This window comes from Ensifer sp. LBL, assembly GCF_050435225.1.
In the GTDB taxonomy this organism is placed as follows: Bacteria; Pseudomonadota; Alphaproteobacteria; order Rhizobiales; family Rhizobiaceae; genus Ensifer.
Genome location: NZ_JBNDJY010000003.1, coordinates 52,754 through 109,735 on the forward strand (window position 1 = coordinate 52,754; position 56,982 = coordinate 109,735).

The 56,982-nt window shown below is 63.1% G+C and carries 54 protein-coding genes, 2 pseudogenes and 1 riboswitch (1 of these 57 running past the window's edge); of the genes and pseudogenes, 46 read left to right on the forward strand and 10 right to left on the reverse strand.

Features of this window, described 5'->3' with window-relative positions:
* From OKW20_RS11915 to OKW20_RS12015, 21 genes and pseudogenes are all read left to right on the forward strand, one after another.
* A protein-coding gene (locus tag OKW20_RS11915) for a hypothetical protein (RefSeq protein ID WP_429172434.1) crosses the window boundary here: on the forward strand, positions 1 to 1,096 show its 3' portion. The gene continues 554 nt to the left of window position 1, outside the view; only the last 1,096 of its 1,650 coding nucleotides appear in the window; its start codon lies beyond the left edge, outside the window; its stop codon occupies positions 1,094 to 1,096.
* Between the two features lie 56 nt (positions 1,097 to 1,152).
* Positions 1,153 to 1,689, forward strand: a pseudogene (locus OKW20_RS11920) (SU10 major capsid protein); the annotation flags it as partial.
* A 115-nt stretch (positions 1,690 to 1,804) separates the two neighbouring features.
* Complete coding sequence (locus OKW20_RS11925) at positions 1,805 to 2,395, forward strand: tlde1 domain-containing protein (RefSeq protein WP_429172436.1); 591 nt, start codon at positions 1,805 to 1,807, stop codon at positions 2,393 to 2,395.
* Between the two features lie 215 nt (positions 2,396 to 2,610).
* Positions 2,611 to 3,249, forward strand: a complete 639-nt coding sequence (locus OKW20_RS11930; protein WP_429172438.1) for a hypothetical protein — start codon at positions 2,611 to 2,613, stop codon at positions 3,247 to 3,249.
* Positions 3,246 to 3,676, forward strand: a pseudogene (locus tag OKW20_RS11935) (SU10 major capsid protein); the annotation flags it as partial. The gene OKW20_RS11930 and the pseudogene OKW20_RS11935, both read left to right, overlap by 4 nt.
* 203 nt (positions 3,677 to 3,879) lie before the next feature.
* Positions 3,880 to 4,173, forward strand: a complete 294-nt coding sequence (locus OKW20_RS11940; protein ID WP_429172439.1) for a hypothetical protein — start codon at positions 3,880 to 3,882, stop codon at positions 4,171 to 4,173.
* 413 nt (positions 4,174 to 4,586) lie between these two features.
* A complete protein-coding gene (locus tag OKW20_RS11945; protein ID WP_429172441.1) occupies positions 4,587 to 5,291 on the forward strand; it encodes a hypothetical protein in 705 nt (234 codons plus the stop codon).
* Between the two features lie 1,157 nt (positions 5,292 to 6,448).
* Entirely contained in the window at positions 6,449 to 6,688 is a 240-nt protein-coding gene (locus tag OKW20_RS11950; RefSeq protein ID WP_113540543.1) for a hypothetical protein, read from the forward strand.
* A 394-nt stretch (positions 6,689 to 7,082) separates the two neighbouring features.
* Entirely contained in the window at positions 7,083 to 7,250 is a 168-nt protein-coding gene (locus tag OKW20_RS11955; protein WP_429172443.1) for a hypothetical protein, read from the forward strand.
* A 3-nt stretch (positions 7,251 to 7,253) separates the two neighbouring features.
* Positions 7,254 to 7,577 carry a hypothetical protein gene (locus OKW20_RS11960; protein ID WP_429172445.1) on the forward strand — a complete coding sequence of 108 codons (324 nt, stop codon included), beginning with the start codon at positions 7,254 to 7,256 and terminating at the stop codon, positions 7,575 to 7,577.
* Positions 7,574 to 8,176 carry a phage adaptor protein gene (locus tag OKW20_RS11965; RefSeq protein WP_429172447.1) on the forward strand — a complete coding sequence of 201 codons (603 nt, stop codon included), beginning with the start codon at positions 7,574 to 7,576 and terminating at the stop codon, positions 8,174 to 8,176. The genes OKW20_RS11960 and OKW20_RS11965 overlap by 4 nt, the downstream gene beginning before the upstream one ends.
* Positions 8,173 to 8,775: a hypothetical protein gene (locus tag OKW20_RS11970; RefSeq protein ID WP_429172449.1), complete on the forward strand. Its 603-nt coding sequence runs from the start codon at positions 8,173 to 8,175 to the stop codon at positions 8,773 to 8,775. Before OKW20_RS11965 ends, OKW20_RS11970 begins: the two co-directional genes overlap by 4 nt.
* Positions 8,772 to 10,388: a hypothetical protein gene (locus tag OKW20_RS11975; protein WP_043622009.1), complete on the forward strand. Its 1,617-nt coding sequence runs from the start codon at positions 8,772 to 8,774 to the stop codon at positions 10,386 to 10,388. The genes OKW20_RS11970 and OKW20_RS11975 overlap by 4 nt, the downstream gene beginning before the upstream one ends.
* On the forward strand, positions 10,385 to 10,831 hold the full coding sequence (locus OKW20_RS11980) for a GNAT family N-acetyltransferase (protein ID WP_429172451.1): 447 nt from the start codon (positions 10,385 to 10,387) through the stop codon (positions 10,829 to 10,831). The genes OKW20_RS11975 and OKW20_RS11980 overlap by 4 nt, the downstream gene beginning before the upstream one ends.
* A gap of 5 nt (positions 10,832 to 10,836) precedes the next feature.
* Complete coding sequence (locus OKW20_RS11985) at positions 10,837 to 12,372, forward strand: tail fiber domain-containing protein (RefSeq protein WP_429172453.1); 1,536 nt, start codon at positions 10,837 to 10,839, stop codon at positions 12,370 to 12,372.
* A gap of 113 nt (positions 12,373 to 12,485) precedes the next feature.
* Entirely contained in the window at positions 12,486 to 14,159 is a 1,674-nt protein-coding gene (locus OKW20_RS11990; RefSeq protein WP_052201992.1) for a hypothetical protein, read from the forward strand.
* Positions 14,159 to 14,647, forward strand: coding sequence for a hypothetical protein (locus OKW20_RS11995; protein WP_043622001.1), 489 nt, complete (start codon positions 14,159 to 14,161; stop codon positions 14,645 to 14,647). Before OKW20_RS11990 ends, OKW20_RS11995 begins: the two co-directional genes overlap by 1 nt.
* Positions 14,648 to 14,673: 26 nt before the next feature.
* Entirely contained in the window at positions 14,674 to 15,507 is an 834-nt protein-coding gene (locus OKW20_RS12000; protein ID WP_429113795.1) for a hypothetical protein, read from the forward strand.
* A complete protein-coding gene (locus OKW20_RS12005; protein ID WP_192446458.1) occupies positions 15,504 to 15,707 on the forward strand; it encodes a hypothetical protein in 204 nt (67 codons plus the stop codon). Before OKW20_RS12000 ends, OKW20_RS12005 begins: the two co-directional genes overlap by 4 nt.
* A 120-nt stretch (positions 15,708 to 15,827) precedes the next feature.
* A complete protein-coding gene (locus OKW20_RS12010) occupies positions 15,828 to 16,085 on the forward strand; it encodes a hypothetical protein (RefSeq protein ID WP_429113797.1) in 258 nt (85 codons plus the stop codon).
* Positions 16,072 to 16,446, forward strand: a complete 375-nt coding sequence (locus tag OKW20_RS12015; protein ID WP_043621993.1) for a DUF1515 family protein — start codon at positions 16,072 to 16,074, stop codon at positions 16,444 to 16,446. Before OKW20_RS12010 ends, OKW20_RS12015 begins: the two co-directional genes overlap by 14 nt.
* Before the next feature lie 102 nt (positions 16,447 to 16,548).
* On the opposite strand, the gene OKW20_RS12020 is transcribed toward OKW20_RS12015, so the two are convergent.
* Positions 16,549 to 17,577, reverse strand: a complete 1,029-nt coding sequence (locus OKW20_RS12020) for a GlxA family transcriptional regulator (protein ID WP_429113799.1) — start codon at positions 17,575 to 17,577, stop codon at positions 16,549 to 16,551.
* 118 nt (positions 17,578 to 17,695) lie between these two features.
* Here OKW20_RS12020 and OKW20_RS12025 point away from each other — a divergent pair, with 118 nt between their 5' ends.
* Together OKW20_RS12025 and OKW20_RS12030 are read left to right on the forward strand one after the other, a co-directional pair.
* The gene (locus tag OKW20_RS12025) at positions 17,696 to 18,712 is read left to right on the forward strand and encodes an alpha/beta fold hydrolase (RefSeq protein WP_429172456.1); all 1,017 of its coding nucleotides are present in this window, start codon (positions 17,696 to 17,698) and stop codon (positions 18,710 to 18,712) included.
* A gap of 73 nt (positions 18,713 to 18,785) precedes the next feature.
* Entirely contained in the window at positions 18,786 to 19,751 is a 966-nt protein-coding gene (locus tag OKW20_RS12030; protein WP_429172458.1) for an MBL fold metallo-hydrolase, read from the forward strand.
* Positions 19,752 to 19,822: 71 nt separating this feature from the next.
* On the opposite strand, the gene OKW20_RS12035 is transcribed toward OKW20_RS12030, so the two are convergent.
* Complete coding sequence (locus OKW20_RS12035) at positions 19,823 to 20,935, reverse strand: NADH:flavin oxidoreductase (protein WP_429172460.1); 1,113 nt, start codon at positions 20,933 to 20,935, stop codon at positions 19,823 to 19,825.
* A 1-nt stretch (position 20,936) separates the two neighbouring features.
* Positions 20,937 to 21,329 (reverse strand): RidA family protein, encoded by a 393-nt coding sequence (locus OKW20_RS12040; RefSeq protein WP_192446452.1) that lies wholly within the window; start codon positions 21,327 to 21,329, stop codon positions 20,937 to 20,939.
* A gap of 141 nt (positions 21,330 to 21,470) precedes the next feature.
* Between OKW20_RS12040 and OKW20_RS12045 the strand changes: the two genes are divergently transcribed.
* Entirely contained in the window at positions 21,471 to 22,364 is an 894-nt protein-coding gene (locus OKW20_RS12045) for a LysR substrate-binding domain-containing protein (RefSeq protein WP_043626635.1), read from the forward strand.
* 18 nt (positions 22,365 to 22,382) lie between these two features.
* On the opposite strand, the gene OKW20_RS12050 is transcribed toward OKW20_RS12045, so the two are convergent.
* Positions 22,383 to 22,685, reverse strand: coding sequence for a hypothetical protein (locus OKW20_RS12050; RefSeq protein ID WP_043626645.1), 303 nt, complete (start codon positions 22,683 to 22,685; stop codon positions 22,383 to 22,385).
* A gap of 284 nt (positions 22,686 to 22,969) precedes the next feature.
* Between OKW20_RS12050 and OKW20_RS12055 the strand changes: the two genes are divergently transcribed.
* The 4 genes from OKW20_RS12055 to OKW20_RS12070 all read left to right on the forward strand — a co-directional run bounded on the left by OKW20_RS12055 (position 22,970) and on the right by OKW20_RS12070 (position 28,119).
* Positions 22,970 to 24,214, forward strand: a complete 1,245-nt coding sequence (locus OKW20_RS12055) for an RDD family protein (RefSeq protein WP_429173423.1) — start codon at positions 22,970 to 22,972, stop codon at positions 24,212 to 24,214.
* A gap of 82 nt (positions 24,215 to 24,296) precedes the next feature.
* Positions 24,297 to 25,520 (forward strand): GYF domain-containing protein, encoded by a 1,224-nt coding sequence (locus tag OKW20_RS12060; protein WP_429172461.1) that lies wholly within the window; start codon positions 24,297 to 24,299, stop codon positions 25,518 to 25,520.
* A 225-nt stretch (positions 25,521 to 25,745) separates the two neighbouring features.
* Entirely contained in the window at positions 25,746 to 27,521 is a 1,776-nt protein-coding gene (locus OKW20_RS12065) for an SLC13 family permease (RefSeq protein ID WP_043619720.1), read from the forward strand.
* A 118-nt stretch (positions 27,522 to 27,639) separates the two neighbouring features.
* Positions 27,640 to 28,119, forward strand: a complete 480-nt coding sequence (locus tag OKW20_RS12070; RefSeq protein ID WP_429172463.1) for an SRPBCC family protein — start codon at positions 27,640 to 27,642, stop codon at positions 28,117 to 28,119.
* Between the two features lie 173 nt (positions 28,120 to 28,292).
* Here the strand turns inward: OKW20_RS12070 and OKW20_RS12075 are convergent, their stop codons facing one another.
* The 3 genes from OKW20_RS12075 to aspT all read right to left on the reverse strand — a co-directional run bounded on the left by OKW20_RS12075 (position 28,293) and on the right by aspT (position 33,543).
* Positions 28,293 to 29,972 (reverse strand): aspartate:alanine exchanger family transporter, encoded by a 1,680-nt coding sequence (locus OKW20_RS12075; protein WP_429172465.1) that lies wholly within the window; start codon positions 29,970 to 29,972, stop codon positions 28,293 to 28,295.
* Positions 29,973 to 30,148: 176 nt separating this feature from the next.
* The gene (locus tag OKW20_RS12080) at positions 30,149 to 31,801 is read right to left on the reverse strand and encodes a bifunctional aspartate transaminase/aspartate 4-decarboxylase (RefSeq protein ID WP_429172466.1); all 1,653 of its coding nucleotides are present in this window, start codon (positions 31,799 to 31,801) and stop codon (positions 30,149 to 30,151) included.
* A gap of 53 nt (positions 31,802 to 31,854) precedes the next feature.
* Entirely contained in the window at positions 31,855 to 33,543 is a 1,689-nt protein-coding gene (gene aspT / locus OKW20_RS12085) for an aspartate-alanine antiporter (RefSeq protein WP_245281669.1), read from the reverse strand.
* A 488-nt stretch (positions 33,544 to 34,031) separates the two neighbouring features.
* Between aspT and OKW20_RS12090 the strand changes: the two genes are divergently transcribed.
* From OKW20_RS12090 to OKW20_RS12130, 9 genes are all read left to right on the forward strand, one after another.
* Positions 34,032 to 34,508, forward strand: a complete 477-nt coding sequence (locus OKW20_RS12090; protein WP_429172468.1) for a RidA family protein — start codon at positions 34,032 to 34,034, stop codon at positions 34,506 to 34,508.
* Between the two features lie 184 nt (positions 34,509 to 34,692).
* Positions 34,693 to 34,908, forward strand: a riboswitch (cobalamin riboswitch).
* Between the two features lie 105 nt (positions 34,909 to 35,013).
* Positions 35,014 to 35,427, forward strand: coding sequence for a DUF1636 family protein (locus OKW20_RS12095; protein WP_429172470.1), 414 nt, complete (start codon positions 35,014 to 35,016; stop codon positions 35,425 to 35,427).
* 22 nt (positions 35,428 to 35,449) lie between these two features.
* Positions 35,450 to 36,253, forward strand: a complete 804-nt coding sequence (locus OKW20_RS12100) for an ABC transporter ATP-binding protein (protein ID WP_429172472.1) — start codon at positions 35,450 to 35,452, stop codon at positions 36,251 to 36,253.
* Positions 36,250 to 37,203 carry an ABC transporter substrate-binding protein gene (locus OKW20_RS12105; protein WP_429172474.1) on the forward strand — a complete coding sequence of 318 codons (954 nt, stop codon included), beginning with the start codon at positions 36,250 to 36,252 and terminating at the stop codon, positions 37,201 to 37,203. The genes OKW20_RS12100 and OKW20_RS12105 overlap by 4 nt, the downstream gene beginning before the upstream one ends.
* A 3-nt stretch (positions 37,204 to 37,206) precedes the next feature.
* The gene (locus OKW20_RS12110; protein ID WP_429113835.1) at positions 37,207 to 38,274 is read left to right on the forward strand and encodes a FecCD family ABC transporter permease; all 1,068 of its coding nucleotides are present in this window, start codon (positions 37,207 to 37,209) and stop codon (positions 38,272 to 38,274) included.
* Positions 38,275 to 38,366: 92 nt separating this feature from the next.
* Entirely contained in the window at positions 38,367 to 38,927 is a 561-nt protein-coding gene (locus OKW20_RS12115) for a DUF924 family protein (protein WP_429172476.1), read from the forward strand.
* Between the two features lie 201 nt (positions 38,928 to 39,128).
* Positions 39,129 to 41,840: a mechanosensitive ion channel domain-containing protein gene (locus tag OKW20_RS12120; RefSeq protein ID WP_429173426.1), complete on the forward strand. Its 2,712-nt coding sequence runs from the start codon at positions 39,129 to 39,131 to the stop codon at positions 41,838 to 41,840.
* A gap of 167 nt (positions 41,841 to 42,007) precedes the next feature.
* On the forward strand, positions 42,008 to 42,286 hold the full coding sequence (locus OKW20_RS12125; RefSeq protein ID WP_034788099.1) for a hypothetical protein: 279 nt from the start codon (positions 42,008 to 42,010) through the stop codon (positions 42,284 to 42,286).
* Between the two features lie 302 nt (positions 42,287 to 42,588).
* Positions 42,589 to 44,145, forward strand: a complete 1,557-nt coding sequence (locus OKW20_RS12130; RefSeq protein WP_429172478.1) for a caspase family protein — start codon at positions 42,589 to 42,591, stop codon at positions 44,143 to 44,145.
* A gap of 40 nt (positions 44,146 to 44,185) precedes the next feature.
* Here the strand turns inward: OKW20_RS12130 and OKW20_RS12135 are convergent, their stop codons facing one another.
* Positions 44,186 to 44,947, reverse strand: coding sequence for a hypothetical protein (locus tag OKW20_RS12135; protein ID WP_429172479.1), 762 nt, complete (start codon positions 44,945 to 44,947; stop codon positions 44,186 to 44,188).
* A 174-nt stretch (positions 44,948 to 45,121) separates the two neighbouring features.
* Here OKW20_RS12135 and OKW20_RS12140 point away from each other — a divergent pair, with 174 nt between their 5' ends.
* Both OKW20_RS12140 and OKW20_RS12145 read left to right on the forward strand, forming a co-directional pair.
* The gene (locus OKW20_RS12140) at positions 45,122 to 45,883 is read left to right on the forward strand and encodes an MBL fold metallo-hydrolase (RefSeq protein ID WP_429172481.1); all 762 of its coding nucleotides are present in this window, start codon (positions 45,122 to 45,124) and stop codon (positions 45,881 to 45,883) included.
* A gap of 164 nt (positions 45,884 to 46,047) precedes the next feature.
* The gene (locus OKW20_RS12145) at positions 46,048 to 47,805 is read left to right on the forward strand and encodes an adenylate/guanylate cyclase domain-containing protein (protein ID WP_429172483.1); all 1,758 of its coding nucleotides are present in this window, start codon (positions 46,048 to 46,050) and stop codon (positions 47,803 to 47,805) included.
* A gap of 42 nt (positions 47,806 to 47,847) precedes the next feature.
* On the opposite strand, the gene OKW20_RS12150 is transcribed toward OKW20_RS12145, so the two are convergent.
* Positions 47,848 to 49,257, reverse strand: a complete 1,410-nt coding sequence (locus OKW20_RS12150; protein ID WP_043619738.1) for an adenylate/guanylate cyclase domain-containing protein — start codon at positions 49,255 to 49,257, stop codon at positions 47,848 to 47,850.
* Positions 49,258 to 49,432: 175 nt separating this feature from the next.
* Here OKW20_RS12150 and OKW20_RS12155 point away from each other — a divergent pair, with 175 nt between their 5' ends.
* From OKW20_RS12155 to OKW20_RS12185, 7 genes are all read left to right on the forward strand, one after another.
* Positions 49,433 to 50,785, forward strand: a complete 1,353-nt coding sequence (locus OKW20_RS12155) for a DUF1214 domain-containing protein (protein ID WP_429172485.1) — start codon at positions 49,433 to 49,435, stop codon at positions 50,783 to 50,785.
* 85 nt (positions 50,786 to 50,870) lie between these two features.
* On the forward strand, positions 50,871 to 51,281 hold the full coding sequence (locus OKW20_RS12160; RefSeq protein WP_429113851.1) for a GFA family protein: 411 nt from the start codon (positions 50,871 to 50,873) through the stop codon (positions 51,279 to 51,281).
* A 140-nt stretch (positions 51,282 to 51,421) separates the two neighbouring features.
* Positions 51,422 to 52,489, forward strand: coding sequence for a cyclic nucleotide-gated ion channel (locus OKW20_RS12165; RefSeq protein ID WP_429172487.1), 1,068 nt, complete (start codon positions 51,422 to 51,424; stop codon positions 52,487 to 52,489).
* Positions 52,490 to 52,674: 185 nt separating this feature from the next.
* Positions 52,675 to 53,508: a response regulator gene (locus OKW20_RS12170; RefSeq protein ID WP_402318181.1), complete on the forward strand. Its 834-nt coding sequence runs from the start codon at positions 52,675 to 52,677 to the stop codon at positions 53,506 to 53,508.
* Between the two features lie 292 nt (positions 53,509 to 53,800).
* Positions 53,801 to 55,093: a diguanylate cyclase gene (locus OKW20_RS12175; protein WP_429172488.1), complete on the forward strand. Its 1,293-nt coding sequence runs from the start codon at positions 53,801 to 53,803 to the stop codon at positions 55,091 to 55,093.
* Between the two features lie 122 nt (positions 55,094 to 55,215).
* Positions 55,216 to 55,692: a VOC family protein gene (locus OKW20_RS12180; protein WP_429172489.1), complete on the forward strand. Its 477-nt coding sequence runs from the start codon at positions 55,216 to 55,218 to the stop codon at positions 55,690 to 55,692.
* A gap of 223 nt (positions 55,693 to 55,915) precedes the next feature.
* Positions 55,916 to 56,329, forward strand: a complete 414-nt coding sequence (locus tag OKW20_RS12185) for a DUF805 domain-containing protein (protein WP_429172491.1) — start codon at positions 55,916 to 55,918, stop codon at positions 56,327 to 56,329.
* A gap of 25 nt (positions 56,330 to 56,354) precedes the next feature.
* Here the strand turns inward: OKW20_RS12185 and OKW20_RS12190 are convergent, their stop codons facing one another.
* A complete protein-coding gene (locus OKW20_RS12190; RefSeq protein WP_043619746.1) occupies positions 56,355 to 56,954 on the reverse strand; it encodes a YdeI/OmpD-associated family protein in 600 nt (199 codons plus the stop codon).
* Between the last annotated feature and the right edge of the window lie 28 nt (positions 56,955 to 56,982).

Here is a 56,982-nt window from a genome sequence, read left to right on the forward strand (position 1 = left end):
TCGAATGGCGGAACTGACGACCGATGAGGAGACTGGCAGGAGGCGCCTTCCGGACGCTGAGGACCTGTTTCCGTCGGCGAGGCGGCCAGCCGTCAAGACCAACCATGTTCTTGACGCGTTCGTCGCCTGCAAGCCCTCTTTCTTCGAGGTGTTGAAGGCTGAAAGACGCATCTTCCCGCAGGTCCGTATCGAGCCTTGGGAGAGCCCGGACAACGCGCCTCACATTCCCGAAGCGGAGAAGACCTACAACGAAACCGTGACATTCGAACACCCGATCGAGATTGCTGGCCTCCGCATCGTCCGGTTCTTTCAACGAAAGACGGTTCAGTCTGGTGAACCGACGCGCTTTGCCTGGGCCCTTCAGGTCGCTCAGACGCCCGATGGAGCCGCTCGTGCTATCGCGGCTCAGTACGGTGCGAGATTTACGTATTACTGGAGTTTGGTCGACAAGGATGTCGGTGCCACGCCGGTTTCGCAGCACCTGACGTTGCGTTCCTACTTCGATCCCGATGAGCAGGCGACGGTGACCTGCGAACCCGACGAAGCCGAGACGAAGGACTTTCGCCTGCCGGAAGCAGCCGAGACCTTCGGCTGGGCCCAACTTGGGCCACCACCGGTAGGCCGCGGCAACCGGCTGATCAATGCCCTGCTGCAATGCCGGGCGGATTTCTTCGAGGCGCTGGGCGAGGAAAAAAATGCTTTCGGCAAGGTGGCGTTCAAGCAGGCCGCCGGCCCATACCGCAAGGAGGGAGACGCAGCGCATGCGCCAATGCGTGTGGCGTTCGAAAAGCCGGTCTATGCCTCGGGCTTCACGCTGACGGGATACATTCAGAGGCGCGTGAATGTTGAAGGCGAGATGAAACTGAGATGGGGTTTTCAATCACCGGACGGCATGAGCAGGATCGAGCGCACCACCGAGAGACGCACAGGAAGCGTTCGTGTGTCCGGCAAGGGGTGGTTGTTCGACCTTCAGACCGACGAAACCGGCTACACACCATCTCCGGATCTCGAGTTTGACGAGGGGTTCTTGGGGTGCACGACGCCGCTCGCATCAGGCATGGAACCGCTGAAATCCGGCGACCTCTTTCTGAAATAAGACACGGGAAGGGTGCCGTAGAACTGCAATAGGCTCTTCGGCCAATGCCGTTGCGCGTCTCGCGCGGGGCAGGCGGCGCCAATGGCGGCTACAACCCGACGACCGGGCTGACGGTGGCACTGAGCGACGGAACTTGAGCGCCCTTCACCAAGGCGATCCTCGACCAGGTGATGCAGACCGGTTACCAGAACGGCGCGAACCCGCCATCTCTCGGTTTCGCCCTACGTCAAATCGGTCTTCGTCACCTTCATGTCCGACGCCAATGTTGCACCGTTCCGCTATGCCGTCTCGCAAGGCGGCGAGCGCAACACGATCGTGGCCACGGCCGACTACTATGAAGGCCCGTTCGGCACCGTGATGATCCACCCGAACCGGGTGCAGGCGGGCAGCGCCAAGCTCGCGCGCAACGCCTACTTCCTCGACACCGACATGCTCTCCTTCCTCTGGCTGCGCGGCATCCAGGAGGACAAGGCGGTGGCCAAGACCGGCGACGCCGACAAGGGCGTGATCATCGGCGAGAGCACGCTGAAGGCGCACAACGAAAAGGGTCTGGTGTCGCGGCTGATTTGTTCGGGTTGAGTGCGGCGAGCTGATCGTTCGCTGCGTGGGAGGGTGGCGTCGCCACTCTCGCTTGCGGGCGATGGCGATGACCGCCGCAAGCAAATGACATTAGCGATATTTCACAGGTTGGAAGAAAGGAACGATGCATTGGATCACAGGAACGGCAACAAGAAAATCAAGCTTCACTTTGATGGCAAGCGGCTGAACGCGACCGAAAACGGCCGCTATGCCGGGGGGTGGGATGGTGTAGCCGGCATGCCGGGAATGCAGGAGCCGAAGTACCAGCGGCGGACCAACGAAGGCCCCATCCCCGAAGGCGTTTACGATGTGGATCAACTTCAGTATGCCCCGCAGGACTTCTGGGAGCGTTTGGCGAGCCGAATGGGCGGGGGGAAATGGCGAGGGTTGGAGGAGACCTGGGGCAATTCGAGAGCGTTTCTGGAGAACAAATCGCTTACCGATCCGGCAACTGCGCATCGAGACGGCTTTACAATCCATGGAGGGGATAGCCCAGGGTCGAACGGCTGCATCGATCTGACGAGCGGGATGGACAGTTTCGCCGATTTCTATCGTAACACCGGGCAGTCGGCGCAGTTGAACGTGTCCTATCCCGAATACGACCCCGACAAACCGGGGGATGGGAAGGCGACCTCTGAGACGGGCGGCCGCTGGGAACCCGATGGCGCGAGCAGCCGGCGCAGTTTCTCGTTGCGAGACGCGCTCCGCTTCTGGGAGTGACGTCTTGCGAGGGGCGCAGATCCGGCCGGAGCATATGTGGCAACACGGCTGCCGGACAGGATATCCTTCTTGTAAGTGTTCCTGAAATGTTCTACCAGCTATGCGAGTGCTCTCGCCGATCTTGATCGCATTGATCGTGTCAGGCTAGTGCGCTGAGGATGACCCATGTGCGGGGTCGGCGGCCAGATGTGGCGGTATGGGCCCAAGGAGGATGCTTGTTCAAAGGTGTGGTTAAGGCGCTCTCGGCGCTGTGGATCGTCGGTTTTTCGTCACCCGCTCTTGCAGGGGCGGAGCGCGCGGTCGAGGCCCTATTTGACTGCGACCTCGGTTTCTTCGAGGTTTTCGCCAGCGAGCGAGCGGCGTTTCGCCCTCTGGAAGTCAGGATCAGCTATCTTTCTGAGGAGCGTATCGAGATCGTCAAATTCGATCCGCCAGTGGAGGCGTTTGGCCTTCGCCTTACCGGCTACCGGCAGCAGACAGGCTTTTACTATGGCCCGCGGCCAACCTCTTTTGAATGGGGGTTTCAGGTTGATGAAACGCCTGCGGGCGCGGTGCTCGCGCTTCGGGACCATTTCCCTGAAGGCTTTGAAGGCGATGATGAGTCGCTGAGGGCGTTAAAGTTCCCGGTGCAAACCCAGAAAAACTTCTATGTTTCCAAGCCGCTGCCGGCCGGGGAAACCGGTGCCGATTTGCACTGCTCTGTGTCGCGCGAGAACCTCGACAACATCTGGGCGCTGCCGGATGTCGTCAACCCGTTTTCCGAGGAATGGGACACCAAGGGCCGATGGTGGGCGCGGATCTTTGACTGGTTTCTCGTCCGAGGACGCGAGATTCAGGATCTCGTCGCTGGGTGATGCAGACGGGCTACCAGAACGGCGCCAACTTCCGCCACGTCTCGGTTTCTCGCTTCAAGTGAAATCGGTCTTCGTCGCCTTCATGTCCGACGCCAACGTGGCGCCGTTCCGCTATGCCGTCTCGCAAGGCGGCGAGCGCAACACGATCGTGGCGACTGCCGACTAGTATGAAGGTCCGTTCGACACCGTGATGATCCACCCGAACCGGGTGCAGGCGGGCAGTGCGAAGCTCGCGCGCAACGCCTACTTCCTCGACACCGACGCGCTCTCCTTCCTTTGGCTGCGCAGCATTCAGGAGGACAAGGCAGTGGCCAAGACCGGCGACGCCCGCAAGGGCGTGATCATCGGCGAAGGCACGCTGAAGGTGCGCAACGAAAAGGGCCTCGGCGTTGCGGCCGACCTCTTCGGGCAGAGCGCGGTGAACTGATCCCGGAGTCCTGCACATTGGAAAGGGGCGGCAATTGGTCCGCCCCCGATCGATCGAAAAATCGCTGCAGAGGCTGCCGTCGGGGCGAGCAGGGCGACGAGCATTCTGCTCAGCACGCCATCAATACCCACCAAGGAGACCAAAATTGAAAAATCTAGGACGCGTTCGCCTGGTACGTCGATTACGACAGGCATGAGGGGGACGTGGAGGCCTACAGCAACAAACGCTTTCCTGAACTGCCGCATTTGTCGAAGGACAATCTGCGAAACGTCAGGGGTATCAGAAACGCGAATGCGCACGCTTACACCAGCGCCATGATCGATCGCAATCATACCACGGCCTTGGCAAGCGGACTTGGCACGGGCAGGGAGTGGGAAACCTGGCTTTCCGACCAGTGGAATGGCGAGAACAACACCAAGGATCATCTGCGAGACGAGTGGAACAACGATGTCGGCCGCCAGATAGGACGCTACGCCGAGGCACACGATCTCGGTTAGCCAGAAGTCCTGGAGCTTGTCGATTATGCCCGACGCAACAGTGACCTGATTCGTTCGATCAGCGATACCGTGCCGGACCCGCGCCTCAAAACCTATTCGGAGGCTTCCGAGCGCCCGTCCTGGTCGGGCCCACCCCCGCGCAACCTGCCGCCCCTGGAGACGCTGCACGAAAAGCGGGAGCTGCAGCGGATGCAGGCAAATGCCGATGGGTGGCAGTCAAAACCTCCTCTGCCTGAAGAGGGTTTCTGGAGTGGGCTTATTCCCGGCCGCGGCACGCTCAAGCAGATGAAGAAATCATGGCGTGAATAACGCACCGCATAAGCTGTATGAAACGCTGGACGTCAACCTTGCGTTCGTTCATGAAATGTTCTACTGACTGGTAACTCGTTGCGCGCAGCAAGTGTGGATGCGGTATGAATAAGTGGCTAAAGGCATTGCTCTATACCGTTGTCGCTCTCTTCGGGCTGTTCGTCGTGCTGGTTGGGCTGGTCCTCGCGATCTTCGATCCGTATTCGTTTGAAGACATGAGCCGCGGGGGGATTTGCGAAAGGAGCGGTGATGTAGCGCCGCAATGTGCGATGCCGCCAGAGAGTGCCGAGAAGGTGTTGGCTGCATTGTTCGCTTGCGACGCCCAATTCTTCAAGATCCTCGACGAGGAGAAGCCTGTTTTCAAGAGGGCGCATATCGTGGCTCACCCATACAACCTTCTCGACTCGAGCGATCCGCGGATTTCCGTTGTTCCGTTCGCCCAGCCCGTCGAGGCTTATGGACTTCACCTCACCGGTTACGCCCAACAGGCCTTGCCGGGAAAGAGCGACTACGCCTGGGGGTTTTATGCATCTGAACAGCCCTACGAGGTCGAGCGCGCGCTGGAAACGGCCCGCAACGACGCGCCTGCGGCAAACCCACGTGCAGGCGCGTTCACGATATCGGCGTCCGACGCCGCTGATTTTCCTGGAACACGGCTTGGTTGCCGTGTTGCCGGGGCCTCCGGTGTCGAGGACTTGCCTTCGATCTACGATCTGTTCCTGTCTCGAGACATCACTACGAGACACTCCGATAAGTTCGATCTCTTCGTCGCGTCGGTGATAAAGACCTTCTCGGATTTTGGGCGATAGGAAGATCCCATCAACGATCGTCGAGGCATGCGATGATCATTGCATTCTCTTAGGCGGAGAATGGAGACTTGCTCAGATCAGTTTGGTGACCGTGGCCGTTGTTGCCGCAGGCATCTTTACCCCTTCGGCTTTTGCAGCGGATAGGCTGCTCGGCGCCATGATCACCTGCAAGCCGGAGTTCTTGAAGGTGCTGCAGGCACGACGCGGCTCCTTCGAGGGATGCCGCGCTGCCCCGTGCGCGTGCCATTGCTGAGCAACACCGGGTGAGCTTCCGGCGAAGTCCTTCTTTGCTGCGCTTAAAGGATGCCGCCATCGGCCCGGCCGCTGAAAGTGTGCGAGGCCTGAACGATGCCAGAAAGGCGCATGCTCGTGCCTATACGAGCGCCATGACTGAGCGCGGCGGCAATCGTCGACGACTGTCCGCCGAGCCCGGCCCGGGCTTCCGCGGCGATCCATCGGTGGCAAGTCCAACGACCTTGAGCGGCGCTGCGGACCTGCCAGCGTTTGCTCGTCCTATTCGGCACGAGCCGCGCCGGGCGTCGACCGACCAACAACAATGATGCAATTGAGGTTTGATGTGACACAACGAGACAAGACGTTCGGCGGACAGGCGAGAGAATTCAATCGCTGCGCGAAGCAATCGACTATTTCGACGAAAGCCCCTTGTTGCGGAGCAAACCGATCGCCCGGGACGGAGCGCCGCGGGGCGCCGACGGGGTGTTCCGTCACCCATCCGTCGGCACGCCCCTCAACGACCTTGCTCGCAGCCGCTTGATGCCTTCCCAGACGGCCCCTGGTCCTGGCCGCTTTGGCCCGCAAAACGGCGTGCTGCCAACCGAGGGTTTTCGCCCGTTGATGGCGAACGACCAGCGCGGCGGCAATATTGCCTCGGAACCGCGAAGCAGAGATAGTGCCGCCGAAGCATTCCGCACGAGGGTCGTCGAGAAATCCAATCGGGATGGATCACACGATATCGGCTGGCGTGACTTTGGCTCGCTGCTTGGCTCGGCTGTCGGGGCTCTGCTTGGAAGCGGTGCGGCATCGGTGGCAGGCACGGTCGGCGGATACTATGCAGGAGGCGACGGGCCTGGTGTTATCAAGGAAACCGGAAGAGCCGTCGGGCGAGGCGGTTTCAACGGCGACCTGAGCGGCCTGCGTTGAAAAACGATCCGGATCTTGCCGGCGATGGCGTTGGGCAGATCCTCTCTTGGGACTGGGATATGTACCATCTTAAAGAAGCGTTGATATTTGCGGCATTTGCCTACCTGTTTCTCTCCCTTTTCGAACGAGCCTTGAAGATGTCACCCAGACTGTCGGCGATGCCACGGGCGATCGGAAGGTTTGCCGTGGCGCTGCTCGCGGTGGTTTTCGTCAGATACCTGCTGTTGCCGCTCTAGGCAAAATCCGCATGCGGGCGGCAGCGCGACGTTGGCTGGGCTCCGCCGGCGTCGAATGGCATACCGACGTTGCGGGAGTCTGGAGCAGACGTCGGCCGCGACGGGCGCACGCTTTGCGACGTCTGATGCGGCACTCATAGGCACGTTCCTCCGCAATCGCATCATGCCCCGCAGAAGATGGGCGACCGAACCGATGCAGGCGGGCCTTCCGCCAAGGTGAGCCTATGGCCGCCACCGCCCCACGCACCCGCCGATCTCGAGATCCCGCCAAGGGCGCCGCCGCAATGACACCTGACGCCGGATTCGGAGGTTTGGTGGGCGTCCGATCCCCTTTCAAAAGAGCAATTTTTGCCAAGACGGCTCTCCGGAGCCGTCTTTTTTCATGGAGATTTTTATGTCCGAAGCAAAGAAGCCCGTACCCGTTCGTCTCGTTTACGACGTCTGGTTCCGCGACGACGTGCGCACGGCGGCCGGCGCGATCGTGCCCTTGAGCCTTGATGAGGCCAAGGCACTGATCGCCGCCGGCAAGGCCGAGCGCGCCGATCCGCTGCCGGGGGAGTGAGCCATGGTGATCCGCGATGGAGCCTGGACGCTCTACGATCATGACAGGATGACTGGCCGCTCGGTCTGGCACTATTTCGACGGGGAGAAGGATGTCTATCGCGTCGACTATCCCGTCGACAATCTGGTGAGCGAGAACCAGGAGGTGCGCCACAACGCCGAAAAAGCCTGGCGCGGTGACTGGCATCGCGTCGCGTCGGTTCCACTGAACATTGCCCATGCCTCCGGGCTGGTGAGCGCCCATTCCGAAGGTGACGACCGCTTCGTCAAACGCTTCCTCAACGATGGCGACAACCGCGCCTGGCGCACCAAGGAGGGCAGCCTATGAGCAGCATTGCCGATTACGCTGCATTGCTGGTCGATGCGGGTGAATACAGCGGGCGCAACGACATCGCCCATCTGTTTCCCCGGTTCGTCGGTCTTGCTGAATTGAAGCTCAACCGGATGCTGCGTGTCAGCGAGATGGAAGCGACGACAGCGCTCGCTGTCGTCGCGGGCGATGCGCCGCTGCCTGCGGACTATCTCGAGGCGCGGCAGGTTCTAACCGCAAGCGGCCGGCCGATCCGCGCCATCGCATTGCAGCAGCTTGCCGGGAACGGCTCTGCCGGCGCCGGCGCGCCGGTCGGTTATGCGGTTGTCGGCAATCGGATCAGAGCTTTTCCGCCCGGCAATTACGGCCTGACGATGACCCACTACGCCCGAATCCCGCCGCTTTCAGCCGCAAGCCCGACCAACTGGCTGCTGCAGAAGGCGCCGGATGTCTATCTCTATGGGCTCGTCGAGGAGATCGCCATCTGGGAACGCGACGCCGGCAAGGCCGGGGCCGCGCAGCAACTGAAGATGGCGGCGCTTGGTGGTCTCGGCGTTGCCGACGAACGTGCCCGCTGGGGCGATGCCCAAATGACCGTTGGAGGCATGACCCCATGACTTTGCTTTCCGCAATCAACGAGGTCTGCGACATCGTCGCGCTCGACCGTTTCGACAGCATTTACGGCTCGATCGATCCGAACGCACAGACCATGGTGGCGCTGGCACAGGAAAGCGGCGAGGAGATTTCCCGTCGCGGCGACTGGCGGCGCCTGTTGAAGCAGCAGGTGGCGATCATCTCGCCGATGACGTTGCCGGCGGACTACCAACGGCTGACGCCGGGCGGCGCCGTCCGGGCCGCATCCGGCGAAAGCTTCCGGCCGATCACCAACGGTTCGCAATGGGCCGTCATCACGGCAAAAGGGTCGGCGCAGCCGTTTTTCTTTCTGCGTGGCAACCATCTGCTGTTCTCGCCGGCGTCGGCAGGCGTGGGCGCCGTCATCGACTACGTTTCCAGGAACTGGGTGCTTGGCGATCCCTATGAAGAACGCGACACGCTGACCGCGGATGACGATCGGACACTGTTTCCGGAACGTCTGCTCGCCAAGGGTATTCTCTGGCGATGGAAACGGCAGAAGGGGCTGCCCTTCGACGACAGCCTCGCCGAATTCGAAGCCGATCTTCTTCAGGAAATCAATGCCGACCGGGGGGCCTCATGAAGGTTGAACTGAAGCCCGGAAGAATCGGGCAGAGCAATCGTGGCGCCGTCAGCGTCGGCAGGGCTCAGACCTCGCAACCCATTACCTTTCCGGCACCGAGGAGCGGTCTGGTGACGACAGCCGACATGGCCTCGCAACAGCCCGGCTCGGCGACTGTCCTTCGCAATTTTCTCCCGACGCTCGTTGGTTGCCGCATTCGCGGCGGCTCGCAGAAACGTGGACGCGCGGCAGATGGCGGCACGATCCGCAGTGCCTTCAAATACAAGTACGGTTCGTTCGAAAAGCTGTTCATGGCGACCGATACTGCCATCTACGACATGACATCGCCGGCCGCACCGCCGGCCGCGACGGCCGCCGCTGTCGCGGGGCTTTCCGGTGGCGACTGGTGCACCTTCCAGCACACCAATGCAGGCGGTTCGTTTCTCGTCTGCCTCAACGGCGCCGATCCGCGGCGGGTGTACAACGGCAGCACCTGGACGACGGCGCCGGAGATCACCTTTACCGACGAAACGACGATGGCGCAGCTGAACTACGGATGGCTGTTCAAGAACCGGCAGTTCGTCCTGAAGAACGCCACGCTCGACGCCTACTATCTGCCGGTCAATTTGGTCGGCGGCGCAGCCAAGCTGTTTCCGCTCGGCGGGGTGATGAAAAAAGGCGGCTCGCTGCTGACGGGTTTTTCCTGGTCACTCGAAAGCGGCGACGGGCTTTCCGATCTCTGTGTTTTCGTCTCGACCGAGGGGGAGGTGGCTGTCTATGCCGGATCGGACCCCGGCGACGCCAACAGCTTTGCGCTGAAGGGTGTCTATCAGATTGGCCGGCCGCTTGGCAAAAACGCCTGGATCCGCGCCGGCGGCGATATCCTGATCGCCACCAGCGACGGGCTGACGCCGATCTCACAGGTGTTTCAGCGTGATCGCCAGGCGCTGAGCCAGGTTTCGATTTCGCGCCCGATCGAAGATGACTGGCGGCGGGCGGCGAATGCGACCGGCGCGGGCTGGGTGGTGAAACAGTGGCCGGAGCAGAACCTCGTCTTCATCGCCTTTCCCGCCAACAGCGTCGTTGTCGACACGACTTTTGTGCTCAACGTGCTGAGCGGTCGATGGTCGACGATCAGCAACTGGGAGGCAAGCTGCTACGAGACCCTACAGGGCGGGCTGTTCTTCGGCTCGACCGGTGGCTTTTGCTGGCAGGGTGACACCACCGGGACCGATGACGGGCTTGCCTTTACCGCCGCCTATCTCTCGCAGTTTACGCCGGCGACGCAGTTTGGGCAGCGGGCGCGGGCTACGCTCGCCCACATGTTCTTCCGAGCGAAGAGCAAGCCGAAGGTACGGCTCTTTGCCCGCGCCGATTTCGACAGGACGATCCCGCCATCCGACCAGGTCACGATCGGCGATGCGGCTGCATCGGAATGGGATGTCGGCCTATGGGACAGGGCGGTGTGGGATGCCCTGACGCAGCAGCTTCGTTACAGCTTTCGCCAGAATGTGCGGGCGGCGGGCGACATGCTGGCGGTTGGCTGCGCCGTCACTTCGGGCGGTGAGGTGAGGCTCGACCTCGAAGTGGACCTTGCCACATTGCAGGTGCAAGCCGGGGAGGCGAGCGCATGAGGATCGCCTGGGGTGGCGCCGTTAACCTCGAGGCGAACCAGGCGATTGCCGATTTCATCGCCAGCCACATCGCCGGCTGCGAGCGTGGCTTTGCCGATTTCACCACCATGGGCGTATTCGCAAACGATGCGCTCGTCGCCGGCGTGGTGTTTCACAACTATGCGCCGGAGGCGGGCGTCATCGAGCTTTCGGCGGCCTCGACCAGCAAACGCTGGCTGACACGCCCGGTGGTCCGGGCGATGTTCGGCTACCCTTTCGATGAGATCGGCTGCCAGATGGTGGTTCTCAGGGTCTCTGAGCGCAATGCCGGCATGACCGCGATCGCCGAACGCTTCGGCTTTTCGCCGCATCGAATTCCCCGCCTTCGCGGGCGCGCGGAAGCGGAAATCATCTTCACACTCACGGACAACGACTGGCGGGCCCATCCCGCGAACCAGAGGTAGGCACCATGGGAAAACCCAAAGCTCCGAAGCCGCCGGACCCGCGCGAAACCGCGTCGGCCCAGACTGCGACCAACATCGGGACCGCAATTGCGAATGGCACACTCGGCAACATCAACCAGGTAACGCCGGACGGGAGCCTGACCTATAGCCAGACAGGGTCGACGAAGTGGACCGACCCGATGAACGGCAAGGTCTACGATTTGCCGAACTGGACGGCGACGCAGACACTTTCGCCGGCGCAGCAGGCGATCAAGGACCAGACGGACGCCGCCGAAAAGAACATGGCGACGCTCGCCAACAACCAGTCGGCGCGGCTGAACGACCTTCTGGGGCGCCCGATCGACCTTTCCGGCGCGCCGGCTGCCGGCAACCCCAGTGCGATCAACCTGCCGCAGTACCAGCAGTATGGCCCGGGCCCGACGCTGCAAACGACGCTGCCGAACACCGGGAACGTGCAAGGGGCAGTTGCAAATTCCGGTGCAATCCAGACGTCGCTCGGCAATGCGGGGGAGGTCAAGCGAAACTACGAGACCAACTTCGACACCAAGCGCTACGAGGACGCGCTGATGGCACGCATGAATCCGCAGCTCGACCGGGACCGCGCAGCCCTGGAGACGCAGCTTGCCAATCAGGGCCTGCAGCCGGGCTCCGAGGCCTATAACCGGGCGATCGACCAGGCGAACCGCCAGGCGAACGACGCGCGCTTCGGCGCAATCCTCAACGCAGGGCAGGAGCAGTCCCGTCTCGTCGGGCTCGCGCAGCAGGCGGCCTCCTTCGAGAACGCGGCACAGCAGCAGGCTTATGGCCAGATGCTGCAGAACGGCCAGTTCGCCAACCAGGCGCAAAACCAGCAGTACACCCAGAACGCCAACAACATGCAGCTCGCCAATGCCGCGCAGCAGCAGAACTTCAACCAGGCACTCGCCGCTGCGGGCTTCAGCAACGACGCCCTGCAGCAGATGCACCAGAACAGCCAGTCGACGACGGCAGCCAACAATACGTTGAAGGACCAGACCTTCAACGCCCAGCAGGCCCAGCTCGCCGCTCAAAATGCAGCGCGGGCGCAATATCTCAACGAGATGTATGCGCAGCGCAACCAGCCGATCAACGAGATCTCGAGCCTGCTTTCGGGTGCGCAGGTAAACAGCCCGAATTTTGTGCCGACGCAGGGACAGAGGATTGAGGCGCCTGATTACATGGGAATGGTGCAGAACAATTATCGGGGGCAGCTCGAAGCCTATCAGTCGCGGCTGAGCGCTGGTAGCAACATGCTTGGTAGCGTGCTGGGCATGCCTCTCTGGAGCCGCAAATCCGACTCGGATAGACGCCTAAAGAAGGACGTCAAGAAGGTGGGCAAACTCGACGGGCACTCGCTCTACGAATACCGCTACAAGGACGAACCGGCGCGCGGCCCGAAGCACGTCGGCGTCATGGCGCAGGAAGTTGAAAAGACCCGACCGGATGTCGTCTCTCGCGGACCGGACGGCATGCGCCGCGTCGATTACGGCCGGTTGTTTTCTGCCGGGCGAAAGAAACGTTAGCGGCGGTCGACACGCCAATTTGTCCGGCCCCGACAGCCGAAGCCCCCGGCTGTCCAGCGCCCCTTCCAACCAAATATTGAGCGCTCAGCGGAACGCTTTCCTGGAGAGACCCCATGCCCAGAACTGGCGGCGTTTATTCGCCCCCCGCCGGCACCAAAGGCGTGCCGAATACAACTATCCAAAGCGTGCCCTACAACACGCTGATCGACGACCTGACGGCAGATGCCAACGCGCCGCGGCCGGTTACGGCCGGCGGCACCGGCGCGACCTCGGCTAGCGGCGCGCGCACCGCTCTCGGCGTGGAGATCGGCTCGAACGTGCAGGCCTACGACGCTGCGTTGCAGTCCATCGCAGGCCAAACAACCGTCGCGAACCAGATCCTCTACACGACGGCGACCGACGCCTATGCGACGACCGCGCTCACCCCGCTCGCGCGCGATCTTATTGGTGATGCCACCGCTGCCGCGATGAAAACGAGGCTTGGGCTCGCGGCCGTGGCTTCGTCCGGTTCGGCGGGCGACCTGACGACTGGCAAGCTCTCTGACGACCGGTTGCCGTCCACGATGACGGCAAAGACCATCACGGGGGCTTTGACGGCTCAAGGGTTTGTGACCACGGGGGCAAACCATGGGATTGAGTTGGGGCCGCCGAACACGGCGAACACCCCATTCATTGACTTCCATTCAGGCGGGAGTGGAGCCGACTACGATGCACGCATCATGGCCTCAGGCGGTAACGCCTCGCTCGGACAAGCAGGACTGACGTACATTGCGCATGGTGGACATTATTTCACTGGTGGCATCATCGGCGTCGGCGCGGCGTTTTCAAGTAACGTGTCGGCGGTCAATTTCGTTGCTTCCGGCGGTTCCGGCGGCGCAATGTACATTCTGTCCAACAGCGATAGAGTACTTGCATTCCAGTCGGCAGCGTCGGTAACTCGCGGCACGATCGTTTCGAGCCAAGCGAACGCAGCGATGCAGATCGGCGTGTGGAACACTTCCGGTGTGTTTCAGCAGTTAGCGAGCTGGCACGAAACTGGTCTTTATTCATGGTCTGGCCACATAGCTCGACTTGGAGGCAACGGACCATCCGGCGAAATCCAACTCCTCACCAACAACATCGGTCACAGCTATCGCATGATCGGGGTGAACGACGGCGGCTTATATATTCAACGGTCCAGCGATCGTTTCGTATCAAATGCACCGACGCTGCTTTCTTGGAGCGGGATGAATGAAGCGACGTTCCCGAGCAATGTATATGCCCCTCGGTTTATCGCAACCGCGAATGGCGACGGCCAAGCTATCAAGGTCGGCGATGATGTGTGGCTTGGTGACGTCAACCAAGCAGACACACTCTCCGTTCGCGGTCAGGCCAATTTGGCCAACGGTTGGATACAGTTCGGCTATGGTGGCAACAAGCTCGGCGTTAACGGCTCCGTCGGCGATCGTCTATATTGGGGCGGCAGCTTCTTTATTCAGTCGGACGGCAATATGTACATGCCGATGTGGGGGGACTACCTCGGCAACGTCGTGAACGGTAAGGCCGGCATCCACACCGGGGGCACCCGAGACGAACTGAATTTCCCGATCGGCCACACCATCCTGGTCGAAACCGGCAATGCGGACATCAAGGAGAGGAATTCCTCCCATGCGATTTATCTCAATTCCAGCTATGGCTACGGCTTTGGCGGGGGTGGGGCGCAGCTTGCTGGAACTTGGCGTGCTCGGGGCGGTTATGACTCGCCGGGGTCGGGTGCGTGGGCCTATTGCTTCGTGAGGACGGCATAATGACATCGATGTCTGTGAATATGGTTCATGCCGTTCGAGCGACGCAAGAATCCGACGTCTACAATATCCACTGCAACATTACGGATTATCTCGGCGCGTCCTATGACACCGACTACTGCAGTCGTCCTGATGACACCGTCGGCGTTAATCCCCTGATCCGCCAATGGCTGCGCGACAATCCCGGTTTCCAGATCGAGCCATACATCCCTCCCGATCCGCCCACGGAAGATGAATTGCGGCAGCGGATGCGCAGCCTAACCGCTCGCCAATTTCGCCTTGGCCTGGTGAATGCGGGCATCTCGCCATCGACCGTGACCGCAGCGATCGCGGGGATGCCTGCCGGTTCGGATCAGGACAAGGCGCAGATCGAGTGGGAATATGCGACGACGTTCAACCGGACGCATCCATTGATCGCCACCGTTGGTACGGCGCTTGGTCTTTCTGACGCGCAGATCGACGCCCTGTGGGTGGCTGCAGCCGCGCTTTAAGCGGAAAATTTCCAAAAGGTGAATGCATGAACAGAGCAGCGTTTCACGCAGCCCTGCGTGATCCCGCGCCGGGTGTTTTCAAGACCTATTCTTCAAAGCAGTTCGAAAGCGCGGAAGCGATCGTCCTGGAGGGGCGACGGCGCGCTGTGAGCCTTTGCCATCTGGCCGCAATTCTCGCGGAGGCCCATCACGAAACGGGCGGCGCAATGCGACCGGTCGAGGAGAACCTGAACTACTCGGCAAGGCGGCTTACTCAAGTGTGGCCGGCCCGGTTTCCGACGCTTGCAAGCGCCGAGCCCTATGCCGGCAATCCGCGCAAGCTTGCAAACCGGGTCTATGGTGGGAGGCTTGGCAACGTCGAAGACGATGACGGGTGGGTCTTTCGCGGGCGAGGGCTTGCGCAGATTACCGGTCGCGCGAATTACGGAAAGTTTGGCCTGGTTGAAACGCCGGATCGAGCCTGTGATCCGGCGACAGCCATTCGCATCCTCTTCGACGGCATGGAGCGCGGTCTCTTCACCGGCAAGCGGCTGACCGATTTCGACACGGACGATAGCCGGTCGGTGGCCGGGACCGGTTACCGTTATGCGGCCTCGCGCGCGATCATCAACGGCGACATCAGGCAGAACGGCCCGAAGATCGAGGCTTATGGCCGAGCGTTCGAGGCGGCGTTGCGTGCGGCCGGCTATGGGCGCGAGAGCGCTTCTTCCGATCCGGCCGTCGTTGTGGTCCTACGGCCCGGCGGGGTCGAAAAGACGCCCGGCGCGGAAGGCGTTAACGCGTCGCAAGGGGCCAAATCCAATCGCCTGCGCCGTCTCATCGAGGCGGCGGTCGCGTTTCTTGCGCGGTGCGCGAAATGAGTGCCGTCGTCATCCGTATCCTGTTGCGATATGGCGCGGGCCTGCTCGTCGCCAAAGGATTGTTGGCACCGGACGCAGGGCTGGTGCTCGCCGACGATCCGGACGTGCAGATGCTGATCGAGGTGGGTATCGGCCTTTGTGCGGGCCTCCTCTCCGAGTGCTGGTACGTGCTGGCGCGACGCCTTGGCTGGGCGAAGTGATGTTTGCCTGGCCAAAGCTCCTCCTCACTGGCCTCATCCTCGCAGGTCTCGTCTGGCTCATCCACGAGATCCGCGCGGACGGCGCCCGATCTTACGCCAATGCCATCGAAAGGCAGAACAATGACGCTCAGAGCCGCGCTCGCGAGAAGCGCCTTGATTACGATTCCTGCCTTGATGCTGGTGGGGTGTGGGACTTCGCGTCCGGCCAGTGTTCCAGGGCTGCGCGCCGTGGTCGGGACTGATCTTGTCGGCGCGCGCGGAGCGTCGCCGGCCGACCAGCGCCGGATCGACCGCACGGTCGTCGGCCTTTGTGCCGCGGATATCTGGACGGAGGCCGAATGCGCGAAGCACGGGGGCGACGATCATGTCGCAGGCTGAAATCGATATCGTCGTTCATCGCCAGTTGGGAGAACTGGTTGCCGGCATGCGCGGCCTGCAGGAATCCATTCATCGGATCGAGGATGGTGCCAGGCGGGCCGAGGACAAATCTTCTGCCAGTCAGGCCAGCGTTCACCGGCGCATGGATCAGCTTGCCGAGCGGGTCAACGAACTCGAAGCATCGGCCTCAGCTATCGGCGCCGAGATCTCGGACATGAAGCCCGTGACCGATGATGTCAGGCGGTGGAAGCTCATGGGCATCGGTGCTCTCGGGGTGACGGGCATTGCAGCGATGGCGCTCGGCGTGAGCTTTGCCGAAGCGATCCGGCGGGTCGTGTTCGTGATCGCCGGAAAAGCCTAGCGCTGAGGGCTGCTGGTCCCACCCCCTTTTTCAAAGTGCCGCGCACCCGAAAGGGTGCGCGGCACTTTTTGCGTTTGGTGCTCCAAAGAGGCTTGATGATGATCACACGGCCGGTATCGGGCTTGCCGGAGCGCCCAGGGCGCGTCCGCTCTCCGAAACCGAGAAGCGAAGGCGATACTCCTTCGGTGACAGGCCCAGGATCTTGCGGAAGATCTTGCGGTAGGCGTTGGTGTCGTCATAGCCGCTCTGCCAGGCAACCTGCTCGATCGAGAGATGTGAGCGCTCAAGGAGGTCGCGGGACTTGGCGATCCGCAGCCGCTGGCAATATTCGGTCGGGTTGAAGCCCGTGGCCTTCTGGAAGCGACGCAGGAAAGTGCGGTCGCCGAGCCCCGCGCGCTCGGCCATCATCTGCAGCGTCACGCCCTTGGTATTGGCGCCGTGCAGCCAGTGCTGGATCTTCAGAATGATCGTGTCACCGTGATCGAGCTTTGGCGCGAAGACGCTGTAGTAGCTCTGCTCGCGCGCGCCGGGGTCGATGATCATATAGCGTGCAGTCGCCAGCATGACGTCGGTTCCGAGGAACCGGTCGACGAGTTTCAGGCCGAGGTCGATCCAGGCCATCATGCCGCCGGCGGTGATGATGTCGCCCTCGTCGATCAGCAACCTGTCGGTGTCGACGCGGATATCGCTATAGCGGTTGGCGATCAGGTCCTGGTGCGACCAGTGGGTGGTGATGGTGCGGCCGGCGGCAAGCCCGGATTCCGCCAGCAGATAGGCGCCGCCGCAGACGGAGCAGATCGTCGTGCCGCGCTGATGCTGTTCCCGCACGAAGGCGGGCAGGGCGCCGATGCGCTCGCCGACCGGCAGATCGGAGAGCGTCGGCGGCAGGATCAGCGCCACAAGGCCTGATGAGGCCCCCTCGTGGGTGTCGCGCGATTTTGCCACCGAACCGTCTTCCTGAAGCTTCCAATGGCTGATGCGGATCTGCGGCGCGTCCCTACCGCTCTGTTCGACCGACTGCATGCTCGCCACCTGGAACATGTCGGTCAGCCCATGGATCGCCGACATCAGGGCGCGGGGATAGACGACGATGCCGATCTCCGCCGGCTCGCTTGTCGATCGTTTTGTCACTTCTGCCCCCATCGTTGTCAGCTTTGCCGGTCGAGAGGTTAGGCCCGCCGATTTATCAATTCAACCATCGCTTCCACCGAATGGAAGCAGGGCAACAGAGATCGAAGAGGTGAGGACAATGACACAGGCAAAGGCAGTTTCCGCAAGCGTTTCCAACAGCATCTCCCGCCGCAGCGTTCTCTCGGCCGCCTTTGGTGCAGCCGCCACTGCAGCCACCGTCAATGCCATCAACACGCCGGCCAAGGCCGCATCCAGCACCGTATCAACCGCCGGCGCGTCCGGCACGAAGGGAGCAAACACCATGGGCAGCCGCATCATCACCCGCGATGGCGTCGAGATCTATTATAAGGACTGGGGTCCGAAGGATGGACCGGTCGTCGTGCTCAGCCACGGTTGGCCGCTGTCGTCGGACAGCTGGGAAGCGCAGGCCTTCCACCTTGCGGCCAACGGCTTCCGCGTCGTCACCCATGACCGTCGCGGCCATGGCCGTTCGTCGCAGCCCTGGGACGGCAACGACATGGACCACTATGCCGACGATCTCGCCGATCTGATCAATGCGCTCGATCTGAAGGACATCTTCCTCGCCGGGTTTTCGACCGGCGGCGGCGAGATCAGCCGCTACATCGGCCGCCACGGCACCGGCCGGGTCGCCAAGGCCGGCCTGATCTCGGCGGTGCCGCCGCTGATGGTCAAGACCGACAAGAACCCCGGTGGCCTGCCGAAGGAAGTCTTTGACGGTTTGCAGGCGGCAAGCCTCAAGGATCGCTCGAAGCTCTACCGCGACATCGCGTCCGGTCCGTTCTTCGGCTTCAACCGGACGGGGGCTGTCGCGTCTGAAGGCATGATCGACAGCTTCTGGCTGCAGGGCATGATGGCCGGCCACAAGAATACCTACGACTCGATCGTCGCCTTCTCGCAGACCGACTTTACCGAGGACCTGAAGAAGTTCGACGTGCCGACCTTGATCATCCATGGCGACGACGACCAGATCGTGCCGATCGATGCGGCGGCGAGAGCCTCGAAGACACTGGTGCCGCATGCGGAACTCAAGGTCTATGCCGGCGCACCGCACGGCATCACCGATACCCACAAGGACCAGCTCAACGCCGACCTGCTCGCCTTCGCCAAGGCCTGATGGTTGTTCGCCGGTGCCGCCCGCAGGCGGCACCGGCGCCCTTTGTCGAACGCTCCAGCCAAGGATCAGAGCCATGACCTCTTCCCAAAATCCCACCGATGCTTCCGGCCCAGATCGTCGTGATTTTCTTGCAGGTTCCAGTGCGGTTGCCGCTGCCGCCCTTCTCCCAAAAGGCGCCCATGCCGCAGACATCAAGCGTTTCCGGCATGGCGGCTTCGATATCTCGGTTGTCAGTGATGGTTTCATCATGTTGCCGGTCAGCATCGTTCTGCCGGATGCAACGGCGGAAGAGCGGCCGGAGATCATGCGCCGTCTTGGCGGCACGCCGGAACGCGCGCCGTTTCACACCAACATTCCGGTCATTCGCAGCGGCGACGATCTGATCGTGGTCGATGACGGCTCGGGCACTCGGTTTCAGGAAAGTGCCGGCAAGCTTCACGCCAACCTGCTCGCAGCCGGCATCGACCCGAGCGCTGTGACGAAGGTGGTGCTGACCCACGCCCATCCCGATCATGCGGGCGGTACCGTTGGCGCCGATGGCAAGCTCACCTTTCCGAATGCGCAGTATTTCGTTTCGGAGGGAGAATGGCAGTTCTGGACCGATCCCAACTTCGAAAAGACCATGCCGCAGGTGCTCCATGGTTTTGCCAAGGGCGCGCAGCGCGATCTCTTCGCGGTCAAGGACCGGCTGACTCTGGTCAAACCCGGCGACGAAATCGTCAGCGGCATGCAGGTGCTCGACACGCGGGGACACACGCCCGGCCATATCTCGCTTCAGCTTTCCGGCGGTGACGGCGCGGGACATGAGGGGCTGGTGATCACGGGCGATGCGGTCACTAGCAACATCGTCTTCTTCGAGCATCCCGATTGGCATTTCGGTTTCGACACGGATGCAGACATGGCCTTGAAAACCCGCAAGGCCCTGATCGACCGGGCGGCATCGGAGCGGCTGGCGCTGCTTGGCTATCACTGGGCCTATCCGGGTATCGGGCGGGCCGAGCGCAACGGGGCGGCCTATCGTTTCGTAGCGGCGCAATGATCGCTGGAGCCGGTCATCGCTGGGACAGCTGACGGGCACGCCTCCTGCGAGGCGCGCCCGCTTCTTTGCTTTCAGAGAGCCAGTTCGCTGTCCTTGATGTCGCTGATCGGCGAAAGGAAGGGCAGCTCGAGCGGGCGCAGATCGCTGCGTTTGGCGGTGAGCCGCGGCCAGTCGGGATTGACGAGCGCACCGCGGCCGAGCGCGATCATGTCGGCACCGGCTGCCATCACCTCCTCGGCGCGGGCGAGATCGTGCAGGCTGCCGTTGGCGATGAGGAAAAGGCGCGGCGCGTGGCGGTGGGCCAGCGCGACGAGCGAGGCGTCGCCACCCTCGAAGGCCGGCTGCCAGGCTTCAAACTCTGTCACATGCACGAAGTCTGCCGGGCTTTCGGCGAGCGCCGCGAACACGCGGGCAGCACCTTGTTCGCGTTCTGCCCATTTGTGCCTGAAGTCGTTGACCTTCCCCTGGGATAGTCGCAGCCCCAGCGGCACGTCGGGGCCAATCGCAGCGCGCACCGTCTGCAGCACCTCGAGCGACAGGCCGAGACGCTCAACGATATCTCCGCCCCAGCGATCCGTCCGCCGGTTCGAAAAGTCGGTGAAGAACTGGTCGAGCAGGTAGCCGTTGGCGCCGTGGATCTCGATGCCGTCGAAGCCGGCAACCTCGATCGCAAGGCGAGCGGCACTGGCGAAACCCTCGATCGCCTCGGCGATTTCGGCGTCGCTGATCTCGCGCGGCAGGGCATAGGGTCCGTCGCCGTGATAGCCGGTCATCTGGCTGCCCTTCGGGCGCACGGCGGAAGGGCCTATTGTCTCGGGCCTGTGCGGATTGCCCTGCGCCAACGCGCCGCCGTGCATGAGTTGCGCGAAGATGTGCCCGCCTTCCGCATGGACCGCCTCGACGATGGGCCGCCAGGCGAGGGCCTGTTCCTGGTCGGTCAGGCCTGGCTGGTCCTTATAGGTCTGGGAATAGGCCTTGTCGGTGTAGATGCCCTCGGTCGTGATCAGGCTGAAACCGCCGCGGGCGAAGCGCTGGTAGTAGCTTCGCATACGTTCGCCGGGTACACCCGCGGCCGAGGCGCTGATGCGGGTCATCGGCGCGACCGACAGGCGATTGGCGAAATCAACCCCCTTGAGCCGGGTGCCGGTAAAGGCGGGGGACGCGATGCCAAATGGTGCGTTCATGTCACTTGCCTCCATCGAGCGCGATCGCTTCGATCTCGATCAGCGCGTCCGGTGAATAGAGCGAGGAGACCTCGATGATGCTGTCGGCCGGATAGGGGGCTGAAAACCACTTGCGGCGCAGTTCGATGATTTTTCCGAAATTCTCCATGGAACGCAGGAAGATCGTGACCTTTACGATCTTGTCGAGCCCGGATCCCGCGGCCTTCAGCGCTCGGTCGAGGTTACGGAAGGCCTGCTCGGCCTGGCGGTCGAAATCACCGACGCCGACCAGATTGCCGTCGTCGCCGATTGCCGCCTGACCGGAGACGAAGACGAAGCCATTGGCCTTGATCGCCTGGGAAAGCAGGAAGGGCGCATAGGGATCCGGCTGGGTGACGACCTGTTCGAGAGACATGGGATGTCCTTTCATGCTTGAGATTTTCTCAGCTTGGCGCTGTTGCCTTGGCTGTTGATCCCAATATGCTAGGGCAAGCATCGGCTGACAAAGAGTGATTTCTCAGCCAATGGATGAGGTGAATTCATCTATGAGGATGGAATGAGGAAGTTGCCGCCGCTCGGTGCACTCAGGGTTTTTGAAGCGGCTGCCCGGCGGATGAGCTTCAAGCTGGCGGCCGAGGAACTGAACGTTTCTGCCACTGCCGTCAGCCACCAGATCCGACAGCTGGAGGAGATTCTGGAGGTCAAGCTCTTCGAGCGTGAGACGCGGCAGGTGCATCTGACGGCTGCCGGCAAGGCGCTGTTTCCGGTGCTGCGCGATGGGCTCGACCGTTTCGAGCAGGCGATTGCCGATGTACGCCGCCAGCAGGCGGGCAAGGTGGCGCGCCTTACCTCCACCGTCGCCTTCGTCGCCAAGCGGCTGGCGCCGCTCGCCGGGTCGTTTCGTGAGGCCTATCCGGACTGGACCTTGCGGCTCGACGCCTCCAACAGGACGATCGACCTAGAGGCGGATGCGGACGCCGCGATCCGTTTCGGCGGCGGGCACTACCCGGGTCTCGTCACCGAGCCTTTGTTTGCCGATCGTTTTGCCCCGGTTTGCGCGCCGAGACTGGCGCCGGCAAGTGTGGCCGATCTCAAACGGGAAACGCTCATTCACTTCGACTGGGGCCCGTCACGCCGCAATGATCACCGCGCGCCCGTCTGGCGGCAATGGCTGGAGCGCGCGGGCGCGCTCGATGTCGATGCCAGCGCACAACTTTCCTTTACTGATGAGATCCACGCCGTCCAGGCGGCCGTTGCGGGGCAGGGCATCGCACTCCTGAGCCTGACGCTCGTGGCGGACGAACTCGCCTCGGGCATCCTCGTTCAGCCTTTCGATCTGACGCTCGAGAGCGACCGCTACGACCTCGTCTACAGTCCGCGCATGGCGGACCGGCCTGCAACTCGCGTGCTTCGCGATTGGGTGCGCGCGCAGTTTAGCGGCGATGCCTGATCCGCGAGGTGATCTCGCTCAGTCGTCGAAGCCGAGGAAGTCCGGCGCCCAACGGCGGCTGGTGAGGCGCAACGAACGGTCGGGCTCGATGATATACGTCTCGTAGACCTTGCGGCCGTAGGAATCGATGAACTGGTGCGGCACGATGCTGCCGACGGGCGCCTTCTTCAGCTTGGTGCGTGGCTGGCCGCCATAGGTGATGCTGCCGGGGATGGGCTGGAGGTTCGGCGAGTAGCCGTAGGTGAGGTTGGAGGGGCCGGTCGAGGCCGTGCAGCCGCTGAGAAGCAGCACGACGGAGAGGGCGGCAAAAGCGTGTTTCATGTCGACGATCCTCACATGGCTGGGCCAGGCCTGCATGGCGCCGAGCGTCAGGCGGAAACGCCTTGGACGATCGTTGCCGGTGCGGTCCAGCACTCTCTTCTAAAGTGTAGCGCTTAAACGGAAATTTCCAAGTTCTGTCATGCGGATTCCCGCAAGCAGTGCTTGCAAATGTTCACGGCTTGTCCCAGTTGTGGAAAGCTTGGCCGCGACAGTTGCTGCCAGCTTGCGTGCAACCTAGCGTTCGGGAGCGTTCCGCGCGTTCTTGGGCGCGCCTTGGGGGTGAAATGGCAGCGTGGCATTATACGATCGGGTCGGAGCGACACGGGCCCGTCAGCGACAACAGACTGTTGGCGATGATCGCGCGAGACGAGCTTTCACCGGATGTGCTGGTCTGGCGGCAGGGGCAGGCGGAGTGGACCCGGGCCTGCGACACGGCCGACATCAAGGCGGCCGTCCGCCGCGCGATGCCGGGACCCGGCCCGGCCGCCGACGCGCCGCCGCCATTGCCCGCATATCCGCTTGCGCGGCCATGGCCCCGTTTTCTGGCGCGCATTTTCGACATGCTGCTGCTTTACATACCGGCTGCCTTGGTCGCAACTCTCGCGGCACTCGTGCTGCCGAAGGATATCGTTGATATCGAAATGTTCGCCGCGCCTGGCGCGCTCGATTTTCAGTCCAGCCTTTCGCTGTTGCTGCTGCTGCACCTGTTGATCTTCGCCATTCTGGCGCTGGTCATGGCCGCATTCGGAACGTCGCTCGGCAAGCTGATCTTCGGCGTGCGCGTCGTGCCGTTGGTTGGCCAGAACCGACTCGGCTTCCACCTCGAACGCGAATTTACCGTCTGGCTGCGCGGGCTTGCGCTTTCCATCATCCCGGCCTCGATCGTCACCGCGATCCTTCAGTACCGCCGGGTGGCCGAGGGCCAGCCCGCCGGCTATGACGAGCGCAAGGCACGGGTCGAGGGCAGTCCGATCTCCAGTGTGCGGCTTGCCGGCGGTATTGTCGCCATAGCGTTGGCGCCGGTCCTCCTGATCATGTTGCTTACGGTCGGTCTCAACCAGTTCCCTATGTCCAAGAAGGATTTGGAGGTCACGGCGTCGACCCGATGGGTGAACCCGCAAACGCTGGGTGAGGCGCGTTTCGATCGCCCCTTCAAGGCAGATACATTGAAGACGCCGACAAAGGTGAACACCTTTTTTGATGCGCAGGACTCTTCGGTCAGCATGTTCTTCGAATACGACGTCGATGTCGCAACAGGCATCGGCTCGGCGGAGTATGCCAAGCGCTGGGCCACGGACCTCCAGGATCTCTTCACCGTAGCGTCGCCGTGGCGGCCTCTGACGATCGACGGAAAGCGTGCCTATCGCGCAGCGGCCGCGCGGGTCGACAATGCTGCGGGGGATGCCGAGCTCACCTTCGTTTTGAGCGATGCAGGGGCCTGGCGGATTGTTGTTTACGCCGATGCTGCAAAGCTCGCCGATCTCGACATGGAACGAAACGTGACGGCGCTGTTTGAAACGATCGATTGAATGAGGCGCCTGCGCGAACTGACGCGCCGGTTCGCAGCGCATGAATCTATCCGCGCAAGGTGCGTGAGGTTTGGGGGAAGAAATGACGCTCTGGCATTATGCTGTCGGCGGCGAGGTAAAGGGCCCGATTGTCGAAACGGAGCTCCTTGCTCTGGTCAGGACGGGCGCTTTGGCGCATGACACGCTGGTCTGGCGATCGGGCAGGGGCGACTGGATGCGCATCGCCGACACGCCCGAACTGATCGTGGGGCTCGAGCCGGAGCAGCCAGCGAGCGATGAGGGTCACGAGACGTTGCCGCCGATCCCGAGCCTGCCGCTGGCGCGGCCCTGGGCGCGATTTTGGGCAACGTCGCTCGATCTTGGACTGCTGTTCTATGCGGCGAACCTCATGGTTACCTTTGCGGTTCTTCTTCTTCCCTGGCCGCTTCTGCAGTTCTACTATCAGGAGTGGCGCATCGCCATCCTTGCGGCGGCGGTATTCGCGAGCGCCACGATGGCTGTTCTGCTGCGCGCCGTCATCATGTCGCTGTTCGGCACGTCGCCCGGCAAGGCGCTTTTCGGCATTCGTGTTGTGCAGCTCAACGGGCAGTCCCGGGGCCTGTTCCATCTTAACCGCGAGCTGATGATGTGGCTGACGGGCCTGGCGCTGCATATCTTCCCGCTGGTTTTCGTCACGCTGATCCTGCAATACCGCCGTGTCGCGCACGGCCGGCCCGCTGGTCATGACCGGGGGCGGGCCCGGGTGGAGGGGCGCCGGATTTCGGGGACGCGCTTTGCCGTCGGTGTCGGGGTGGCGCTGCTTACTCCGGTCGCATTGGGCAAGGCCATGGACCCGGCGGCGACCTGGATGGTTGCCGCCCTGACCCCGCCGCCACCCATGCAGACCTTCGTCAATCCAGTGACCGGCAGGCAGGCGACGTTCGAGGCGGCCTGGGTCGTCGAGGATCTCTCGCGCGACAACATGCTCTTTATGATCGGTTCGGATCAGGCAGGCGGCGGCATCTATTTCGGGCACGAGCAGATCCCGGCAACAATCAACGAACGGCAATATGCCGAGAGGCTCGCCGAGCTGCAGGCGAAGGCGGGATTCGAGGCGAGTGCAGACTGGCAGCCGGTGATGATCAACGGCCAAATGGCGATACGCCTGGCGATGAAGTCGATCAAGGAACCGGACACCACCGCCGAGATAACCCTTGCTCTGCGCGGGCGAGACGCCTGGCGAATGCTTACCTTTCTGATGAAGGGCAAGCAGCGGGACGAGGCCATCGATACGCTGGAGACGGCCGTATTCGGGACCATCGAGTAGCGGGGCGGCCCAATAGCGGGGCGGCTGGGCTGCCACCGCGCCGCCGGGCGACGCCGCGCAATCGATGCGCTTCGCACTCATGCCCAGATTTGTCGCTGAGGTGAATTCCGATTTGCCGAAACATGGGTTACGTCTTGCGTGAACTTCTGCGCGGATCGCGCGTTTCGGCTTTTGTCAGCCGCACGTTCCGTCCCGCCCAGTCCCTTCGCTGAACCCGGATATTGCATGACCGCCGATCAGTCTCTCGCGTTTATCGTCATCGGCGCCATGATGGCCTTCTTCATCTGGGGGCGGTTTCGATACGACGTGATCGCCTGTTCGGCGCTGATGCTGGCGGTCGCCGTCGGTATCGTTCCCTACGATCATGCCTTCGATGGTTTCAGTGACGACATCGTCATCATCGTCGGCAGCGCCCTGATCGTCAGCGCCGGGGTGGCGCGCTCGGGCATCGTCGACGCCGCCATCCAGCGGTTCCTGCCGAACATCTCCTCGGTCCGCGCACAGCTCGCCCTGCTGGTCATCACGGTGACGGTGCTTTCCGCCTTCATCAAGAACATCGGGGCGCTGGCGATCATGCTGCCGGTCGCCTTCCAGTTTGCCCGGCGGTCGAATGTTCAGCCTTCCGCCTTCCTGATGCCGATGGCCTTCGGCTCGCTGATCGGCGGGCTCATGACCCAGGTCGGCACGTCGCCGAATATCGTCGTCTCGCGCGTGCGCCAGGAGCTGACCGGCGAGAGCTTCACGATGTTCGATTTCACGCCCGTCGGCGCGACGCTGGCGCTGGTCGGCTGCATCTTTCTGCTGTTTGCCTACAAGCTTGTGCCGCAGCGCACCAGTCAGCAGATTTCCGTGCATTCGGCGATCGAGATCACCGATTACACCTCCGAGGCGGTGGTCGCCGCCGGTTCGCCGGCGATCGGCAAGGCACTCAGCAATCTGGTGAAACTCGGCGACGGCGGTGCCGTCGTCATCGCCATCTTTCGCCGCGGGCTGCACCTGGCGCCGCTGCCCGACGTGACGCTCGAGGCAGACGACATCCTGCTTTTCGAAGGCGGCCCGGGGGCGCTCGATCGTATTGTCTCGCAAGGCAAGCTGAAGATTGCCGGCGACCGCGCGCCGCATGGGCGGGAAAAGGCCGGTGACGAGATCGAGGCGATCGAAGCCGTGGTCGGCAGCGGTTCGCCGCTCGAAGGCATGTCGGCGCAGCGCCTGGCGCTGTTCAACACACATAACATCAACCTACTGGCCGTCAGCCGCCAGGGCGAGAGGCTGAAGCAGCGGCTCGGCAGCATTCGCCTAAGGGCCGGCGACATCATCGTGCTGCAGGGCGCACGGCGCGAGCTGACACACTTCCTCCAGGACTTCGGCTGCCTGCCGCTTGCGCAGCGCGAGATCCTGCTCGGCACCACCCGCAAGGCGCCGCTTCCGCTTCTGGTTCTGGCGGCCGCCATGGGCTCGACGGCGGTCGGTCTCGTGCCGGTGCCGATCGCCTTCTTTGCAGCGGCTCTTGCCATGGTCGTCTTTCGCATCATCCCCTTGCGCGACTTCTATCGCTCGGTCGATGGGCCGATCCTGGTGATGCTGGCGGCGTTGATCCCGGTCAGCGATTCCTTGCGCACGACCGGGGGGACCGATGTCATCGCGCAGTGGCTCGGCACGGTTGCCGCCGGCTTGCCGCCGGCCGGCGCGCTGACGATCATCCTGCTCGCCGCCATGGGAGTGACGCCGTTCCTCAATAATGCCGCGACCGTGCTGGTCATGGCGCCGATCGCCGCCAGCTTTGCCGGTGCCCTCGGCTACAAGCCGGAAGCCTTCCTGATGGCGGTTGCCATCGGTGCCGGCTGCGATTTCCTCACCCCGATCGGGCACCAGTGCAACACGCTGGTCATGGGGCCGGGCGGATACAAGTTCAGCGACTATCCGCGCCTCGGCCTGCCGCTGTCGATCGTGATCGTCATCGTCAGCATCCCGGCGCTGATGCTGGTCTGGCCGCTGCGTTAGGTGTTTGGCAGCTGCGGACGCGTGCTCTCGCAGAAATAGCCGTTACCGTGTACAGGTAGACGCGCGGTAGTACCGCCGCAGGCTTGCCTATCCGTGAGGACCAAAGGGAGAAGACGGTATGAGCCCCAAGCCCACCGGCCACGTCAGTGGCAACGACCTGATCCTGACGCGCACGTTTCGTGCCCCCATCGACGACGTCTGGACGAGCGTGACAAGGTCCGAGAGCACCGCGCTGTGGTTCGGGCGCTGGGAAGGCGAAGCCGGTCCCGGCAAGACCGTGCGGCTGCAACTGCTCCATGAGAAAAGCCAGCCATGGACGGATGTCTTGATCGAGGAATGCGCCGCGCCGCACCGCCTGGTCGTGGTGATGAAGGATGACGCCGGCGATTGGCGCATTGCGTTGACATTCACGCAGAGGGGCGATGAGACCGAGTTGCAGCTGCTGCAGACGCTGAGCGACCCGAAGCTCGCAGGAGACGTCGGGCCGGGCTGGGAATACTACCTCGACATGCTGGTCGCGGCGCGCGCCGGCAAGTCCCTGCCGTCATTCTCGGACTATTATCCGTCGCAGAAGGCGCATTATCTGGAAGGCGTGTAGACCGAGCAGGCCGCCAGTTGGACGGTCGCGTTCGATGCGCCGTTTGCCGCGTTGCCAGTGCGGGCCGCGCTGTTGTGTCGTTATGAGCGCGCGCGCCGCGACAGCAGCGTTGTCCAGGGCGCTCCCTCACGATCGCAATTCGCTCCGAGCGGCACCGCCCCGAGCCTCCCCGATTACGCCAGCACGGTGACGAGCACCGCGCCCCAGAGTGCGAGGAGTACGTTGCCGATCGCGTAGCCGAGACCGTAGCCGAGGGTCGGGACCTTGCTTCCGGCCGCCTCCTGCACGGCGGCAAGCGCCGGGGCCGACGTGCCGGCGCCACAGCAGGTGCCGGCGAGCACGCCTTCGTTCATGCGGAAGACCCAGCGGCCAAGCGCGAGTGCCGCGACATGCGAGATCGCGCAGATCAGGAAACTGGCGATGACCAGTGCCGGGCCGGACTGGACGAGGCCGGCAACGAAGCTCGGGCCGGCGGAGATGCCGACGCAGGCGATGAAGGCGCAGAGCCCGACGCTGTCGAAGAACCAGAGCGTCGCCTCCGGCACGAAGCCGAAGGTGCGCCGCACCGAGCGCAGCCAGCCGGCGCAAAGGCCGGCAATCAGCACGCCGACGGCGACGCCGAGGCCGATTTCGAGCGCGCCGAGCTTCAGGGCGGGGATGCCGATGAGGCCGCCGAGGAAGATGAAGACGCCGACGAAAACCATGTCGGTCGCGGTCGTCTCACGGTCGGCATAGCCCAGAAGCGTGGCCGCTTCCTCGACATGGCGCCTGGCGCCGGCAATCGACATCACATCGCCGCGGCGCACCGTCAGGCCGGGAAAGATCGGGATCGGCTGGCCGGCGCGCAGAATGCTGCGCAGGAACACCGAGCGCGATTCCGGCTGCTGCCGTAGCTGCCACAGGCGTTTTCCGGCGACATCCTTGTTGGTCACCACCACGTCCAGCACTTCGACGGGAATGTCGAGAAGGGTGCGGTCGTCTATTTCGGTGCCGATCCGGCTGGAATATTCGACCAGGAAGCCGCGAAGGCCGGCAACGGCGATGACGTCGCCAGCCTGCAGCCGCTGCTTGCGGGTAGGGGTAATGATCTCCTGGCCCCTTCGGATCTGTTCGATATAGGCCTTCTGGTTTTCGGGCACCCTGGCTTCCGCCTCTTCGACGGTGAGGCCCACGAGGTTGTCGCTGATCACGAAGGCGCGTGCCTCGATTTCGCGGCGGGCGCTGTCGCCACTGTTTTGCGGGGCGATGTTGAGCTCGGCCTCGAGCTCGGCGCAGGCGTCCTTCAGGCTGCGGCCGAACAGGCGGGGCGCCAGTTGCGACTGCACCAGGATGGCGGTGACGACGCCGACGAGATAGGCGACGGCAAAGCCGGTCGCGACGGCCGATTCGAACTGGCTGGCAGCCTCCGGTGTCGGTGCCGTCTTGCGGAAGGTGTCGATCGCAACGCCGACGGTCGCCGATTCCGTCGCGCCGCCTGCTAGCACGCCGGCCGCCGTTCCGAGATCGAAACCGAAGAGCATGGAAAGCACGATCGCCACACCGAGGGCGACGACGCAGAGCGTTACGGTCACGGCGATCTGCGGCAGGGCATCGGCGTTGAGGCTCTGGAAGAATTGCGGGCCGGTGCGATAGCCGATGGCGAAGAGAAAGAGCAGGAAGAACGCCTGCTTGACGTCGTTGGAAAGCTCGGCCCCGGTCTGGCCGATCAGCACGCCGGCCAGCAGGCAGCCGGTGACGGCGCCGATCGTGACCCCGAAGACGGTGATCTTGCCGATCGCGTAGCCGATGCCGAGCGCCAGGAACAGGGCGAGTTCCGGATGCGCGCGCAGAATGCTGAACAGGTGATCGGTCACGCGGCGTTTCCTCTCGGTGCCAAGCCGAAGAATGCCGCTTCAGCTGGATGATGCGCTGGTTGCTGGGCCGGCGGAAGACGGTCGCCAGCCGGAAATGCGGGGATGCTTGCAGGCCGAAGGAAACGCCGGCCGGGCGTTGGAAGGGCGGCCGACTGTTTGCCGGCCGCCCTCGGTGGTCAGCTGATTTTCAGGCCTTTCGCCGCCTGGTAGGTCTGGACGTAGCCGCGCGCCACCGAGCGCACGGCGCGGCCGATCTGCGAATAGGCGTCGTCGTTGAGGTTGGCGAAGGAGACGCGCGCCGACCAGCTCGGCGCATCGAAGCCCGAACCGTTGAGCAGCACGATGCCGTGGTCCTCGGCAAGCCGGAAGGGGATGTCGAGCGGGTGGATGTTGTCCTTCACCCAGGTGACGACATCTTCGCCGACATATTTGCGCAGCCAGAACTCGAAGTCGATGATGCCGTAATAGTGGTCGAAGTAGATGCCGGGATTGGACTCGACCCCCATGCCCTCGATCAGGTTCCAGAACCGCTTCGTGCATATGGCCATGCAGGCCTTCTGGTAGACCTTGTCGACATCCATCAGCTCGACGAGGCTGAAGAGCGACATCATCACCTGTTGCGGCAGCGACAGGCCGGCGGTGTGGTTCAGCGCCACGTCACGGCTGTCAGCGACGATGCGGTCGATGAACTTCACCTCGCGCGGCTTCGGCGTCATCGCCTTGTAGCGCTTTTCCAAGAGCTTCTGGATCGGCTCGCCATGGGCCTTGATCTTCTCGTCGAAGATGTTGTCCTGCGCCACCGCGATGACACCGAGGCGCCAGCCGGTGCAGCCGAAATATTTCGAGTAGGAATAGACGCCGATGGTGTTGCGCGGCAGATGGCCGAGAATCGACTGGAAGCCCGGAACGAAGGTGCCGTAGACGTCGTCGGTGAGCACGATCAGGTCGGGGCGCTTCTTGTTGACGAGATCGACAAGGCGCTTGATCGAATCCGGATCCATTGCAACGGCCGATGGATTGCCGGGGTTGACGAGAAACAGCGCCTTCACCTTGGGGTTTTCGAGCGCCTTGATGTCTTCGTCGGTGAACTGGAAGCGATCCTCCTGCTCGGCGCTGACATTGATGGTCTTGAGATCGTAGTCCTCCAGTTCCGGCATTTCGAGATAGGGCGTGAAGATCGGCGTGCCGAGTGCGATCGTGTCGCCGGCGTTAAGCAGGCGGGCGTTCTTCAAGGCCTTGAAGATGTAGCACATGGCGGCGGTGCCGCCTTCGACCGGGTAGAGGTCGAACTGCGCCTTTGGCCGGTGGCCGGCGCACATCGCCCACATCAGATATTCATGGGTGATGATTTCGTTGTGATGCAGCGCCCGGTCGGGCACCGGATAGTTGTCGCCGATGATCGAATCCGTCAGCTCGTGCACGAAGGCGTCCGCATCGAAGCGGAACGTGGTGATGGCATAGTTGACGGCGTCGGAGAGCGTCTTTGCCGGCGGCACGCCTTCATCCTCTTCGTCCCAGTCCGCCGTGTTTTGCAGCAGCTTCTTCGTCCACTTCTCGAAGCGGGCATGGGCGCCGTCCTGCGGCGGCATGCCGGCCACACCGGCCTTCGGGTCGTAATAGGCGCGCTTGGCTTCCGTCAGAGCGAACTGGCCGAGCAGGAAGAAGGCTTGGCGGGCACGCGTCGCCGTCCAGTTCGGGTTGCCGCGGCCGGCGTTGAGGAAGGCCTTGGCGGATTTCTGCGAGCTCGTCTTGGCGAGCTTGATCAGCTCGTCCTTGATTTCGAACGGGCTCAGATCGGAAATGCTGTCGTAGAAATTTCTGTCCAACATGATCCACACTCCCTGTGATCAATAAGCGAAGGTCTCGGTTTCTGAAGCCCGCCTCAGGCGAGCATGATGACGATGACGAGACCGAAGATGGTGAGCAGCGTGTTGCCGATGGCGTAGGGCATGCCGTAGCCGAGCGCCGGCACCTTGCTCTTGGCCGCCTCCTGGATCATGCCGAGCGCTGCCGTCGTGGTTCTGACGCCGGCGCAGGCGCCAAACAGGATCGCCGGATGGAACTTGAAGACGTAATGGCCGATAAGCACCGAGGCGATCATCGGGATCGAGGTTGCGACCACGCCCCAGATGAACAGCGAAATGCCGACTTCCTGAAGCCCGGCGACGAACCCGGGCCCCGCGCCAATGCCGACCACGGCGATGAAGATGTTGAGGCCGAGCGTGTTCATCAGCCACAGCGCCGGTGAGGGGATGCGGCCGAAGGCGGGGTAGGTGGTGCGCAGCCAGCCAAGCACGAGGCCGGCCAGCAGCGCGCCGCCGGAGGTCGAAAGCCCGATCGGGATGCCGCCGATGGTGATCGTGAGCGCCCCGATCATCGCACCGATGAAGAGCCCCCAGCCGAGGAAGGCGATGTCGGTGGTTTCGACCGGCCGGTCGGCAAAGCCGAGCGCCTTGATCGCCGTTTCGACATGATGTTTGGCGCCGCCGATGGTGACGATGTCGCCGCGCTCGACGGTGGTGCCGGGCAGCACCGGGATCTCGACCAGCGAGCGGATGATCTTGCGGGCATAGACGCCGCGCGCCCAGTCCATGGTGCTGACCTCCGCCAGCGTCTTGCCGGCGAGCGCCTTGTTGGTCACGTAGACGTCGACCACCTCGGCTTCGGCGTTCAGCAGTTGCTTGTCCTCGACCTCCGTCAGCTTGGTGTCGAGGTTCTCGACGAGCAGGGCACGCCGGCCGGAGAAGGCGACGACGTCGCCCGGCTGCAGCACGGTGTTGCCGTCCGCTTCGATGATCTCGCTGCCGCGACGGACCCGCTCGACATAGACACGGATGCCGGGAAGCAGGTTCTTGACCGGCGTCCCGGTCAGGCCGCTTGCCGCATCGATCCGGTAGGCCCGAAGACCGAAGTCGTGGTAGGCGCTGGTGATGCCGGGTTCGCTGCTCGACGTGCCGCCGCCAAGCTTGGCCTCATATTCCTTGCAGGCGGCCGGCAGATCGATGCCGAGCAGCCTTGGCCCGAGCTGGGCGAGGATGATCGCCGAGCCGATCGTGCCCCAGATATAGGTCACCGCATAGGCGATCGGGATCTGGTCGGCAAAGGTCTTGGCCTGTTCCGGCGTCAGCCCGAGCGAATTGATCTGGTCGGTCGCAACGCCGATCGCAGCCGAGATCGTCTGCGAACCGGCATACATGCCGGCGCCATAGCCGAGCGGCAGCCCGGCAATCAGCGCGCAGAGATAGGGAACGATCAGGCAGAGCACCAGCACGGAGAGCGCAAAGGCGATCTGTTTCGGTCCATCGGTGCTCAGGCCTCGCACGAATTGCGGCCCGACGCCGTAGCCGACGGCGAAGAGGAAGATCAGGAACAGGGTGGATTTGAGGTCACCGGAAACCTGGATGCCCAACTGCCCGATGAGAACGCCGGCCAGAAGCGTGGCGGTGACATTGCCGAGGTTGAACCCCGCGACCTTGATCGGACCGATGAGGAAACCGATGCCAAGCGCGAGGAAGACGGCGACGGGTGGATAGGTCCGAAGCGTGTCGACGAAAAAATCGATGGGATTCACTGCTGCTATTCCCTTCAGAAAGTTGAGTTGCCATCACTTCATTTCGGGATCTGCGCGGCTAAGTTGAGCTTGTTTTCGGATCTTGTCGATGCCCAATCTTAATCCCGGCAATTGTCGCTTCGGTCGTCGAAATTCTCAACCGGCATAGGGTTACGTGAGCGTAACGTATGTTACATTTCAGCGGTTTTACTTGGGGTGCGCGCCTGGCGGGCGCCGCGATGCGTCCGCCGCATGCGATCGAAACACGGATGCGCGCGGCCGGGTCGCGCCGGCACTTCAACTCTGGTGTTGTAATTCGTAATGTTATCTCGCAACGTGAGGCATGAGGCGTTTTCTCCTGGCTATGCTTGAACATACGGCTGGAGGCGCAAGGAACGGTGGGCCTTACTGCTTGCGATAGGGGCGACAGAACTTCGAAGGGTCGAGATGGAAAGCGGTATCGTCTCCGCAAGCGCGGCCGGTTCGTAAGATGACGAGGAGGGGGAGCAATGATGGATGAGGTTATCCGTAGGCTGGGGGCGCTTGGCATTCAGCTTCCAACGCCGCCGAAGCCGCTCGGCGCCTATCGCGCGGTGATCGAGGCGGGCGAGATGCTTCATGTCTCGATGCAGGGGCCGCTGCTCGACGGGCGCTTCGTGCATACGGGGCTGCTCGGGCGCGACGTGACGATCGACGAGGGGCGCAAGGCGGCCGAGTTGGCGGTGCTCAATGCGCTGGCGCAGATCCACGAACATCTCGGCCGTTTCGAGCGCATTCGCCAGATCGTCCGGTTGGAGGGGCATGTCGCCTGCACCGAGGATTTCCTCGACCACCCGAAGGTGCTCGACGGCGCCTCCGAGTTTCTGGCTGCCGCCTTTGGCGAAAGGGCCGGCCATATCCGCTCCGTCTGCGGCGTGCGCAACCTGCCGGGCAACGCCGCGGTGGCGGTGACGCTGACGGCCGAGCTCTTTCCGCCGGAGTTCTGAGGCGTCACGGCCGTCTGTCGGCCTTACGGCGGATTTCGGCTGTTGAGCGTCGGATCGTGTCCGACGCTCAATTTTCGGCTTGCGCGACGTAATGTTATTTAATAACAAACTGCGCATGACGATACGCCGCATGTTGATAGATCCTTCCCGCCTGTGCCGTGCGGTTGTCTCCCCCGTCGAAACATGCGAGGAAGGCGGTGATGGTGCTGCGTCCGCGACAATGCGGAGGCGGCTGAAAAGGGAACACGGAACGGACGACCCTGATGGGGCCGAGACCGTGGCTGCCCCCGCAACTGTGAGCGGAAAGCGCATTCACACCATGTCACTGGCGATCAGCCGGGAAGACGTGGATGCGCCACGACCCGCGAGCCAGGAGACCTGCCATCGAACCGATCAACCACAACGGACGGGGTGTTCCGATGGAAAAGAACTGGCTTTCGCACGACGGCTATCCGTCCTTCTGCCGTTTCGCCATCTCTTGCCGTCAGTCCGGCGGAGGGCAGGAATGGCTGAGCCGAATTTCCGACAGCACAAGATAACGGTCTGCACCGATTGCCGCTTCACCGGTGGCCCCTGCGCGCCCGGCGCCGAGCTGATCAAGCGGCTGAGCGGCAGCATCGCTGCACTCGGCGCACCGCTCGATCGTGACTTCTCGATTGCCGGCACGGTGTGCATGGCGGCCTGCACGCGGCCCTGCACCATCGCCTTCCAGGCGACGGGAAAGGCGACCTATCTCTTCGGCGACGTCTCGCCGGACGAAGACATCGACGATCTCGTACGCTTTGCCACAACCTATGCCGAGCGTGGCGATGGCATGACGCGGGCGGCCGAGCGGCCACGCGGGTTGAAAGGCAAGACGCTTGCCCGCATCCCCGCAGCGATGCTCGTTTCCGAAGACCTCGGCGGGCACTTCCAATGACGGCGCAGGGAGGGATCAACCCATGAGCTGCACGGCAACGGGAGCGGCACTCAAGGTCGAGGGCCTTCACTGGGGGCCGCGCGCCGGGCTGACGCTGGTCAAGGACATCGGCTTTTCGATCGCGGCGGGCAGCCGGCTTGCGATCCTCGGGCCGAACGGTGCCGGCAAGACCTCGCTTCTGCGCTGCCTCTACCGGGCGGTGCAGCCGAATGCCGGCCGTGTTTCGGTCGATGGCATCGATCTCTGGTCGATCTCGGCGCGCGAGGCAGCAAGGACGATCGCCGTCGTCCTGCAGGAAATGCCCGGCGACTTTCCCTTCAGCGTGCGCGACGTCGTGATGATGGGGCGCATTCCGCGGCGGGAAGGCTTGAGCGGCTGGAGCGATTTCGACCGCGATCGGGTGCAGCATGCACTCGCGCATCTCGATCTCGCGCATCTGGCCGGTCGCCAGTTCGCCACACTTTCGGGCGGTGAGAAGCAGCGTGTGCTGATTGCCCGCGCTCTGGCGCAGGAGCCGCGCATCATCATTCTCGACGAGCCGACCAACCATCTCGACATCCGTCACCAGCTCGAAATCCTCGAGTTGCTGCAGACGTTGAAGCTGACGATCGTCTCGACGCTGCACGACATCAATCTCGCCGCCGAGTTTGCGACCGACGTCGCGATCCTGACTGCCGGGCGGCTGACGGCCTTCGGCACGCCCGAAGAGGTGCTCAGCCCCGGCGAACTTTCGGCCGCCTTCGGCGTCACTGCCACCGTTCACAATGCTTCCGCCGGCGGCGCCCGCTTTTCCTTTTCACTTCCTCGACAGGGATCTATTTCATGAAGATCAATATTGCCCCATTTTCCCTTCTTTTCGTGCTGGCCGCCGCCACGCCGGCGCTCGCCTATCCGGTCACGGTCAAGAGCTGCAACCGCGAGGTGACGTTCGACGCCGCGCCGCAACGCGCGATCGCCAACGACGTCAACCTGGTGGAGATGATGCTGGCGCTGAGGCTCCAGGATCGCATGGTCGGCTATACCGGCGTTTCCGGCTGGAAGACGCTGGACGAGAAGCTGCGCGAAGGCGTCAAGGAACTGCCGGAGCTTTCGGAGAAGTATCCGACCAAGGAAGTGCTGCTCAACGCCGACGCCGACTTCTTCTTTGCCGGCTGGAACTACGGCATGAAGGTCGGCGGCGAGGTCACGCCCGAAACCTTGGCGCCCTTCAAGATCGGCGTCTACGAGCTGACCGAATCCTGCATCCACGTGATGGCCAAGGCAAAGCCAACGATGGACGACATGTTCGTCGATCTTCTCAATCTCGGCCGCATTTTCGGCGTCGAGGATCGCGCCGAGACGCTGGTTGACGGCTACCGCCGCCAGCTTGCCGAGATCACCAAGGCGAATGCCGGCAAGGAAAAGCCGACACGGGTCTTCGTCTATGATTCCGGCGAGGAAAAGCCCTTCACGTCCGGCCGCTTCGGCATTCCGACGGCGATGATCGAGGCTGCCGGCGGCGCCAACATCATGGATGATGTCGACAAGAGCTGGGTGGAGATCTCCTGGGAGCCGGTGATCGAGCGCAATCCGGAAGTGGTCGTCATCGTCAACTACGGCGAGGTGAAGGCCGAGGACAAGATCGCCTTCATGAAGACCAATCCGGCATTCAAGAATGTCGATGCCGTCAGGAACGATCGCTTCGTCGTGCTCGACTATGTCGAGGCAACGCCGGGCCCGCGCAACATCGACGCCATCGCCCGTCTCGCCAAGACCTTTCACGGCGAAGGCCTGTAACCGATGCTGGCTGAGGATACGTCGGCTGACACCGTTGCGGTTTCGCGTGCCGCGTCTCAACGGGTGGCCCGCAGCGGTTTCGGCCTTGCCGCGGGCCTGCTGCTGCTTCTCCTGACGGTGACGGCCGCCGTATCGCTCGGCTCGGCGCAGATCCCGGTTGCAACCGTCTGGTCGATCATCGCGAGCAAGATTTCGCCCGGTAGCGTCGAGGTCTTCTGGTCGGCGGGCCGCGAGAGCATCGTCTGGGACGTGCGCCTGCCGCGGGTGATGCTGGCGGGCCTCGTCGGGGCTGGGCTGGGGCTGACCGGCGCCGTGCTGCAGGCGGTCACGCGCAATCCGCTCGCCGATCCGCATCTGCTCGGCGTTTCCTCCGGTGGCGCGCTCGGCGCGATCGTGGCGCTGCTGCACACCGGCATGATCCTCGGCCTTGCCACGGTGCCGCTCTTTGCCTTTGCCGGCGCGCTGCTCGCAACCGTGCTGGTCGCTTACGTCTCCCGCGTGCTCGGCAGCAGCGCCGACCGCCTGGTGCTCGCCGGCGTCGCGGTCGCCTTCGTCTTAACGTCCGTCGGCAACCTCATGATTTTTCTCGGGGATCCGAGGGCGACCCACACGGTCATCTTCTGGATGCTCGGCGGCCTCGGCCTGGCGCAATGGTCGCAGCTCGTCTATCCCGGCGGGGTGCTTTTCGTCTCGCTCGCCTGGCTGATGATCCGGGCGCGCGAGATCAATGCGCTCGCCATGGGCGACGAAACGGCGATGACGCTCGGCATTCCCGTGCGCCGCTTCCGGCTGACGCTGTTCGTCGTCACCGCACTTCTGACCGGGGTGATGGTCGCCTTTTCCGGCGCGATCGGTTTCGTCGGGCTGATGGTGCCGCATTTCGTGCGGCTCCTGGCCGGCAGCGACAACGTCAGGGTCATTCCGCTTTCGGCCTTCTTCGGGGCGCTGACGCTCATCCTTGCGGATCTGACGGCCCGCGTCATCATGGCGCCGGAGGACATGCCGATCGGCGTCGTCACCGGTCTCGTCGGCGGCATCGCCTTCATTGCCATCCTGAAGCGACGCGCGTAAGGCGGGTAGGAACAAGTTATGGACAAGGGCCGGTTCCGGCCTATGTGTTAGCGGGGGCCGGGCGATCGGCGATTGGGCCGCAAGAGGAGCATATGGCGAACGAAGCTGACATTTGCACGCCGCAGGACGTTCTGGACTTCTGGTTTGGCGAACTCACCTATGACGACTGGTTCGGGACGAGCCACGAGCTCGACCAGGCCTGCATCCGCCGCTTCCAGGCGTCGCACCTGGCGCTGGCCCGGGGCGTCGACGAGACCTGGCGGGCGAGCCCGGAGAACCGGTTGGCGGCGATCGTGCTTTTGGACCAGATGCCGCGCAACATGTTTCGCGGCACGCCGCTCGCCTTTGCCACCGATTGCCTGGCGCTGCACGAGGCGAAGCTCGCCGTCGGCACCGGCGCTGACATGGCGATCAAGCCGGAATGGCGCGCTTTCGTCTATCTGCCCTTCGAGCACTCGGAAAACCTTACCGACCAGACCATGTCGGTGAAGCTCTTTACCGAGCTCGGCGATGCCGATTATCTCGACTATGCCATCCGGCACCGCGAGGTGATCGAGCAGTTCGGCCGCTTCCCGCATCGCAACGCCTTTCTGGCGCGCGGCTCGACGGAGGCCGAACTTGCCTATCTGGCGCAGCCCGGCGCCGGCTTTTAACGGGAAAGCGGGCGCCGGCGACGATTTATCGCCGTTCTTTGCATCTTTCCGCCGTCTTTCGTATTCACATCGAAACGTGAAGACGGCCGGAGCGATTCCGGGCCACGGTCTCAATCTGCAAGGATCATGAAATTGCGTTCTGTCGGAAAACTGCCCGCCATTCTCGTCTGCCTGCTGGCGCTTGCCGTGGGCGGCCCGGTCATGGCCCAGAAGGCGGCGCAACCGGCACAGGCAACCGCACAGACAAACGCGCAAGGGGGCCAGAAATCGGCGCAATCGCCGCAAACGTCTCAGACCGCCACCCAGCCCGCTGCCGGCAAGCCGGCGCAGGAGGGGCAGCCAGCCGAGAACGGCGCGACCCCCGGTACCGCCGAACCTGCAGCGACAGCCACCCAGCCGGCCGAAAATGCCCAGCCGGCGGCCGACGCCGTGCCGGCTGATGCGACGCCGCCGGCCCAGGCCCAGGCGGCGGAGCAGCTTGCCAAGGCCGGCGAGGAACTGAAGGGGCTGACCGACCGCGTCGAGAAGGCCAAGGACGACGACATCGTTCTTGCCGACCTCAAGGTTCAGGTCGACGCGCTTGCCAAGCAGATCATCGGCGTTTCGGTTTCGACCCGCCCGCGCCTCGACGAAATCAAGGCGCGGCTCACCGAACTCGGCGATCCGCCGGCCGAGGGGCAGCCGCCGGAAGCCGACATCGTGACCGCCGAACGCAAGCGGCTGATGGCCGAGCGCGGTGCGATCAACGCGTTGACCGGAGAGGCCGAAGGCCTGTCGGTGCAGGCGACGAAGCTGTCCAACGCCATTACTGCGACCCGTCGCGCACTGTTTTCCAATACGCTTTTGAAGAACACCGAAGTGTCGACCGGAATGTTCGACGACGCGCTGGCCGCTACGGCGGACGAAACCCGGGTTCTGTCTCGCAGTGTCGGGAGCTGGCTGAGCTTTGCCTGGAACTATAAGCGCGTGCCGCTCCTGACGGCGCTGTTCCTGTCGCTGCTGGCGGCGCTGGTGTTTCTTTCCGGCAGCCGCAGGCTCTTTCGCCCGCTGATCGAGCATGACATCACCGACGAGGAGCCGAGCTACTTCCGCAGGCTCTCGGTCGCCTTCTGGTCGACGTTGATCCCGACGATCGCTTCGGCCGCCTTCGCCATCTCCAGCTTCCTGTTCCTGCGCGGCTTCAACGTGCTGCGCTCCGATATCGCGCCGATCATTGCCGTCACACTCGGTGTGGCCGTGGTCGTGTTCTTCGTCACCAGGCTCGCCCAGGCGGTGCTTTCGCCACGCGATTCGCGCTGGCGGCTGGTCCGGGTGTCCGATCGTGGCGCCCGGATGCTGATGATCGCGATCTTCGCCATGGCGCTGGTCAACGGTCTCGATTACCTCTTCGGCGGCGTCAGCGAGGCACTCGGTTCGCCTGTCGTCCTGACCGTCGTCAAGAGCTACATTGCCTCGATCGTCATCGGCCTCATCATCATGGCTTCGGCCTGGATCAAGCCGACGCTCAGGAAAGATGAATCCTTCGATGCCCATGGTCGCGCCTGGCCGCGGGTGGTGTCCTTTGCGCTGCTTGCGACCGGCGCCTTGCTCATCATTGCCGCTGTGTCGGGCTATGTCGGTCTTGCCCGCTTCATCGCCACGCAGATCATCATTACGGGCGCGATCCTCGTCACGATGTATATCGGCATCCTCACCGGCCGGGCGGTTGCCAAGCAGGGCGCCTTTGCCGAGACCGCCGCCGGGCGTTATCTCGAGCGGCGCTATAATCTCGAACAGGTGGCGCTCGACCAGATCGGCCTTGCCGCGGGCCTCAGCATCTACGCGCTGGTCGTGATGTTCTTCATCCCGCTGATCCTCTTGCAGTGGGGCTTCCAGGTCGCCGACATCGAGTCCTGGGCCTACCGGATGGTGACCGAGATCAAGATCGGCTCGATCACCATTTCGCTGGTTGGCATTCTCGCCGGCATCCTGTTCTTCGCGCTCGGCTACGCCGTCACCCGTTTCGTGCAGCGCTGGATCGACGGCAACATCATGGCGCGCAGCCGGGTGGACGCCGGCGTGCGCAACTCGATCCGCACCGGCATCGGCTACACCGGCGTCGGGCTTGCGGGGCTGATCGGCCTGTCGGCGGCCGGCATCGACCTCTCCAACCTCGCGCTCGTCGCCGGTGCTCTCTCGCTCGGTGTCGGTTTCGGCCTGCAGAACATCGTCTCGAACTTCGTTTCGGGGCTCATCCTGCTTGTCGAGCGTCCCTTCAAGGTGGGGGACTGGATCGTCAGCGGCACGACGGAAGGCTTCGTCAAGCGCATCTCGGTCCGCGCGACCGAGATCGAGACCTTCCAGCACCAGTCGATCATGATGCCGAACTCGCTGCTCATCAACGCCTCGGTCGGCAACTGGACGCACCGTAACAAGCTCGGCCGCTCCGAAATCGCCATCACCGTCACCTATGCCAGCGAGCCGCGCCGGATCATGGAGTTGCTGGCAGAAATCGCGGCCGCCCATCCGATGGTCCTGAAGAACCCGTCGCCGAGCGTCGGCTTCACCGCCTTTGGCGATGACCGCATGACCTTCGAATTGCGCATCTACGTCGCCGACGTCCTCACCGGCGGCGGCGTGCGCAACGACCTGCGCGTCTCGATCTACGAGCGTTTCCGCGACGAGGGCATCGGTGCGCCGTTCCCGGTCAAGATCGAGGATGTGCCGGTCGAGGACCAGACCGGTATCGAAAGCCATCATCCGGAAGAGGTGGGCGAGCCGAAGGGCGCCACCTCCGCCGAGGCACGGGCCGCGGCCAAGTCTGCCGCTTCGGACAAGAAGACCGCCGCTGCTGCGCCGCTCGACGAGGAGCGCGACGCGGAGGAAACGGGCAGTCGCCGGGTGGCCAGCCGCCGGACAAACCCAAACCGCTGATAAACGGACCGTTCAGCCACTATTCAGCCGGCCTGCCATAAAAAGCATGCAATTCTTCTGGTGACCGACTACGCTGGTCATCGGCTGAAGAGGTGGCCGGCGCAGCGTCGCGAACCGACGGGGCGGCCGGCTCGGCAAGAGGGCGGCGCGTCTGGCGTCGATGGGCGATGAAGAAATTTGTGATTGCTTTGCTTTCCGGTTTGCTGATGGCCGGCGCGCCGATGGCCGGTGCTGCCAGTGCCGCGACTGTCACGAACAAGGACAGCGAGACCGCCGTTCTGATCGTCGTCGAGGGCGAAAGCCGTGTGGAAGTGGCGATCGCATCCGGAGCGACTGAAATGATCTGCCCGAGCGGCTGTTTCGTCACTGCGCCGAGTGGTGACCGCATTGGCCTGCAGGGCGACGAAAACGTCGAGATCGTCAACGGCAACGTCGTCGTCAAGTAACCTTCCATTCCGCTCAAGCGGTGCGACAGGCGCGCCGCTGACCGGCGGCTCCATCCTTCATTCGACATTTGCGCAGCGCCGTTGCTGACGGCGCCCGAAAGCCCTTGCGAGCGATCGCGGCGGCCCATGCTAATCCCAAGGGATGGGCGAGGGCGGCGACCGCCTCACTCCTTCGGGCGGGCATAGGCCCGTCAAAGCTGCCGGACACCCTCCTTGCATTGACAGGCCGCATTGCCGGTAGCACGCTTGGGCGTCGGGGCTGACGCGTGGTCGCGATCATCCGCGAATTGTCGGGGGGAGCCATGCCATTCCTTCGCATCGCCTTGTCCGTTCTGCTGGTGCTTTTCGCATCGGAGGCGCTGGCCGAAAAGCGCGTGGCGCTGGTCATCGGCAATTCCGCCTATCAGCATGTGGCCACCTTGCCCAATCCCGGCAACGACGCACACGACATGGCGGCAAAGCTCGAAGGTCTGGGCTTCGAGGTGGTGACCGGTGCGGATCTCGACCTTGCCGGGGTGCGTCGCGCGGTGCGCGACTTCGTCGGCCGGCTCGACGGCGCGGATCTCGCCTTGTTCTTCTATGCCGGCCACGGCCTGCAGGTGAACGGCGAAAACTACCTTGCCCCGGTCGATGCGACGCTTGCTTCCTCGGTCGATCTCGAATTCGAGGCGGTGCCGATGAACCTGATCCTGTCGGCGATGGAGCGCAGCACGCGGGTCAACATTATCCTGCTCGACGCCTGCCGCGACAATCCTCTGGCGGTCAATCTCGCCCGTTCGATGGGCACGCGTTCCGCCTCGGTCGGCCGCGGCCTTGCCAAGGTCGGCACCGGCATCGGCACGCTGATCGCCTTTTCCACGCAACCCGGCAATGTCGCCCTTGACGGATCGGGGCGGAACTCGCCGTTCACATCGGCGCTGTTGAAACATCTCGGCCAGCCGGGTCGCGACATCACCCGCGAGCTGATCGACGTGCGCCGTGACGTGCTGGCGGCAACCGGCGGCAAGCAGGTGCCCTGGGACAATTCCTCGCTGACCGGCGAGGTGGTGCTGAAGCCGGCAATCGACGGCAAGCCAGCGCCGGCCGAGGCGCCCGCGACAGGGCAGGCGGCCGAGCTTGCCTATTGGGAAACGATCAAGGATGCGACGGACCGTGACCTCTTCGACGCCTATCTGCAGCAATATCCCGACGGTGCGTTCGTTTCGCTCGCCAAGGCGAAGATCAAGATCATCGAGCGGGCTTCAGCACCGTCATCCGAAGGCGTGCCCGGCGGAGCGGGTGGCCAGGCCGTGGCGGCCATCGATCCGGCGCTGGCTGCGCCCAATGCCGATGACACGACATTGGCCCGTTCCGTACAGGTCGAGCTCAACCGGCTTGGCTGTCGCGCCGGCAGCGAGGACGGGGTCTGGGGCGAAGGTAGTCGCAAGGCGCTCGAAGCCTTCTCCAAGTTCAGCAAGGTCAACCTAGCGACGCTCGAACCCTCCAGCGACGTGCTCGATCGGCTGAAGTCGGAGAAGGCGCGGATCTGCCCGCTTGCCTGCGGCCGCAACCAGGAGGCAAAAGACGGCCGCTGCGTCACGATCCAGCGCGAGGCGAAGCTGCCGCAGCCGAGCGAGACGCAAGGTACCATCAAGACACCGCAGAAAGACACCGGTACCCGTGCGATCAGCCCGCCGGCCGAACTGCAGAAGAAGAGTTTTTCGAGTTGCCCCGAGAGCGCGAACGTTGCCTTCCGGCAGATGTTCTCCCGCGGCTCGGGCCGAGGCCGGATGACGATTTCCGCCACCCACTCCTGCGGCCGCGCCTATGCCTGCCACCGCACGGCCAGAGGACAGCCCTGGGATTGCGGCTGGCGGTGAGGGGGGCAAGCGGGTGCAGCTGCAGCCGTCGCGGCTGAGGTCAGTTCCTGCGCCCGAAGTTCTTTCGTGATTTCGCCGCCATAGGATGTGGCTCGATCGGACCGCTATCCCGCTCGCGGCTCACATATACGAGATAAGCCGAAGCGGTGAGGAACATTGCAACGGGCAGCACCGGATAGAGGGTGATGGACTTGATGGGGATGAGGATCATTTGGACGATTGCTGCGAGACTCATTGATCCTAACAGCAGCATCGAAGCCAGACCGAGAAGATTGCACACTCCGACCACCATCAAGAAAACGAGCAGGGAGAACCACAGGCGATAGGCCCGGGCATGGCGCTCGTTGAGCAATCTGCGCCTTTCGCGCAGCAGTCCGAGGGTGATCAACGCGGCAATGGCGGCGATCAGCAGATAAGGGGCAAGGCCAATGCCAAGCATACGGCTCGCATAGAGCACGGCCGTATCGGCCATGGCTCCAAACGCACTGAAGGCGATGCCGACCGGAACATCCGAGAACGCAAGCAGAGCAACGTAGATACCGACAAATGGGGACATGCCGACCTGCTCGGCCCGCTCGCTGGCGATCATGGCGATGCAGCCGGCGAGGATCAGGTAGATGACCGGCAGTGCGTAGGCCGCAGCAAGAAACACGAAGATCGTTGTTTCCAGTGGGTCTGAGCTTTCCTGAAAGTGAGCGAACGCGCGAACTGCAAAGGGAAATACGAGCGTGACGCCAACGAGCGTGCCAATGCAGAGTATCGATTTTCTTGTGTAGCGCACGGTGTCGTTGGTATCGTTCACTCCGGCTCCCCTTCTATCGCAGAACGCCCGTATGTTTGTCGGTGGAACGTTAAAGTTTTGCTCACTCCGTGGTTGTGTTTCTCGCTTTGGCTGGACCACATTTCAGGGCTTGATTTCATCACGGCTTGCGCAAGGATCGCGGTCACTGCCGATTTCCGGCCAGGGAGGACACCCATGAAACTCCAGCTTATCCGCAACGCCACCCTCAAGCTCGAATATGGCGGCCATACCGTGCTCATCGATCCCTTTCTCGGGCCGAAGGACAGCCTGCCATCCTTTGCTGGTCGCGCGCCCAACCCTTTGGTCGAGCTGCCGTTCGACACCGATACTATCCTTGCCGGCGTCGAGCTCGTCATCATCTCGCATCTGCACGAGGACCATTTCGACGACACTGCCAAGCATCGCTTGCCCAAGGGGCTGCCGATCTTCTGTCAGCCGGGTGACGAGGAGGCGATCCGCGGGGCCGGTTTTCGCGACGTCACGCCGCTCCTCGGCAAGGCGCAGTGGCAGGGCCTGAAGCTTACCCGGCGCGACGGCAGCCACGGGCTTGGCCCTGTCGTTCAGGACATGGGGCCGGTCATGGGTTTCAGCCTCGAGGCCAAGGGCGAACCGACGGTCTACTGGGCCGGCGACACGGTGCTCTATCCGGCGATCGAAAAGACCATCCACGACACGAAGCCGGATGTGATCGTTACCCATTCCTGCGGCGCGCGCTGGGACGGCGCCCTGATCGTGATGGATGCGGCGCAGACGATCGCGGTCTGCGAGGCCTCCAAGAAGAGCATCGTGGTTGCGACCCACATGGAGGCGCTCGACCATGCGACGGTCAGCCGAGGCGACCTGCGCGCCGCCGCCAGCGCCCACGGCATCGCCTTGACCAGGCTGCTCATTCCGGATGATGGCGACGTGCTGACGTTGATACCGCCTGTCGTCTAGGGGCCGGCAGATCGCAGCAGGGCAAGCCTTCACACTGCGGGGCGCGCGCTATTGCTCGGCGGTGGCTGTCATCCGCTCTCGCTTGCCACTGGCATCTGTGAATATTCTAGAATTCGCGCATATTAGGCTCAGCGAAATCCTCCGCCGCAGGAGCGGTCACCGTTGTGGATCGAAAGCTCGCAGCCATCCTTGCGGCCGATGTCGCCGGCTTCAGTCGCCTCGCAGCGCTTGACGAAGAGAACACGCTTCGCGCGCTCGATCGGTGCCGGGGGCGGATTGCCGAATTGGTGGGTGACCATGGCGGCCGCATCTTCGGCAGTGCCGGCGATGGTCTCGTCGCCGAGTTTCCAAGCCCCGTTCAGGCGGTGCGCTGCGCGGTGGAAATCCAGCGCGGTCTTCTCGATGTGGAGGATATGCCCGCGGAACGCCGCCTGCAGTTTCGCATCGGCGTCAATCTCGGCGACATCGTCGTATCGGGAGACGATCTGCTCGGCGACGGGGTCAATATCGCCGCGCGCCTGCAGGAGATCGCCGCTCCGTCGGGCATCTGTATTTCCGGGGCGGTGCGTGAACATCTCGACGGCAAGGTGCCCTTCGCGCTGACCAGCCTTGGCGAGCGGACCTTGAAGAACATCCCCCGGCCCATTCTGGTTTTCCGGGTCGACTGGCAAGATGAGGTCGCTGTCGGGGGCGGCATCCTCGACGGGGTGCCGCCGGCCGGTCGCAGCAAGGACCAGCCGTCGCTTGTGGTCATGCCCTTCGACAATCTGAGCGGTCCGGGCGACGACTACTTCGTCGATGGTGTCGTGGAGGAAATCACCGCGGCGCTCTCGCGTGTCCGCGACTTCTTCGTCATCGCGCGCCAGTCCGCCTTCACCTACAAGGGGCGCTTCGTCGATGTGCGGGACGTCGGCAGCGAGCTCGGCGTCACCTATGTGGTCGAAGGCACCGTGCGACGCGGCGGCGACCGGCTGCGCATTTCCGTGCAACTGGTGGACGCCGAGACGCGGACCCAATCCTGGTCGGATCGCTACGAGGGCGCCATCGAGGATATTTTCGAGTTCCAGGATCGGATCGCCGCGCAGGTGGCTGGCGCCATCCACCCGGCCATCCGCGATGCCGAGATCGAGCTTGCCAGGCGCAAGCCGCCGGCCAGCCTGCGCGCCTATGATTTCGTCATGCGCGCCTTCCCCAATCTCTGGGGGCGCCGCAAGGAAACCAACAACCAGGCGATCGAACTGCTTCGGCAGGCGATCTTGGTCGATCCCGGCTACGGCCGTGCCCATGCGCTTTTGGCCTGGTGCCATGCCTCAAGCGCGTCCTATCTGTGGACCGACCAGCCGGAGCGCGAACTGGACCTGGCACGGGCGGCGATCGAAGGCGCGGGCGCGATCAGCGACGATCCGACGGCTTTGACTGCGGCTGGTGCGACAATGAGCATCTGCGGCGATCAGGAGCGTGCCGCCACCTTTATCGAAAAGGCGCTGGCGCTGGATCCGAACAATGCCTGGGCATGGGCGCGCCTCGGCTGGCTCGCGCTTTTCACCGACGATCCGGCGCGTGCGACGGAGCACTTCCGGCGTGGGATGACGCTGAGCCCGAGGGACCCGCTGGCATTCAACATGAGACTGGGGATGGCTTTTTCCATGGCGATGCAAGGGGCTCTCCCGCAAGCCATCGCGATAGCCCACGACGTCGTCAACACCTATCCCGATGTGACCTGGTCCTATCGCCACCTGGCGGCCTGGTCGGCGCTAGCAGGGGACATGGAGACCGCCCGATGGGCGGCGCAGAAGCTGCTGGCAGCGGAGGCTGGGTTCACGATCGAGCGGTATCGGGCGCTGCCCTGGTTTCAGAGGATACCGCAGTGGCGGGATCGGATGGCCGAGGGGCTGCGGCAATCCGGAGTGCCCGAACGCTGACCGCCGCTTGCGGGGATATGCGCGTTGCGTTTCCGGCAAGCTTCAGGGTATCGAAAAGATGCTGATCTCGTTGGTGATGCCGCGCAGCGCGACATTGTGCGATTGCGGATTGAGGCCACGATCGCTGAGCAGGCTTGAGGCGCGCGGATCGTCGAGCACCGAACCGGTCGCAAAGATTTCGCGCGAGCTGGCAAGGTGCTGGACCCGAGAGGCGATGTTGACCGTCTGGCCGAAATAGTCCTGCCGCTCATTGAGGCTGACGGCGATGCACGGTCCCTCATGGATGCCGATTTTCAAGAGCAGGTCTTCCGAGCCGCGGTCGTCGTTCAGCTTTCGCATGGCGTCGCGCATGCGCATGGCGGCGGCAACCGCCCGATCCGGCGTCGGGAAGGTGGCCATGACGGCGTCGCCGATCGTCTTGACGACTGCACCTGCTTCCGCCGCGACGATCTCGTTGACGACGCTGAAATGGGTCTTCACCAGATCGAAGGCGGCGAGGTCGCCGACCCGCTCGTAAAGCTCGGTCGAGCCGCGCAGGTCGGAGAACAGGAAAGTGAGGCTGGTGATCTTCAGCCGCTGGTCCACGTCGATCGTGTCGGTGCGGTAGATGTCGCGGAAGGTCTGGTTGGAGAGCAGCCGTTTGGCGGTCAGGAAAGGCCGGCGCCGGCCGAGAATGCCGTGCAGTGCGTCGTTGGCGATGCAAACCGAGGGCAGGGTGCGCACATCCGTGTGGTTTTCCACCTGGATACGCAGGGGACCGGGCTGCATGGTCAACGCTTCGTCGTGGCGATGGCCGCGATCGAAGACCAGCGACAGCGTGCGTCGCTCCTTGGTAGGCTCGCCCTTGACGTCGATGAACTGCGCGGCATGGGTCACCGGCTCGAAGATGATGATGAATTCCGCCGGCATCTGCAGCGAGATCACCGCCTTTTCGCCGGGCGGCAATTCCAGCGCCTCGATCATGAAGTCGTCGACCTGGGCCTCGTAGCCCTCTTCGGGCAGTTCAATGCCCGAGCCCCAGTAGATCTGGCGGAAATATTCGAGCGGCGGCAGTTCGTGCGGGCTGTGGGCCTCGATGTGGCGTATGCGCGGGTTCACGGTGAAGGTCACCTCCACCATCTCGTCCAGCGTCGGCTCATAGCCGGCGGCACAGAGCGAGCAGGTATAGGTGTCGCTCTGCACGGTCTTCAGCGAGGTGTTGGCATCGAGCACGCCGCCGCAGCCGGGACAAAGCACGTTCCACGAAAGCTCGAAAAGGCCGAGGCGGGAGGCATGCAGGAAGGCGGCGATCGCCTTTTCCTCGTCGAGCCCGTGTTCGGCGGCAAAGGCGAGTGCGTTGATGCGGCCGAGCTTGCGGTCCGGCGCTTCCCGGACAAATCGCTCCAATACGCCGGCGATTTCAGGCTGCACGGTCTGGCGCAGCATATCGAACAGAGGCTGAGCTTCACTCATGGTAGTATCTTATACCGAAATTCCGGCGCGGGGGAGAGGTTTGTCGTGGCGGTCGCGCGCCGCAAATCGGCATGAATTGGTTTTTGTAACCGTTACGTACTTCCTTCAACGCGGCGACTGCGGTCAACTCGAAGGAGATCGTCCGCGGTGTGGGGCAAACGCAATGAGGTTGCCAATGAACACTTTTTGCAAATGCCTGCTGGCGAGCGCGATTGCACTGTCGGTGCCGCTCTGCTCGGCTTCGCTGCCATCGGTGGCGCTGGCCCAGACCTCGGAAAAGGCCGTACCCGACGAAACGACGATCGAGGATGCCTACATCTATCTCCTTGGCCGGTTGCTGGTGATCCGTCAGGAACAGATGGATACCAAGGCAGAAGGTTTCGCCTGGAACTCCATCAAGTACAATCCCCTCGGATCGGCCGATTTCGTCAACCCGAACTTCGACGTCGCCTATCTTGAGGCCTGGTATACGACCGATGACGATGGCGGTGTGCTGCTCGAAGTGCCTGAAATCAAGGGGCGCTACTACACTGCCCAGATCCTCGACGAATGGGGCGAGGTCATCGTCAATATCAACGAACGAACCTTTCCATCGAAACCCTTCGGCAAGTTCGCGCTGGTGAAACCGGGTTCCGCCGTTGCTATCCCCGCCGATGCCGCCCGGATCGAGCTGCATTCGGCCAAGGCGAAGATGCTGGCCCGGGTCGAAATCAAGGGCGATCCGGAAGGAGCGCTGGCGCTGCAGAAAGAGTTCAAGGCGACGCCGCTCGGCGAGGTGACGCCCGCGCCAGCGCCAGCGATACCGAACTTCGACAACCAGAAGCTACTTGGTGCCGAAGCTTTCGGTAATGTGGACGCGATCCTTGGCAGCGCGCTCGACGTTTCGCCGATCGCCGCGCAAATGCAGCAGAAGGTTCGTTTCGTCGCGGCCTATGTCGCCAGCAATCCGCAAGCGCGTGCAGCCGTGGACAAGGTGCTTCGCGAAAAAATCGTGCCGGACTTCGTTCAGCACGGGATCGCCAGGACCGTCGAGGTCAAGAGTGGCTGGGGCGTCGGAACCCATATCGGCATCTACGGCTCGAACTTTCTCCAGCGAACCGTCACCAACTATGCCGGTATCTGGGGCAATTCCCCCGATGAGGTCGTCTACTTCTCGCTGGTGAGCGACGCGGCCGGTAAGCCGGTCAATGGATCCAACACCTACGTCATCCATTTCCCGGCCAACGACCTGCCGTCGGCTGTCGTCAACGCCTACTGGTCGGTGATCCTCGTCGGTGTGCCGGACTACCGAGTCGTGCCAAACGACCTCAAGCGGTACAATTTCAACAGCAATTCGAAGCTGGCAAACGAAGCCGATGGTTCACTCAAGATCGCCATTGGTCCGAAGCCGGTCAAGGGCGTGCCGGAAGCAAACTGGCTGCCTTCGCCGGAGGGAAAGCCGTTCTCGCTGACATTCCGTGCTTACGTGCCGAAGGATGTCGTGAAGCAGGGGCGCTGGGTGCCGCCGGTGGTCGAGGAGGTGCGGTGAGGCTTTCGGCACAGGTCGGTGTCGAAGGAACCGAACACACGTGCCGCCGTTTTCGTGATGCGTCAAAGCAGATCAGGTGGCCATCATGACCATTCTCTCGGGACAATGCCTTTGCGGACAGGTGCAGGTTTCGGTTCGCGGCGAGCCGCTGCGCGTCGGCATCTGTCACTGCATGGATTGCCGCAAGGAAAGCGGCTCGGCCTTCACCTTCTATGGCATCTGGCCGGCGGACCAGTTTGAATACACCGGCGAAATCTCGCAGTTCCAGGGGCGCTGCTTCTGTTCGCATTGCGGGTCGCGGGCGTTCTCGGCCGATGAACAGGAGGCGGAGGTTAAACTCGGGCTCCTGTCTCAAGCGCCCACGCCGTTGAAGCCGAGCTACGAGCTGTGGATCAAGCGCCGCGAGCCGTGGCTGAGACCGGTCGAGGGGGCCGAACAATTTGAGGAGGATCGCGTGCGTCGAGACGATGGCGATCCGGTCGGAACGCGCTTTTAGCGCGTGTGCCCTCCTCAATTCACCACTCTTAATTAAGCGTCGATTCAGAAATGGATTGTGCTTAAGATCAAGGCGTTACTGCGCGCTTGACATGTCCGGCCGAGGCATGGCCGGAAGGCGCGGGGCGCTTGGGGGAGTGAATGTCGGCACGGCCTTTCCTGAAAATCTCCGCGCCATTGAACGCGCTTGTCGCGGCGGTTGGGCTCGTCGCCGTTGCCGCGCTGACGGCGCGGGACCTCGATGCGACGGCGAAGCTGTCGCTGGAGTTTCTGCTGGCCGGTGTCTGGGCCATCTATGTCCTGCAACTGGTCGATACGGTCATCCGGCGTCGGGACGATCGCGGCCGCACGCCGGCACTTGTCATCGATCTTCTGGCCGTGGTGGTTCCTCTCGTCGGATTTCTGATCGCCGGCTCGCGTGACCAGAGCCTCTATTGTGGCATCTGGCTCTTGAAGCCTTTGCGTCACTTCACCTTCTTTCGCCTGCTCGGCCGGGTGGTGGCGCGCGCCGCGCCCAATCTCGTCGGCGTCACCTCGCTCTTCGGCATCGTGCTCTTCGGCGCATCGCTGGTCGCCTACCTGATCGAGCGCGACATCCAGCCGGACAAGTTCGGCAGCATTCCTCAGGCCATGTGGTGGGCGGTGGTGACGCTGTCGACCACCGGCTACGGCGACGAGATCCCGCAGACGCTGGCTGGCCGGGTGCTTGCGGGTCTGGTGATGATGAGCGGCATCGGCATCTTCGCGCTCTGGGCGGGCATCCTCGCCACCGGGTTTTTCGAGGAAGTGCGCCGGCAGGATTTCGTGCGCAACTGGCAACTGGTCGCGGCGGTGCCGCTATTCGAAAAGCTCGGCTCGGCCGCCTTCGTCGAGATCGTCAGGGCATTGCGTCCGCGGGTGGTGCCGGCGGGTAGCATCATCTGCCGCAAGGGTGAGCCGGGCGACCAGATGTACTTCATCGTCGAGGGGCGTGTGACGATCGCAACGCCGTCGCCGACGCCGGTCGAGCTCGGCCCTGGCAGCTTCTTCGGCGAGATGGCGCTGATATCGGGTGAGCCGCGCTCGGCCACCGTCACGGCCGCCACAGAGGTGTCGCTGCTGTCGCTCTATTCGGAGGATTTCCAGATGCTGTCGAGCAGCAATCCGGAGATCGCCGAGGTCATCCGCCGGACCGCCGAGACGCGGCGTGGACGAACCCCGGAGGCATGAGGAATGCAGGCGTCCGGAGCCGTTGGCGTCTCAAGCCTGCACGCCCATCTCATTAATTCGCCGGCCGCCCATTAACACCGAAGAAAGCCTTTCTCCTCTAGCATGGAGCCTGCAAGTTACAGCGACTAGGCGGGCATGAAGAACGCGCGGAGCTGTAGGGGGACACTCTTTTACATAGGCGTTCAATGTCATTTTTTGGCGTTTCCGGGATGTATTATTCCGGCGAATCCCTTGCCGAGCATCGCATCGTGCTCGCCGAGGACTCCAACCTCTTTTCCTCGATGGTCTCGAAGCGGCTGAAAGAGCTGTTCGACATCGATGTCATCGTCTGCCGCGACTATGACGATCTGCAGTTCGCCGTTGAAAACGCGACATTCCCGGCCTCGCTCGCCATCTCCAACATCAACCTGCCGGGGGCGGAAAACGGCGAGGCACTCAACTACCTGATCGAAATGAGCGTGCCGACGGTCGTCTTTACCGGCTCGTTCCAGGAATCGACGCGCGAGAAGATTCTCGCCAAGGAGATCGTCGACTACGTCATCAAGGACAGCGTCTTTGCCGTCGACATGCTGGCGGAATCGGTCTGCCGGTTCCTCACCAACCACAAGCACCATGTGCTGATCGTCGACGACAGCCCGACGGCACGTGCGCTGCTGACGACGCAGCTCAAGCGCTACAACTTCCGCACCAGCTCGGCCGAAAACGGCGCGATGGCGCTGGAGCTTCTGAAGAACAATCCGGATATCGGCCTCGTCATCACCGACTACAACATGCCCGATATCGATGGCTTCGAGCTGACGCGGCGCATCCGCGGTTCCTACGGGCCGCACCAGCTGCGCATCATCGGCGTTTCGTCGTCGACCAACCGGCTTCTGTCGGCGCGGTTCCTCAAAGCCGGCGGCAACGACTTCGTCGTTCGCCCCTTCGTCAACGAGGAGTTCTACTGCCGCGTCAACCAGAACCTGGACACGTTGACGAAGATCCGCACACTCAGTGAAAAAGTTAGGGTTCCTGCTTAACCATCAAAACAAGAAGGGCGAAAACCCCTTAGAATTATTGGGCACGTGCATCAAAAATGCCGCGCACAGGTTGCCGTATTAACGAAATTGCAATCCGATCGGTCTTCAATCCGCCGCAGCAGGAGCGGGGAACCCGGTCACACGGATCACGCCGGCCGAAAGGCCAGGCGTGGCAAGTGGCCGGGTTGAAGATATCGGGAGCCAGCGTCACCCCTTGAGGGAAGCACGCCTGCGGCTCGAGAGGGGTTGCAGGGACGTGAGATTGCGCCGCACGCCAGGCCGGGTGAATTCTGTGCAAAAGCACAGCGACAAGCGCATGCTGCTTGTCGAGGACTCCCGGATGTTCGCGACGGCGCTGAAGTACGGGCTCGAATCCGTCCACGGCATTCGCGTTACCCATTGCAGCTCGCTGGCGGCGCTGAAGGAAGCGCTGGAACTGGCGCCTGACAGTTTCTCTCTCGCCGTTCTCGATCTCAATCTTCCGGATGCGCCCAATTGCGAGGCGCTCGAATTCATCCTCGACAACCAGGTTCCGGCCGTCGTCTTCACCGCGGCCTTCAACGACCATACGCGCGAGGAGATCCTCAGGCGCGGCGCGCTCGATTGCGTCATCAAGCACCAGCCGGAATCGATCAATCTTCTGATCGGCGCCGTCGACCGGGCGTTGACCAACGGCAAGACGACGGTGCTGCTTGCCGATTCCGATTCTGCCTCACGCAGCGAACTGGCCGGCATCTTGAGGCGGCAGCGGATTTCCGTCTGCGAGGTCGCGTCCGCCGCCGATGCGCTGCAGGTGCTCGATAGCGGCGAAGCCGTCGATCTCGTCGTCACCGACCTTGATCTCTCCGACATGTCCGGTGCGGCGCTGCTTGCCGAGGTGGAGCGGCGGCGGGGCGATGGTGCGGTGCCGGTCATCGGCCTCTCCGACAGCGGCGACCGGCGCGCCGGCGCGCGCTTCCTGGAAGCAGGCGGTACGGATTTCATCCAGAAGCCCTTCCTCGAAGCGGAGTTCAACGGCCGCATTGCGCAGGCCGCCGGCGTGCAGAAGCGGCTGCAGACGCTGCAGCGGCAGGCGGCCAGCGACTATCTCACCGACCTCTACAATCGCCGCCACTTTTTCGTGGCGGGTCCGCGGGTGGTCGAGCAGTGCCTCAGGCGCGGCGAACCGACGGCGATCGCCGTGCTCGACATCGATCATTTCAAACGCCTCAACGACACCTATGGCCACGAGATCGGCGACATCGTGCTGAAGCATGTGGCCAAGCGTCTGTCCGCGCTTGTCGGCGAGGATCATCTGCTTGCCCGCCTCGGCGGCGAGGAGTTCGGCATTCTCTTCAACGGCTGCGACGTGCGGCGCGCCTTCGCCTTTTGCGACGCGCTGAGGCTCGAACTCGCAAAATCCCGCATCGTCGCCGACGACGAGGAACTGACGATCACGGTCTCGATCGGACTTGCCACAATCGAAAGCTCCGAGGCCTTCGAAAACTACCTGCACGCCGCAGACCAGTTTCTCTACATGGCCAAGCATGCCGGCCGGAACCGGGTGATTTCCGAACTGGCGCTGCTCGACGCGCTGGCGTCGTAAACTGCCGGGCAAGCCGGCGGGCCCACCTTCAGAAATAAAGATCTGCCACTTGTCGGCTTGGAACGAAGTCGATCGTCCTTCGGTTACCGCACATGATCAGGCGGCACGAGGAGGACCAAATCATGACCAATGTCGTTTCAAATCTCTGGTTTGCGAAGGAGGCGCGTCAAGCGGTCGACTTCTACATTTCGCTCGTTCCCAATTCGGCGATCATCCGCGTCACGACCTTGCCGGCGGAAAGCCCGAGCGGGCCGCCCGGCAGCGTGACGACCATCGAGTTCACGCTCGGCAATCAGGAATTCCTGGCGCTGGAAGCCGGGCCGCTCGATCCGTTCAACCATGCATTCTCGATCATGATCCAGTGCGATACCCAGGAGGAGATCGACCGGATCTGGAAAGCGATCAGCGAAAACGGCGGACAGATCGAACAATGCGGCTGGATCCGCGACCGCTGGGGGCTGTGCTGGCAGATCGTGCCACGGGTGCTCGGCGACATGGTCGCCCATTCCGACCGTGCGCGCGCCAAGCGCGTGACGGAAGCGATGCTCGGCATGATCAAGCTCGACATCGCCGAACTGGAGCGGGCGTTCCACGGCTAGGGTCACGCGCGTTTACGGGCAGGTCGTCACGCGGAGGCAGCGGAGAGCGAGGCGTCTCACGGATTTCAGACTGCAACTGCAAGGCGGCTTGCCCGCGCAATCATGAGGCGCTTTCTGCCGCGATGAAATCTAGACGTTTATTGACTGACCTTCTATATGCAGGTCGGGGCCAACGAGCGCGGGGCGCGCTTGGATTCGGATAGGCCGGTAGGGAGGGGACGACGTGAATTCACAAACCTTTACGAGCGGCGATGGCCGCATCGGACGCCAGACCTGGTGGTTGGCGCAGATTGCCGTCTGGATTGCGACGGCGGCGGCGGTGTTTGCCGGCGGGGCGTTGTTGGCGCTTTCGGGCGTAGATAACTATGCGCCGGGCTTCAGCCTCATGCACTTGCTCGTTTTCGTCATCCTCATCGCAAACCTCTATTTCAGCTTCACCGTCAACACCAAGCGCTGGCACGACCATGGTCGTTCCGGGTGGTGGAACCTTGCGCTTTTCGTTCCGATCGTCGGGCCGCTGCTCGGCCTCGTGATGCTGGGTTTCCTTCCGGGCGAAGAGGACGCCAATCGCTTCGGCCCGCCGGCCACCGGCAATACCGGAGGAGCAGCTCAGGCCTTCGGTCGCGCCGGCCAGTGATGCGAGCACGGCGCAGGCGCCCCGGTTATTTCCGCCTCTGCGGATAGATCGTTTCGCCGCGTTTCAGCATCTCGACGAAGGTCTCGATCTTCTTCCGGCGGCCGGCCTCGGTCTTCATGTTGTGGGTGCGGAAGGCGAGCGCGAAGCGGTTTTGGGCGCTGAGTCTGGCGAGCATTTCTTTCGCCTCGGGCTCGGCGTCGATCGCGGCCTGCAGGTCTTCGGGGATCTGCATGTCCTTGCCGCTCGCATAGGCGCGGTCCCAGCGGCCGTCGGCCTTGGCGGCATCGACCTGTTTCAGGCCATGCTCGGTCATGCGGCCTTCGGCAATCAGGCGGGCGACATTGTCGACGTTGATCTGGCTCCAGATGCTCTTCTTGCCGCGCGGCGAATAGCGTTGCAGGAAGCTTTTTTCATCGAGCCCCTTGCGCACGCCGTCGATCCACCCCCAGCACAGCACGGCGTCGATCGCTTCCTTTGGCGTGATCGAGGCGAGGCCGGATGAGACCTTGTGGGTCTGGATCCACACTTCGGTCTCGCTCTGGTGGTGGGCGGCGAGCCACTCGTAGAAGCTCTGGAAGTCCTTGAATTCGTGAACCTTGGCGGGATCGATCTCCACGGGGGCCATTGTTCGGTGTGCTCCTCGCTCTCCTGAA

Bases quoted from the DNA above. Each gene is read 5' to 3' on its own strand.
- OKW20_RS11945 (WP_429172441.1), top strand. From the start codon at position 4,587: ATGAATAAGTGGCTAAAGGCATTGCTCTATACCGTTGTCGCTCTCTTC.
- OKW20_RS11955 (WP_429172443.1), top strand. From the start codon at position 7,083: ATGTCCGAAGCAAAGAAGCCCGTACCCGTTCGTCTCGTTTACGACGTC.
- OKW20_RS11960 (WP_429172445.1), top strand. From the start codon at position 7,254: ATGGTGATCCGCGATGGAGCCTGGACGCTCTACGATCATGACAGGATG.
- OKW20_RS11965 (WP_429172447.1), top strand. From the start codon at position 7,574: ATGAGCAGCATTGCCGATTACGCTGCATTGCTGGTCGATGCGGGTGAA.
- OKW20_RS11970 (WP_429172449.1), top strand. From the start codon at position 8,173: ATGACTTTGCTTTCCGCAATCAACGAGGTCTGCGACATCGTCGCGCTC.
- OKW20_RS11975 (WP_043622009.1), top strand. From the start codon at position 8,772: ATGAAGGTTGAACTGAAGCCCGGAAGAATCGGGCAGAGCAATCGTGGC.
- OKW20_RS11980 (WP_429172451.1), top strand. From the start codon at position 10,385: ATGAGGATCGCCTGGGGTGGCGCCGTTAACCTCGAGGCGAACCAGGCG.
- OKW20_RS11985 (WP_429172453.1), top strand. From the start codon at position 10,837: ATGGGAAAACCCAAAGCTCCGAAGCCGCCGGACCCGCGCGAAACCGCG.
- OKW20_RS11990 (WP_052201992.1), top strand. From the start codon at position 12,486: ATGCCCAGAACTGGCGGCGTTTATTCGCCCCCCGCCGGCACCAAAGGC.
- OKW20_RS11995 (WP_043622001.1), top strand. From the start codon at position 14,159: ATGACATCGATGTCTGTGAATATGGTTCATGCCGTTCGAGCGACGCAA.
- OKW20_RS12000 (WP_429113795.1), top strand. From the start codon at position 14,674: ATGAACAGAGCAGCGTTTCACGCAGCCCTGCGTGATCCCGCGCCGGGT.
- OKW20_RS12005 (WP_192446458.1), top strand. From the start codon at position 15,504: ATGAGTGCCGTCGTCATCCGTATCCTGTTGCGATATGGCGCGGGCCTG.
- OKW20_RS12010 (WP_429113797.1), top strand. From the start codon at position 15,828: ATGACGCTCAGAGCCGCGCTCGCGAGAAGCGCCTTGATTACGATTCCT.
- OKW20_RS12015 (WP_043621993.1), top strand. From the start codon at position 16,072: ATGTCGCAGGCTGAAATCGATATCGTCGTTCATCGCCAGTTGGGAGAA.
- OKW20_RS12025 (WP_429172456.1), top strand. From the start codon at position 17,696: ATGACACAGGCAAAGGCAGTTTCCGCAAGCGTTTCCAACAGCATCTCC.
- OKW20_RS12030 (WP_429172458.1), top strand. From the start codon at position 18,786: ATGACCTCTTCCCAAAATCCCACCGATGCTTCCGGCCCAGATCGTCGT.
- OKW20_RS12035 (WP_429172460.1), bottom strand. From the start codon at position 20,935: ATGAACGCACCATTTGGCATCGCGTCCCCCGCCTTTACCGGCACCCGG.
- OKW20_RS12040 (WP_192446452.1), bottom strand. From the start codon at position 21,329: ATGTCTCTCGAACAGGTCGTCACCCAGCCGGATCCCTATGCGCCCTTC.
- OKW20_RS12045 (WP_043626635.1), top strand. From the start codon at position 21,471: ATGAGGAAGTTGCCGCCGCTCGGTGCACTCAGGGTTTTTGAAGCGGCT.
- OKW20_RS12050 (WP_043626645.1), bottom strand. From the start codon at position 22,685: ATGAAACACGCTTTTGCCGCCCTCTCCGTCGTGCTGCTTCTCAGCGGC.
- OKW20_RS12055 (WP_429173423.1), top strand. From the start codon at position 22,970: ATGGCAGCGTGGCATTATACGATCGGGTCGGAGCGACACGGGCCCGTC.
- OKW20_RS12060 (WP_429172461.1), top strand. From the start codon at position 24,297: ATGACGCTCTGGCATTATGCTGTCGGCGGCGAGGTAAAGGGCCCGATT.
- OKW20_RS12065 (WP_043619720.1), top strand. From the start codon at position 25,746: ATGACCGCCGATCAGTCTCTCGCGTTTATCGTCATCGGCGCCATGATG.
- OKW20_RS12070 (WP_429172463.1), top strand. From the start codon at position 27,640: ATGAGCCCCAAGCCCACCGGCCACGTCAGTGGCAACGACCTGATCCTG.
- OKW20_RS12080 (WP_429172466.1), bottom strand. From the start codon at position 31,801: ATGTTGGACAGAAATTTCTACGACAGCATTTCCGATCTGAGCCCGTTC.
- OKW20_RS12090 (WP_429172468.1), top strand. From the start codon at position 34,032: ATGATGGATGAGGTTATCCGTAGGCTGGGGGCGCTTGGCATTCAGCTT.
- OKW20_RS12095 (WP_429172470.1), top strand. From the start codon at position 35,014: ATGGCTGAGCCGAATTTCCGACAGCACAAGATAACGGTCTGCACCGAT.
- OKW20_RS12100 (WP_429172472.1), top strand. From the start codon at position 35,450: ATGAGCTGCACGGCAACGGGAGCGGCACTCAAGGTCGAGGGCCTTCAC.
- OKW20_RS12105 (WP_429172474.1), top strand. From the start codon at position 36,250: ATGAAGATCAATATTGCCCCATTTTCCCTTCTTTTCGTGCTGGCCGCC.
- OKW20_RS12110 (WP_429113835.1), top strand. From the start codon at position 37,207: ATGCTGGCTGAGGATACGTCGGCTGACACCGTTGCGGTTTCGCGTGCC.
- OKW20_RS12115 (WP_429172476.1), top strand. From the start codon at position 38,367: ATGGCGAACGAAGCTGACATTTGCACGCCGCAGGACGTTCTGGACTTC.
- OKW20_RS12120 (WP_429173426.1), top strand. From the start codon at position 39,129: ATGGCCCAGAAGGCGGCGCAACCGGCACAGGCAACCGCACAGACAAAC.
- OKW20_RS12125 (WP_034788099.1), top strand. From the start codon at position 42,008: ATGAAGAAATTTGTGATTGCTTTGCTTTCCGGTTTGCTGATGGCCGGC.
- OKW20_RS12130 (WP_429172478.1), top strand. From the start codon at position 42,589: ATGCCATTCCTTCGCATCGCCTTGTCCGTTCTGCTGGTGCTTTTCGCA.
- OKW20_RS12140 (WP_429172481.1), top strand. From the start codon at position 45,122: ATGAAACTCCAGCTTATCCGCAACGCCACCCTCAAGCTCGAATATGGC.
- OKW20_RS12150 (WP_043619738.1), bottom strand. From the start codon at position 49,257: ATGAGTGAAGCTCAGCCTCTGTTCGATATGCTGCGCCAGACCGTGCAG.
- OKW20_RS12155 (WP_429172485.1), top strand. From the start codon at position 49,433: ATGAACACTTTTTGCAAATGCCTGCTGGCGAGCGCGATTGCACTGTCG.
- OKW20_RS12160 (WP_429113851.1), top strand. From the start codon at position 50,871: ATGACCATTCTCTCGGGACAATGCCTTTGCGGACAGGTGCAGGTTTCG.
- OKW20_RS12165 (WP_429172487.1), top strand. From the start codon at position 51,422: ATGTCGGCACGGCCTTTCCTGAAAATCTCCGCGCCATTGAACGCGCTT.
- OKW20_RS12170 (WP_402318181.1), top strand. From the start codon at position 52,675: ATGTCATTTTTTGGCGTTTCCGGGATGTATTATTCCGGCGAATCCCTT.
- OKW20_RS12180 (WP_429172489.1), top strand. From the start codon at position 55,216: ATGACCAATGTCGTTTCAAATCTCTGGTTTGCGAAGGAGGCGCGTCAA.
- OKW20_RS12190 (WP_043619746.1), bottom strand. From the start codon at position 56,954: ATGGCCCCCGTGGAGATCGATCCCGCCAAGGTTCACGAATTCAAGGAC.